Here is a 56,909-nt window from a genome sequence, read left to right as displayed (position 1 = left end):
TCGGCTACGAAGAAGGCGCCTTTACCGGCGCCCGGCGTCAGGGCGCCCGTGGCCGTCTGCGCGAGGCCGACGGCGGCGTGCTGTTTCTGGATGAGATCGGCGACATGCCGATGAGCCTGCAGGCGCGGCTACTGCGCGTGCTGCAAGAGCGGCTGGTGGTGCCGCTGGGCGGTGGTGGCGGGCAGAAAGTAGATATCCGCATCGTGGCCGCCACCCACCGCGACTTGGGCGACGAAGTGGCCGCCGGCCGCTTCCGCGCCGACCTCTATTACCGCCTGTGCCACTACCCACTCACGCTGCCGCCACTGCGCGAACGCGGCGACGTGGCGCAGATTGCGGCCAACCTGCTGTTGCAACACGGCAGTGCCGGGCGCGGCATCACGCTGTCGCCGGCCTTGGCCGACTTCATCCGCCGCTACCCTTGGCCGGGCAACCTGCGCCAGCTGGACAACCTGCTGCGCACGCTGCTCGCGCTGGTGGACGACGACACCGTGCTGACGCCCGACCACCTGCCCGCCACGCTGCGCGCTGCACAGCCGGCACAGCGCCAGACGGCCAACACCCTGCACAGCCTGCTGCAGCAACACGGCGGTAACGCCAGCGCCGCCGCGCGGGCGCTAGGCATCAGCCGCAGCACGTTTTACCGCCGCCTGCGCGATGGCTGAGACCGCCAGCCAAACACAGCGTCGCGCCGGATGCGCAGAATGGAAACACCCCCTGCGTGCCATGCCCGCAGGGGGTGTTTCTTCAAGCGGATACCTGCCGACAGCACGCCGGCAGGGCGCGACGCTTACCAGCCCATCTGGCGGGCGATGTCGCCTTTTACCTGGCTGCCCCAGCGCAGCTGTTCGTCCACATAGCTGCGGATGGCTGGCTGTTGCAGCAACTGCTGCAGGTCGTCTTTGGCCGCAGCCGGCACCTTGTGCAGACGGTCTACGGTGAGGTAATCCGCCTTCCAGCTTTCCAGCGTGGCGGTTCTGAGCTGCAAATAGGTTTCACCGGAACGGGCGCGCTCCAGCCGGGCCGAGATGCGGACGCAACTCTGTCTATCCTCACGCAGGCTGTCTTGCTGTCTGGCCACCGTCACCCAGCCTTTTTCTTGCTGCTGGTGGTCTTTCTGGCAGGCGCCAATCAGCTGGGTAAACGACACGTGTGCGTTAAACGGAGACAAGCTGGTATTGAACGCAATCAGGTCGCCGCTTTCCACGTCCTGTACCGACAGCCAGGCGTCGGCGGTTTCACTCACTACCGTGCTGCTACCCTCTTCAGTCACGTCTGGCGCCTCGGTTTCCACTTCGCTGATCAGCCAGTTGCCAGGCGGTAGCACCACCCGCTTCTTGCCCACTTCAAACGCCTGCAGGGGCTCGCCAATGACGAAGTGACGTTCGAACTTGTCACGGCGCGACGGGTTGCTCTCGAACATGCCAAAGGTCAACGGTTCTGCCACGGTAGCGGCGGACAGTGCCAGCAATAGCGTGGCGGCCAAACCTGCTGTTGTTTTCATGATGCGCCCTGTTTGTTATGCCAGCACATGATAAAGAAGCGCAGTCATTTCGCATAGCTAACTATAGAATTTCGGCCACACTGCGCGCCGCACGCTTGGCGTCCAGAAAGATCAGGCCCAGCTTGGCTTCCTTGCGGGCAATCACGGTCAGCACCGCGTCGCGGCCGGCGTAACTCATCAGGATGTAGCCAGCGTCCCCCTTCACCATCACCTGCTCCAGCTCGCCACGGGCCAGCTCGCGGGCGGTACGCTCGCCCAGCGACAACATGGCGGCAGCCATGGCGCCGACGCGGTCTTCGTCGACGCCCTGCGGCAACAGCGCGGCCATGGTCAGGCCGTCGGAAGAAATGATGGCCGAGGCCTCGATGTCGGCAGACGCGCCGTTGAGGTCGCTGAGGATGGATTTGAGCAGTTGTTCGCGCATGGTGTTGGCTTCCGGTAATCGTTCAGGCGTAACGGCGACACAGCGCCTCGATGATGGCAACAAAGGCGCTATCGCCCAGTCGCGGTTGGCCGCCAATCACCAGCAGGAACGTCTGGCGGCCCAGGTAGAGCGGGTGAAACCCCAGCTCGGCATGGCCGGCCGGGTCGATCAGGGCCCAGGCTTGCGCCCCCAGGCCCAGGTTGTGCTGCAGCAAGCGGCTGTGACGTCGCGCCATGCCGATGATATCGCCGGCCAGTGCGGCAATCTGTTCGGCCGCCTCGTGGCGGAAACCGGCTGCCGCGTAGTACAAGCCGTTATCGTCTGCCAACAGCGCACGGCCCTCGCCGGATAACTGCGCCAGCAAGGCCGGCAGGCGGCTTTCCAGGCTGCCGGCCGGCTCGCAACGTCCGTCGCTACTACCTTGAACAAAGCCCAGCCGTTGCAAGCGATACAACACCGTCAGGGCCTGCTCTAGCGATGCGGCCTCGCACCACTGCAGTAAACGGGCTTCGGTCAGCGGCAACTCGCCGCCGTGCTGCAGCAGTTGCAGCAGCAGCTTGCGGTCGGCACCGCTTTCGCCGTGGCTGACGGCATACCAGGCGCCAGCAGGGGTTACTTCAGCGTACAGGGCGCTATTGAGGCTGAGCGAGGCTGTCATGATCAGGCCTCCAGGCCCGGGTCGATCGAATACAGCAACGCGCACACCAGCGACTTGATGTCCTCACGATTGCGAGCGTCCACCTCGAAGATCGGCGGGCGCAGGCCCAGCGTTTCCAGGATGTCGGCGTAATGCGCGGTGGTGGGTGTGCCGGCCAAGTCGGTCTTGGTAATGCCCACCACCAGCGGCGCGTCCTGCAGCAGCTTGTCGAACGCTTTCAGGAAAAACTGCAGGTCGCGGATGGGGTGCGGCCGGGTGTTGTCCAGCAGCAGGATCAGCCCGATGCCGCCTTGGCTCAGGATGTCCCACATGAAATCGAAACGCTCCTGCCCCGGCGTGCCGTACAGGTGTACCTTGGTGTCCTCGTCCAGCAGCAGCACGCCGTAATCCAGCGCTACCGTGGTGTGGCCCTTGCGGTCCAGCGTCATGTCCGAGGCGGTGGCGTCGGTGGTCACCGGCGGGATATCGGACAGGCTGGCGATGGCCGTGGTCTTGCCGGCGCCCACCGGGCCGGCAAACAGAATTTTGTTGTCACTGGGTCGCATGCAAAGCCCCTACAGGTTCTTGATCCGCCCCAGCAGCCGCGAGAGCAGACTCTGTCTGGCCGGCGGCAGGGGCGCGGGTGCCGGCGTTGCCGGCCGGGTAGCGGACGGCGCCGCTTCGCTGCGCTTGCCTACCTGCTCCAACAGGCCCAGCGCATGGCTGGCCGCAATGAAATTGCATAACACGGCTGGCTCCATGCGCAGCAGGCTCACGGCCACGCGCAGGCTGGTGGGCGTACGCGACCACAGGCCGGCAATACGCAGCGCGCCATCTAGCGGCGCCAGCCGCGTCAGGTTGGGCCACTGCCGCAAGCGCAACGGGGTATCCGGGTCGATGCCGGCCAGCAAGCGGCCGCGGCAACTCCATAACGCCACCTGCCACAGCAGGGTAGTGAGGCCCATGTGCAGCACCGGCGGTGGTAACGGCTCGGTTTGCAACTGGCAGGCCAGACGCAGGCCGTCCAGTTCAGCCAATTGCTGCAAGCTGGATAAGGGGGCGTACAACTGTACCTGGCCGGCAAGCGGGTCGACGCTGGCTAGCAAACGCTGCTCGCAATACAGCCGTTGTGGCTGCTTTTGGCGGGCGGCATCCAGCAGCAAACCGTAGATGGTGCCAGCCGTATGAAAACGCTGCAGGATGCGGCGCTGCCCGCCATGGCGTGCTAGGGGCGGCGCCTCGCCCGGCGGCGGCCTGGTTGGCCGCACTGCGGCCGGGGGCGGTACCGGGCCGGGGGCAGGTTGCGACGCAGGCGTAGCCGCCAGCAGCGCCGCCGCCGGCTCGGGCGTCACCGCCGGTTGCGGGCTGGCGGGCGGCAACGCGGCGCTATCGGCCGCAGCGGCTGGCGTGGCCAGCAGCTGGCGCAGCAGCGGGAACAGTTTTTCCATGCGCACTGGCTTTACCATCTGCAAGGCCGGGGCGTCGTCGCTGGGGTAGGCGGTAACAATCAGCGCAGGCAGCGCGGGGTGTTGCTGGCGGTACTGCTGCCACACTTGCCAGCCAGTAGCGCTATCGACATCGATAATGGCCAGCTGCGGCGTACCGCCGTGGTCGCTGGCCAACCGGTACGGGTACAGCGTATGCAGACGGAACGCCATGCGGAACAGCGCCAGCTTGCGTTCGTCCATGCCGGCAGTGAGGACGGTAATCGGCTCAGCCGGGGTGCTGACAGACATGTTGCTCCTCCAGCGGGTCGTCCAGTTTCAGAAGCTGGCGCAGCTGCGCCAAGCGGGGGGCGACTTCGGCCGGTGGGCGGCCCAGCGTGGCGCGCACATGGGCCAGCAAGGCGCGCAGCGGCTCGACCGACTCTCGCCGCTGGTAGAGATCCAGCAATGGCGGGTACAAACGTACGTCAGCCGGGTTGCGATACAGTGCTTGCTCCAGCACTCCCTGCGCCTCGTCCACCTGGCCATAGTCGAGATAGGCCTCGGCATCGGCCAGTGCATCACTGCCGCTGCCACGCAACTCGCCTGCGGGATGTGCTGTCACCAACGGCAAACTGCTGGAGTTGGCCGTCACCACTGGCACCAGCCCCCACGTGCGGCCTAGCGCCTCCAGCGCGGCGGAATCGGGCGTAGTGGCCAGCGCGTCCAGCAGCGGATGCCGGCCCAGTGCAAAGCCCATGCGCAGCAACCTTTCGCGCAGCGCACTGCCGTGCTCGCCGAGCAGGACAAAGCTTTGCCACAAGCGGCGGCAGTAACCGGCCAGATCAGCCTGGCGGTAGTACAGATGCAAAATGTCCATCAACAGGGTGAGCGGGTGGCGGGTTTGTGCCAATAACCCTTCCAGCGTGCGGATGGCGGTCATGGCCTCACCGTGTTGCTGCAGAATGCGCACGCTCTGCCGTGGCGGTAGCAAATAACAGATAGCCTGCCGCTCCAGGTCTGCCAGCGGTGCCAGAGGCTGGCTGCCTTGCACCAGGTGCTGGCCGCTGGCGGGCGCCGCAGCGTGGGCCGCCAGCGCGGCACTGGCTGCGCGTGGCGCCGGTTGCGGTGGCGCCAGCCCCACGCGGCGGCTGACGGTGGCGATATCCCAACCCAGCGTGTCTTCGGCAAACACACGCAGTGCCAGGTTGTCCGGGTCAATACGCAAGCCTTCTACCACCGCCTGGGCGGTGTCGGCCTCGGTGAGCATGCCCTGCGCGGCCAACCTGTCCAAGATCTCGGTGAAGTCATCAATAGCCGCCAGGCGCAGGTACAAGCCCAGCAGGCGTGCCAGCTCGCGGCTGGCCGGCGGGTTCTGGTCGGCGTAGCTGCGCAATAGCGCGGCGGCGCGGTCGAGGTAGCCGAATTGCAGGTAAACGTCGGCCTCGGTCAGCTGGTCGGTGTCTGCTATACCGATTTCCAGCTGTAACGCATCAGGGCTGGCGCGATCGTGTTGAACGGTATCGGGGTTGAGAGTGCTGGCAACAGCCAGCGGATCAGCGTCAGTGGCAGCCGGGTGCAAGATGCGCGGCGGCGGCAAACGGTTCACGGCCGGCGGCGGCAAGCGGCGCTGACGCCACGCCCACAGTAACCCCAGCAGGGCCAGCGGGCTGGCGGCCAGCAGCAGCGTGGTGTCGTCAGGCAGCAGCATGATGTCAGCGCCGGGGCGGGAAGTCGGCTTCAGACAGCAGATCGGTGCCGCACTCCAGTTTCTCGAACCAGTCGAGGAAGCGCTTCACCATGTCCTTGCCTTTGTAGGACGCGCCGTGCTGCGGCACGATCCACTCCACGTCCATCTGCCGCACCATGTTCACCCACAGCCGGGCGGCGCGGTTATTGCTCATGTAGCGGCGATGAAAGCCGGACATGTGGTGGTCCACCAGATGGCGATCGAAGTCTTCCACCGGCTGCGCGGCGCTGACACCGTCCATCAGCGAGGCGCCGATGTCGCCGGAAAACAAGATCTTGCTGATCGGGTCGTACACCTGGAAAAAGCCGACGGTGTGCAGGTAGTGTGCCGGGACGATTTCCAGCCGCGTGCGGCCCAGCGGCAGCGTCATGCCGCGCGCCGGAATTGGGATCAGCCGCCCTTCGGTAGCGCCCTTGACGCAGAAGTGCGGGATGAAGCGCGTCCATTCCTGCGCGATGACGATCTGGGCGTCGGTAATCAACAGCCAGCCGTTGGCGGAGGCGATGATGTCCGGGTCCTGGTGCGAGGCAAAAATATAGCGGGTATGCGACGGCAGGAAGTGGTCGGCCATCTCCGCCAGCAGGTGTTTGTAGGTGAGGTTGCCGCCCGGGTCCAGCAGCATGCCGTCGCCATCGTGCACGATGGCAAACTGGTTGGCCTGGATACCTTCGCCTTGTACCAGGTCGGTAAAGGCGATGCATTTGTGGTTACCGTCGTTGTAGAGAACCTGTGCCATAGCGCGTGCGAGCCACCTGCCCGGAGCAAACCGATTAGGCCGCCAATATTAGCCATGCTAATACAAGCGGGTATTGACTCGGGTCAAACGGGGGGCAGCCTGTTACGGACACGGCAGGCAAGAAAAAACCCTGCTTGCAGGGCAAGCAGGGTCGGTCGGTGCAGAGGTTGGCCGCAGCTTAGTGCGACACCGCCTTCAGCATGTCTTCCACTACCTTTTTGGCGTCGCCAAACACCATCATGGTTTTATCCATGTAGAACAGCTCGTTATCCAGACCGGCGTAGCCCACGCTCATCGAGCGCTTCACTACGATCACGGTGCGCGCCTTGTGCGCTTCCAAGATCGGCATGCCGTAGATCGGGCTTTGCTTGTCCTTCTGCGCCGCCGGGTTCACCACGTCGTTGGCACCAATCACCAGCACCACGTCGGTATTGGAGAAGTCGGAGTTGATCTCTTCCATCTCCTGCACCTGCTCGTACGGCACTTCGGCTTCGGCCAGCAACACGTTCATGTGGCCCGGCATACGGCCAGCCACCGGGTGGATGGCGTAGCGCACGTTGACGCCTTTCTGGTGCAGCAGCTCGGCAAACTCTTGCAGCGCATGCTGGGCACGCGACACGGCCAGGCCGTAGCCAGGCACGATGATGACGCTATCCGCGTTGCTCATCAGGAAGGTGGCGTCTTCGGCAGAACCGGACTTGTAGTTCTTCGGCCCGCTGTCAGCGCTGCCGCCGGCAGCCGCTTCGGCACCAAAGCCGCCCAGCAGTACGCTGACGATAGAACGGTTCATCGCCTTGCACATGATGTAGGACAGAATGGCACCGGAGGCACCCACGCAGGCGCCGGCAATGATCAGCACCGGGTTATTCAGCGTGAAGCCGATACCGGCGGCTGCCCAACCGGAGTAACTGTTCAGCATCGACACCACCACCGGCATGTCGGCACCGCCGATGGGGATGATCAGCGTCACACCCAGCACCAGCGCAATGGCCACCATCATCAGGAAGGCGCCGTGGCTATCGGTGAAGAAGTAGGCCACGCCAAAGCCCACCATCGCCAGCGCCAGCACCAGGTTCAGCAGGTGTTGGCCGCTGAAGTTCACCGCTTTGGCGCCAAACTTGCCGGATAGCTTGCCGTAGGCCACCACCGAGGCGGTGAAGGTGATGGCACCGATGAAGGCACCGATGAACAGCTCGATCTTCTGCACGCCGGTGTGCTCGACACCGGTGTGGAAGATAGCGGCCACGGCGATCAGCACCGCGGACAGGCCCACCAGCGAGTGCATGGCAGCTACCAGCTCCGGCATGCCAGTCATTTCCACCGTCTTGGCCTTGTACGCGCCAATGGCGCCGCCGGCCACGATGGCGCCGGCAATCAGCGCCAGCACCGGCTTGTCGAGGATCATGAAAGTGGTGGCCACGGCGATCAACATGCCGAGGATGCCGTAGCGGTTACCCTGGATCGCGGTAGTGGGCGAGGACAGCCCCTTCAGCGACAGGATGAACAGCACGGCGGCCACCAGGTACAGGATTGCGGATACGTTCTCCATCTGTGCGATTCCTTATTTTTTCTTCTTCTTGAACATGTCCAGCATGCGCTGGGTCACCATGAAGCCGCCGAAGATGTTGATACTGGCCAGGAAAATACCGATGGTGCCCAGCACCGATGTCACGGTGATCTGGCTACCATTGATATCTACTACCTGCAGCATGGCGCCGACGATGATGATGCCGGAGATGGCGTTGGTCACGGCCATCAGCGGGGTGTGCAGCGCCGGGGTAACGTTCCACACCACGTGGTAGCCGACAAACACGGCCAGCACGAAGATGGTGAAACTGGTGATGAACGGGTCAACCATGATGGGTCTCCTTAGTTGGCCGCTGCAAAGCGAACCTGGCCGTCGTGCGTCACCAGGGTGGCCGCCAGCAGGTCGTCTTCCAGATTGAGGGTGAAGCCTTCCTTGCTGAGCATCAGCGACAGGAAGGTGAGCAGGTTCTTGGCGTACAGGCTGGAGGCATCGGCCGCCACCTGGCCCGGCAGGTTGTACACGCCCACCACGGTGACGCCGTTGTCGGTGCGCTGCACCTCGCCCGGCACCGTCAGCGCGCAGTTACCACCGGCTTCGGCCGCGATGTCGATGATGACGCTGCCCGGTTTCATCGCCGCCACGATGTCGGCACTGATCAGCGTGGGCGCCTTCTTGCCCGGAATCAGCGCGGTGGTGATGATGATGTCGGCCTGGCGCGCGTGCTTGGCCACCAGCTCGGCCTGGCGACGCTTGTAGTCGTCCGACATCTCGCGGGCGTACACGCCGTCGTTGGCTTTCTTCTCTTCCTCGGTCATCGGCACCTCGATGAACTTGGCACCCAGGCTTTCTACCTGTTCTTTGGTGGACGGCCGCACGTCGGTGGCTTCCACCACCGCCCCCAAGCGCTTGGCGGTGGCAATGGCCTGCAAGCCGGCCACGCCCACGCCCATGATCAGCACGCGGGCCGGCTTCACTGTACCGGCTGCCGTCATCAGCATCGGCATGAAACGCGGGTAGTAGTAGGTAGCCAGCAGCACCGCGCGGTAGCCGGCGATGTTGTTCTGGCTGGACAGCACGTCCATGCTCTGCGCCCGCGTGGTACGCGGCAGCAGCTCCATGGCGAAGGCCGATACCTTCTTGGCGGCCAGCGCCGGGAAGGTGGTGTTCTGGTACGGCGCCAGCTGGCCGATCAGCACCGCGCCGTCTTTCAGCTCGGCGATAGCGTCGTCGGGCAAGGGGCGCACGGTCAGCACGATGTCGCCCTGCGCCAGCACCGCAGCGCGCGATGCGGCCAAGGTGGCCCCCGCCTCGGCAAAGGCCGCATCAGGCAGCGCGGCTGCCAGGCCGGCCCCCTGCTCCACCACCACGGCGTGACCCATGGCGACGAGTTTCTTCACCGTTTCCGGTGTGGCGGCCACGCGGGTTTCACCTGCCAGCCTTTCGGCCGGAATAGCGATTTGCATGGTCTTCCTTTCTGCAAATGGTTGAATGACAAATAAAAGCTTCAGAGATAGCGAACGCCCGTGCGAGGCCTGAATTCGAACGAGCGTTTGAATTATTACTACAGCACGACTTTTAATTTGGCGCAATGCTTTTACATAAAAGCGACATGCCAGACGGGCTGCCACTGCGCCAAGGTCGCGTCATCGTTGTCATGAATACTGTCTGACAACTTCTTAATCAACTGATTTGAAATTACTTTTTCACATTTACTTCACATTGTGCGGCCAACTGTGGCGTGTATTGCACGTTGCTGCGCTGCGACATCGATACTGCCAGGCGGTCAACACACGCACCGGCACGGGGAAAACACGCGTCGAATCAGCATATTGCGGCGCAACATATGCACCACAGTAGACAATCTTGTCCGACACTTTGTAAAGAAGGGTTTACGCTTAAGGGATAACACTTGTATGAAATGCAGCTAAATACCGACGCCAAAACAGAATTTCCCGGCTGGCGTGACTTTTTTGTAACGCACCCCGTTACGATATTTTCATGGATCGGAGTCAAAACATGCACTGGCCATACCCACTGGGCTTTGCCCACCGCCTGGGCGGCGCCCTGGCACCGGAAAACACCCTGGCCGGCCTGCTGCTGGCCCACCGGCTAGGGGTGAGCGGAGTGGAGTGCGACGTCCAGCTCAGCGCCGACGGCAAGGCGGTGATCATTCACGACCACCAGCTGGAACGCACCACCACTGGCAGCGGCGACGTAGCCGCGCAGCCGCTGGCCACGCTGCAGCGGCTGGATGCCGGCCGCCACCACCACTTGGCGTTTGCCGGCGAAGGCGTGCCGTCGCTGGCCGAGTTGGCCGCACGCTGCCGCAAGCTGGGCATGGCGGTAAACCTGGAACTGAAACCGGCCGCCGACGCGGCCAACATGGCGCAACGCTGCGTGGCCGAGATCGTCAGCCTGTGGCAGGGCGCGGTGCTGCTGCCGCTGCTGTCGTCGTTTGATGTCGAGGCGCTGGCGGCAGCACGGCAACATGCGCCGCAACTGCCGCGGGCGCTGCTGCTGGAAAAACTGGATGGCCACAGCGTGGCACAGGCGCAAGCACTGGATTGCCGCGCCATCCACGTGCACTACCGGGCACTGGACGAAGCCACGGTACAGGCGCTGCACCAGGCAGGGCTGGCAGTGATGGCGTGGACGGTCAACCAGCTGGACGACATGCAGCGGCTGCGGCACTGGGGGGTGGATATGTTGTGCACCGACCGGCCCGACCGGCTGGACAGCAGCTGGCTACCCGGCCGCCACGGCACTTAGCAAGCGCCGCACACGTCGCTAGCGGCCATCGAAACCACAACCGGGCAGCCGGCGACCGCTCTGGCCGTCACAACGCCGGCTGGACACGACCTTGCGGTTGGGGTCCAGCTGCCCCAGCGCCCGCATGCGGGTAATGGCCAAGGCCACCTCGGCACGATACGGCCCCCACGGCGACAGCCGCGAAAAAGCAATGTAGCCACCGTAACCGGGCATCAGTAGCGGCATCTGCTGTACGCGGCCGGCCAGCGCGGTAGCCGCCAGTACGCTGCGGCCATGCCACACCGGCGCAATCACCACGTCCACCCGCCCGGCCACCAGCTTGCGCATCGACGCCTCGGTCTGCAGCGCCACGTCTTTCTGCAGCGTGCTGTCCTGGTCGAAACGGGCAAAGTAGCGGCGGTCGTGGGTAACGCCTACCCGCAAGCCGGCCAGGTCCTCGTAGCGGCGTAGCGGCCGCGGGTCGTTGCGGCGCATGAAAAAGGCGATGCGGGCGTCTTCATCCAGCCCCGGGGAAATGAAATCGATATAGGCCACCCGCTCCGGCGTGGCGGCCAACCCTAGCGCCACGTCGGCCTCGCCGCGCTGCATCAGCTGCAGGCAACGGCTGAGCGAACAGACGATAAAACGCGGCGTGGCGTCCAGCTGCTCGGCAAGCTGGCGCAGGATGCGGGCGTACGGGCCTTGCGCCTCGCCATGGGCGTCCACCATTTTCCACGGCGGCATTTCGCTGAAGGCGATGTTTAGCACCGTTGGCGGTGCTGCATGCAAGGGCAGCACGCAACACCATGCCAGCAGCGCTGCTGGCCAGTGCTGGCGACGACTCATGGCTGGCGGCCCCGTGCTGCTGCGGCATCCGCCTTGGCCAGCATGCGAGCGATGGTGCCATCTTTAACCATGGCTGCCAGATGTTGCGACAACACCCGCTGCTGCTGCTGCGCCACCGGCGAGCGGCGCGAAATGGCAATGCGACGCGGGTCGCCGAATTCAAAGCTGACTGCTGCAGTACGTATCAGGTCACGGTAGCGCAGGTGGCGTAACTCGCTCTGCGCCTGCAAACTGTTAATCATCAGCACGTCAAAACGCTTGGCCAGCAGCTTGCGCAGCGCACTATCCACATTGGGAGCGGCATCGCGGCGCAGGCGCAGATCGGCATCGAAGCGGGGAAAGTAGTTAACACCTTCTACCACGCCAATGCGCAGCGGCAGCAGATCGTCGTAGTGACGTAACTGACGCGGATCGCTGGCACGCTGCAACACCACAGTACGGCTACTGGGGGCAAATGGCGGGTCGAGAAACTGCAGGTAGGCGTCGCGCTCGGGCCCACCCTTGATGCCAATGCTGATGTCGGCGCTGCCGTTTTCCAGCATCGCCAACACCCGCTTCAGCGGTGCCTGCTCAATCTGCAACACCAGCTGGCTACGCCGCGCCAGCTCGCGCATGATATCCACGTAAGCCCCCGCCGGGCGACCATTGGCATCCAGCACCTTGTACGGTTCGGCCGTATTGAAGGCAAACACCAGGCGCTGGGCGCCAGCAGGCACGGTGCTGCAAGCCAGCAGCAGGGCCAGCGTGGACAACACCGCTCTCATCACGCGCTCCCGACCGCATAGGGCACGCTAGTCACACGGCACACCATTTTCATCGCCCGTCACCTACAACGAATACGCTCCACAGTATTCGAGTTTAGCATCGCACCGCTGGTAATATTAGCTTTCAATTTAAAATTGAACGGCCAAAACACTATTTTATCTATCAAATTTGCACGCCTCGGGCCGAGCAATCAACCGGGTTGCTGTTGCTTCAACCAACTGCTCAGCAACACCGCTGGCGCAAACTGCAGCTGCCCGCCCTGCTCGCGCATCGGCAGCAAGGGGTTGTCCTGCCACAGCAACTTGCCCAACAGGTAATGCTCACCTTCGCGCCACAGCGGGTTATGTACCTGATAACCCAAACGGGCGGCCAGCCATACCGCCGCTTCGTAGTGGCTGATATGCGATTGCGCCGCCAAGGCATTCACACCGCCAGCCGGCGCCTGCCGTGCCAACAGCAGCATCGGCACGTCGGCTACCTCCGGCCGCAGATCGTTATGCCCCCAGCGACCGTCCTCGCCCAGCAGTTGGCCGTGGTCGCCGGTAATCAGCAAATAGCGCTCGCCAGGCAATGCCTCGAACTGGCGAATGATCTGACCCAGTACGTCGTCGGCGTACAGTACGGCGTTGTCGTAGGCATTGGATTTACGGGTGGCGTACGGCAGGCTGTCGTCGGTCGGCCAGCGCAAAAAGCGCTTGCCGGCGTGGCGGTAATTGTCTTCGTACGGGCTGTGCGCGCTACGCAGGTTCAGCATCACGAAACTGCGCGCGCCCAACTGCTGGCGTGCCAATAGCTGCGGCAGCGCATGATCGTGCTGCTGGCTGAACAACAGCGGGTGGTCTTCACGGCTGATGCGCACGTCCATGAACGGGCTGCCCAGATTGGCCAGCAGCTTGGACTCCTGCGACGACAGCCACAGCGTGCGAAAACCCCGCTGCTGCGCCAGGCGGAACAGGTTGTACGGCTGCTGGCGCAGCAGGTGGTGCTGCCCCGGGTGGCTGACCAGGTTCACAAAGCTGGGCAGCGACACCGCGGTCGCCACCCCGGACGCGACCCCCGACCTGGCCAGCAAGCCCGGTGTGGCGGCCAACTGTGGTGTGGTAGCACGCGGGTAGCCCAGCACCCCCAGCCGGCTGCCGCGCAGCGAATCCACCACCACCACCCATACGTGCTGCGCCTGGCTAGGCAGCGGCTGCAAACGGTACGGTTGCGGCGGCGGTAACGCTAGCGCGGCCTGTTCGCGCCCGGCCAGACGTACCGCGTAGTAGGCAAAAGCGTTCAGGCTGTTGTGCAGGCTGCTACGGGTAGGGCCGGGCATGAAGGCGTCCATGTCGCGGTAGGTAGCACGATAGGGTTTGGCCAGCAGCACGGCCAGCACCAGGACACCCCCCAGCACGCGCCAGCGCGTGGCCGGTGCCGGCAGCCGGCCCAACAGCCAGGCCAGCAGGCCATACGGCAGCGCCACTGCCAGCCATACCGGCCAGTGGTCTTGCCAGTGGTGGCGAGCGCTCTGCCATACCTCGCCGGGCTGACCGAACAAGCTCACCAGCTCGGCAGGCGCCAACGGCTCGCCGGCAAACGAGATATTGCCCAGCTGCGCCAATTGCATGGCCGCCAGCAGCGCCAGCAGCGGCCAGATCAGCCAACGGCTGGCCAGTAAGCACAAGCCCAGTGAAAACAGCAGCAGTACCGCAACGTAACGCAGTTCCAGCTCGGCCTGGTTGGCCGCAACAAACTGCTGGTGAATAACATCATCCAGCAGCAGTAAAACCGTTACCCCCACCACATGCAGTGGCAGCCGCCACCTGCCAGCCCCAAATCGCATAGCAACCTCTGTATTGTTGTTATCCGTTATGACGAATCTGACCCGGCATGCTGTGCGCCGGTTCTAGCCGGCTTACTTGCCGATGCAGAAACGGCTGAAGATGACGCCCAGCAGGTCGTCGGGGGTGAACTTGCCGGTGATTTCCGACAGGTTGTTCTGCGCCATGCGCAGCTCTTCGGCAAAGATTTCCACCATCTGCCAGTCGGCTTCGGCCAGCGCCAGATGGTCGGCAGCGCGGGCGATGGCATCCAGGTGGCGTTCGCGGGCCAGGAACACGCCTTCGCTATCGCCGCTGTAGCCGATCATCTCCAGCAGCAGTGCGCGCAGGTCGTCCACGCCGGCGTGGGTACGCGCCGACAGGTGCACCACCGGGTGGCCGTCCTGCTCACTGCGGCCAACCTCGCCACCAGACAGGTCCACCTTGTTGAACACGTGCACGCGCGGCAGGCGTGGCGGCAGCTTGTCCAGAATCGCCTGTACCTCGGGCACGATGCCGTCGCGGCTGTCGATCAGCAGCAGCGCCACGTCGGCACGCTCTACCGCCTGCCAGGTGCGCTCGATGCCGATCTTTTCCACCACGTCGTCGGTGTCGCGCAGGCCGGCGGTATCGATGATGTGCACCGGCACGCCGTCAATGACGATCTCCTCGCGCACGGTGTCGCGGGTGGTGCCGGCAATGTCGGTGACGATGGCAATGTCGTCGCCGGCCAGCGCGTTCATCAGGCTGGACTTACCGACGTTGGGTTGCCCCACCAGCACCACGTGCATGCCCTCGCGCAGCAGCGCGCCCTGCTTGGCGGTGGCTTGCACCTGCTGCAGTTGGCCGCGCAGGCGGCGCAGGCGGCCCACGGCGTCGGCTTTTTCCAGGAAGTCGATGTCTTCCTCGGGGAAGTCCAGCGTGGCTTCCACCAGCATGCGCAGGTTGATCAGCTCATCCACCAGGCCATGGATCTGGTTCGAGAACGCCCCCTTCAGCGACTTCAGCGCGCTCTTGGCGGCGCTTTCGCTGGCGGCGTCGATCAGGTCGGCCACGCTTTCGGCTTGCGCCAGGTCCAGCTTGTCGTTCAGGAAGGCGCGCTTGGTGAACTCGCCCGGCTCGGCCAGGCGCGCCCCCAGCTGCAGGCAGCGGCTGACCAGCATCTTCATCACCACCGGGCCGCCGTGGCCTTGCAGCTCGATGACGTCTTCGCCGGTAAAGCTGTTAGGGCCGGGGAAGTACAACAGCAGGCCGTTATCGATGGCGCTGCCGTCGGCGGCGTAAAAATCGGTATAGGTGGCGTAGCGCGGGCGCGGCGTTTTGCCGCCGCTGATGGCCTGGGCAAAGGGCAGCAGGTCGCGGCCGGACACGCGTACCACCCCCACGCCGCCGCGACCGGGGGCAGTGGCAATGGCGCAGATGGTGCTGGGGGTGTAGCTCAGACTCATGGGGGTTCCTTGGATGCTGGGGCCACGAAAGCCACGAAAAGACACCCTAAAGACGCGGCATCAGGCAGACGCTGACAGGCGGCTTTCGTGTTCTTTCGTGGGGTTCGTGGCAGATGCCATTGTAGCCCGCCGTACGGGGCTGGCAGTAAAAAGCCCGGCCAGAAGGCCGGGCTGTGATTCTACCGTACAAGGTTGGCCGCAGATCAGGACTGCAGCGCCGCCTTGCGGGCTTTTTCGATGCTTTCGTTGACATACCATTGCTGTGCGATGGACAGCAGGTTGTTCACTACCCAGTACAGCACCAGGCCAGCAGGGAAGAAGAAGAACATCACCGAGAAAATGACCGGCATGATCTTCATCATCTTGGCCTGCATCGGGTCGGCCGGCGGCGGGTTCAGGTAGGTTTGCGCGAACATGGTGATCGCCATGATCAGCGGCAGCGCATAGAACGGGTCCGGACGGGCCAGATCGTGGATGTACAGCCATTCCGCCTGGCGCAGCTCAACCGAGGCCAGCAGCGCCCAGTACAGGCCGATGAACACCGGAATCTGCACCAGCATGGGCAGGCAGCCGCCCAGCGGGTTCACTTTCTCGGTCTTGTACATCTCCATCACGGCTTGCTGGAACTTCATGCGATCGTCGCCGTACTGCTGCTTCAGGTTTTCCAGACGCGGTGCCAGCACCTTCATCTTGGCCATCGAGCGGTAGGAAGCGGCGGTCAGCGGGTAGAACACGGCTTTCACGATCAGGGTCAGCAGCACGATGGCCCAACCCCAGTTGTTCACCAGCGCGTGCAGCTTGGTCAGCAGCCAGAACAGCGGCGAGGCAAAGATGTGCACCATGCCGAAGTCTTTGGCCAGCTCCAGGCCTTCGGTCACCTTGGTCACGGTGTTGTACTCCAGCGGGCCGGCAAACAGCGGCACGCTCAGCGACGCGGTCTTGCCCGGCGCCACAGTGGGCACGGTGACCAGGGCGGCTGCCGAGTAGGCACCGGACTTCGGCTCCAGCAGGAACTGGCAGCTCTGCGCGCTGGCACATACTTTCTGGCCGCCTTCCGGGCTCAGCACCCAGGCGCTACCGAAGTAGTGCTGCACCATGCCCACCCAGCCGTTATCCGCCACTTTGGCGTATTCGGCCTTGCCTTTGTCCAGGTCGTCAAACGTTACCTTCTGGAACTTGGCGTCGTGAGTGTATACGGCCGGGCCGGTGAAGGTTTGTGCCAGACGGCTTTCGCCTTCCGGGGTCTTGCCGTCGCGCAGCAGGCGGAAGTAAGCGGTAGTGGACAGCGGGGTGCTGCCGCCGTTGGTGATGTCGTAACGTACATCGATAACGTAGCTACCCTTCTTGAAGGTGTACACCTTGCTCACCTGCACGCCATTGGCGGCCGGGGCAGTCAGTTTCACCTCCACCTGGTCGCCATTCAGCTGGTAGCTGGTTTTTTCGGCAGTGAATACGGTCTTGTGGGTAGGCAGTGCGCCATTGCCGGCGGCGATCAGGCCGGTTTGCGCCACGTACAGGCGGTCACCCTTGTCGGTGAACAGCTCGAACGGCTTGCTGGTATCTACCGCGCCGTCGTGCTTCAACAGCTGCAGGCCGCGCAGGTCGCCACCATTGGTGTCGATCTCGGCGCGCAGCACGTCGGTATTTACTACCACGCGCTGGCCTTTGGCCAGTTTGGCACTGTCTGCCAGCTGGGCAGACGGTACGTCAGTATTCGGGGCGGCTGTCGCGGCAGCTTGTTGCTGTACGGCAGGCTTGGCGGGCGGCTTCGGCGCAAAGTATTCCTGCCACAGAAGCAGGATGCCGAAAGACAGCGCGATGAAGATAATCAGTCGTCTGGAGTCCATCTCTCTTACCGGAAAGGTCAGGGAACCGGGTCATAACCGCTGCCGCCCCAAGGGTGGCAACGGCAAATCCGTCGTGTCGCAAGCAAGCCGCCCTTGATGGCGCCGTGCTTTCTCAATGCTTCGATAGCGTAAGCCGAACACGTTGGCTGATAACGGCAACGCGGCGGCAACCAGGGGCTGATGGCCAACTGGTAGAAACGCACCAAAAGAATCAAGAATTTCGACATCGGGCTAGTTTAGCAAATAGCGCGGCCAACGCCGTGACAGCTTGTTGATAGTCGTCGCGGTGGTAGGCCTGACGCGAACGCACCACAAAGTCCATGGCCGGCAATGTATGGCGGTTAAGGCGAAACCACTCACGCACCGTCCGCTTGATGTAATTGCGGCGGTTGGCGCGTTTGGCCACCTTTTTGCCCACCACCAGCCCCAGCCGTGCATGCGTCAAGCCGTTAGGCCGCGCGTATACCTGAAACAACTGGTTGCTGCGCGCGTTGCGCAAATGAAAAACGGATGAGAACTCATCCGTTTTTAAAAGCCGGTGCGCACGGCGAAATGTGTTGTCCAAGCGTTAGACAGCCAGACGCTTGCGACCTTTAGCGCGACGGGCGGCCAGAACGGCGCGACCACCACGGGTCTTGGAGCGAACGAGGAAGCCGTGGGTACGCTTGCGGCGGGTATTGGAAGGCTGGTAAGTACGTTTCATGATGGTTTTCCTGTTTCGAAACGGAAATAAACGCGTGATTACACAGATAAAGCCATGTTTTGTCAAGCATTGCGTCTTTAAAGGCGGTAGCAGCACCGCCCTGCCCTACGTGCTGACGCATTATAGAGGCAACAAACGCGCCCGTAACGGGCGGCCAACTGCACAAAATGTTTGCAACGCTGTGGATAACTTTGGGCAAAAGCCGTAGAATAGCCGTTTGAAAAAGCTGCCTGCTGCCGTGCCCTGCAAAGCAATCTTGATCTGCACACGGCGCCCTGATGCAGGCCACCCAACCATAACCGCCGGTGTTACTCGCCGCCGGTTCTCCCGCCCCCAAGACCAGTTGTCTCGATTACGGCGGGATTTTGTTTTTAATGACTTTGATGACTGCACCGGAACACTTCTGGCCTACGTGCCTGACGCGTCTGGAGGAAGAACTGTCCTCCCAGCAATTCAATACCTGGATCCGTCCTCTGGCCGCCGAGCCGTCCGAGGAGGCGCTGGTATTGTACGCGCCCAACCGTTTCATCCTGCAGTTCATCAAGGACCGCTTCCTCGCGCGTATTGAAGAGCTGGCCATCGAGCTGCTGGGCGAAATGCCGGTAGAGCTGCGCATTGGCGCGCCGGCGGGCAAAGCCCCGGCGCCGGTTACGCCGCCCAAGGCCACGCCGCGCAGCAACGGCGCCGCGCCGGCCGCTGCGGCCAACGTAGACGTTGGCGACGCTAAACCTGCCGACAGCAAACCGGCCAGCAACCCCAGCGTGGCCACCAGCCCCAAGCAAGCCGCGCTCAAAGCCATTGGCGGCGGTCACGAAAGCACCCGCCTGAACCCGGCGTTCACCTTCGATACGCTGGTGACCGGTAAAGGTAACCAGCTGGCGCGCGCCGCCGCGCTGCAAATTGCCGAAAACCCGGGCGACCCGGCCTACAACCCGCTGTTTGTGTACGGCGGCGTCGGCTTGGGTAAGACCCACTTGATCCAGGCCATCGGTAACCACGTTTACCAGAAGAACCCGCAAGCCAAGATCCGCTACATCCACGCCGAACGCTACGTGGCAGACATCATGCGCGCCTACCAGCACAAGGCGTTTGACGAGTTCAAGCGCTACTACCACAGCCTGGACCTGCTGCTGATCGACGACATCCAGTTCTTTGCCGGCAAGAACCGCACGCAAGAAGAATTCTTCTACGCCTTCAACGCGCTGATCGAGGGCGGCAAGCAGGTGATCATGACCTGCGACAGCTACCCCAAGCAGATCGAAGGCATGGAAGAGCGCCTGATCTCGCGCTTCAGCTGGGGCCTTACCGTCGAGATTCAGCCGCCGGAGCTGGAAATGCGCGTGGCCATCCTGATGAAGAAGGCCGAAGCCGACAACACCAAGCTGGACCACAACGTGGCATTCTTCATTGCCCAGAACGTGCGCAGCAACGTGCGCGAGCTGGAAGGCGCGCTGAAGCGCGTGGTGGCCTACGCCCGCTTTACCAGCCAGCCCATCACCATGGAGCTGGTCAAAGAGGCGCTGAAAGACATTCTGGCCGCCGGCAACCGCCAGGTTACCGTGGACGCCATCCAGAAAACGGTGGCCGAGTACTACAAGATCAAGCTGTCGGACATGCACAGCAAAAAGCGCAGCCGCGACATCGCGCGCCCGCGCCAGGTAGCCATGGCGCTGGCCAAAGAGCTTACCTCGCTGAGCCTGCCCAATATCGGCGATGCCTTCGGCGGCCGCGACCACACCACCGTGCTGCACGCGTGCAAAACCATTGCCGAAATGCGCGGCAGTGACGCCGACATCGCCCACGATTACGATACGCTGCTGTCCATGCTGCGTAACTGAAGCATTTTTTGATAACGACCTGTAACCCACCAGGAGTCCGCACATGCTGATTCTGCAAGCCGAACGCGATGCACTGCTCAAACCCCTGCTGGCTGTCACCGGCATTGTGGAGCGTCGCCACACCCTGCCCATCCTCTCGAACGTACTGATCGAGAAGAAGGCAGATGCGGTGAGCTTTCTGGCTACCGATCTGGAAATCCAGATCACCACCGCCAGCCACGACGACATCGCCGGTGAAGCCTTCCGCCTCACCACCTCGGCCAAGAAGCTGCAGGACATCCTGCGTGCCATCCCCGGTAACGCCACCGTTACCCTGGAACAACAGGACGGCCGCCTTACCCTGAAAGCCGGCAAAAGCCGCTTCAACCTGCAAACGCTGCCGGCAGACGACTTCCCGCTGCTGTCGGCCGCCAGTGCCGCCGAAGCCAGCTTCAGCCTGGCCCAGCGCGACCTGAAGCGCCTGATTGCCCAGGTACAGTACGCCATGGCCGTGCAGGACATTCGCTACTACCTGAACGGCCTGCTGCTGCAAACCGAAGGCAACCAGGTACGCCTGGTCGCCACCGATGGCCACCGCCTGGCCTTTGCCAGTGCCGACATCGACGCCAACCTGGCCAAGAGCGAAGTGATTCTGCCGCGCAAAACCATCCTGGAGCTGTACAAGCTGCTGCAGGACAGCGACGAGCAGATCAACGTAGAGCTGCTGTCCAACCAGGTACGCTTCAGCTTTGGCAGCACCGTCATCATCAGCAAGATCGTGGATGGCAAGTTCCCGGACTACAACCGCGTTATCCCGCTGGACAACAACAACATCTTCCTGCTGGAACGCGTCACCTTCCTGCAGGCCCTGCAGCGTGCGGCCATTCTGGCCAACGAAAAATTCCGCGGCGTGCGCCTGGTGCTGCGCCCGGGTACGCTGTCCATCCTGTGTACCAACAGTGAACAGGAAGAAGCCGAAGAAGAGCTGGAAATCGCCTACCAGGGCGCCTCGCTGGAAATCGGCTTCAACATCAACTACCTGCTGGATGTGCTAACCAACCTGCCGGCCGACACCGTACAGCTCGCCTTTGGCGACGCCGTGCGCGCCGTGCTGGTAACCATCCCCGAGCACGCCACGTTCAAATACGTGGTAATGCCGATGCGCATCTGACACCCGCCTGCCCTGCCCCGCGCAGGGTAAGCGGCTGCGGCCAACCACCCAGGTTGGCCGCAAACAGTGGGGCAACCGCCCCGGACAGAAAGAAACAAGAGTGGGTTTATGAGCGAACAGGAATACGGCGCGGACAGCATCAAGGTACTGAAAGGTCTGGACGCAGTGCGCAAGCGCCCCGGCATGTACATTGGCGACACCCAGGACGGCACCGGCCTGCATCACATGGTGTTCGAAGTACTGGACAACGCCATTGACGAGGCGCTGGCCGGCCATGCCGACACCATCAAGGTCACCATCCATCCGGATCAATCCATCTCGGTGGAAGACAACGGCCGCGGTATCCCTACCGACATTCACCCGGAAGAAGGCCGCTCGGCAGCCGAGGTCATCATGACCATCCTGCACGCCGGCGGTAAGTTCGACAGCAACAGCTACAAGATCTCCGGCGGCCTGCACGGCGTGGGCGTATCGGTAGTGAACGCGCTGTCCGACTGGCTGAAGCTGAAAATCTGGCGTAACGGCCAGGTACACGAAATGGAATTCCGCCGTGGCGAAGCCGTGGCCCCGCTCACCATGACCGGGCACACCACCCACCGTGGTACCGAAGTGACCTTCCGCGCCAGCGAAGAAACCTTCGGCAACGTGGAATACCACTTCGACATCCTGGCCAAGCGCATCCGCGAACTGTCGTTCCTGAACGACGGCGTGGCCATCACCCTGATCGACAAACGCAGCGGCAAAGAAGAAAACTTTGCCTTCAGCGGCGGCGTGGCCGGCTTCGTGCAGTACATGAACCGCAACAAGAACGCGCTGCACCCCAAAGTGTTTTACGGCATTGGCGAAAAAGACGGCATGACCGTCGAAGTAGCCATGCAGTGGAACGACAGCTACCAGGAAAACGTGCAGTGCTTCACCAACAACATTCCGCAGCGCGACGGGGGTAGCCACCTTACCGCCCTGCGCCAGGTGATGACGCGCACCCTGAACGGCTACATCGAAGAAAGCGAAGTGGCCAAAAAAGCCAAGGTGGACACCACCGGCGACGACATGCGCGAAGGCCTGACCTGCGTGCTGTCGGTAAAGCTGCCCGACCCCAAGTTCAGCAGCCAGACCAAAGACAAACTGGTCTCCAGCGAAATCGGCCCCGTGGTGAACGAAGTGATCAGCGAAGCGCTGAAAAACTTCCTGCTGGAAAACCCCAACGAAGCCAAGATCATCACCGGCAAGATCGTGGAAGCCGCCCGCGCCCGTGAAGCCGCGCGCAAAGCCCGCGAAATTACCCGCCGCAAAGGCGTGATGGACGGCCTGGGCCTGCCCGGCAAACTGGCAGACTGCCAGGAAAAAGACCCCGCCATGTCCGAACTGTACCTGGTGGAGGGTGACTCCGCCGGCGGGTCTGCCAAGCAGGGCCGCGACCGCAAGTTCCAGGCCATTCTGCCGCTGAAAGGCAAGATCCTGAACGTGGAACGCGCCCGCTTCGACAAAATGCTGCAAAGCCAGGAAGTGGCCACCCTGATTACCGCCCTGGGCTGCGGCATCGGCAAAGACGAATACAACCCGGACAAGCTGCGCTACCACCGCATCATCATCATGACCGATGCCGACGTGGACGGCGCGCACATCCGCACCCTGCTGCTGACCTTCTTCTACCGCCAGACCCCCGAGCTGGTAGAGCGCGGCCACATCTACATCGCCCAGCCGCCGCTGTACAAGGCCAAGCACGGCAAGCAGGAACGCTACCTGAAGGACGACTACGAGCTGAACCAGTACCTGCTGCAACTGGCACTGGACAAAGCCGAGCTCAGCCCTGCCGCCGGCGAAGCCCCGCTGTCTGGCGACACACTGGGCGAAATTGCCCGCCAGTACCTGCAAGCCCGCGCCGCCATCGACCGCGAAAGCCGCGTAGTAGACCCGCTGGTACTGCACGCGCTGATGAAGGTTGGCCGCATCACCGTGGATAGCGACGCCGCCGCCCGCGACGCCGTACAACGCCTGAGCGCCCACCTGCCGGCCGAGCTGATCAAACTGGACGTGCTGCGCGACGAGAAAAACGACGCCTGGCTGATCAAGATCACCCGCATGCTGCACGGCAACGTGATGGTGACCGCCATCGACCAAACCTTCCTGGACAGCGCCGACTACGACGTACTGGCCAAAACCGGCGACATGCTGCACGGCCTGCTGCGCGACGGCGCCCAGGTAAAACGCGGCGAAACGGTCAAACCGGTAAGCGAATTTGGCGACGCACTGGACTGGCTGCTGGGCGAAACCCGCAAGGGCCTATCCATCCAGCGCTACAAAGGCTTGGGCGAGATGAACCCGGAACAACTGTGGGAAACCACCATGGACCCCACCGTACGCCGCCTGCTGAAAGTGAAAATCGAAGACGCCATGGCCGCCGACGACGTGTTTACCACCCTGATGGGCGACAACGTCGAACCGCGCCGCGCGTTTATCGAGAGCAATGCGTTGATTGCGCGGAATATTGATGTTTAATCCTGTAGGATCCCACGAATATCTAGATATTTCCCACTCTTCTAGATTTTTGGGATTCGGCTCGCTGTACTCAGCTTAGCAAATGGCCTCCAAGTTTGGAGGCCATTTTCATTCCCTACCAGCCGATGGGAAATACAGCCATGGTGGTAGCGGGGCCGCTTATCGGCCGAAGCAGCCATCTGGGTTGGATGCTTTAGCCAGCAGCTTTATGATGTTCACCAGTCATCCGACAGTGGCCACAAAAGCTGGGACATTTCAGCATGAAGACCCAACTCGACATCCTACTTGCGGCACGCTCTGTCCGATTGATCCATGTGTGACATATAATTTGCCAATGAATACGCCAGACCACATTCGCCATCAACTTCGTCAGTGGGTGTTGAATTTCCACCAACACCATCAAAACGATGTGCTGATTGATGAGCTTTGCTTTGTTGAAAAGCGCAATCGTGCCGACCTGGTTCATGCGAATGGCCAACTCACCGCCTACGAGATCAAATCAGCCGCAGACACTATGCAGCGCTGGCCCGATCAACATGAGGCTTACTTGCGGGTATTTGACACTGTTTGGCTGTGCTGCCACAACAAGCACGTGATGAAGGCGCTGGAATTGTCCATGCCCCAGGTTGGCGTAATGATTGTGGATGATCTGGGTGGAATGGCGGTATTGCGTGAGGCGCGTCAGAACAAACTGGTGGATCCATACGATCTGACGGGTTTCTTGTGGCGTGAAGAGCTTGACGAGCTATGCCAAGAGCAAGGACTGCCAGTAATACGTAAGGAACGAATCAGGGAAGCGCGCCGACGCATTGCCGACACACTCCCCATTGAGGCGATTCGTAGCAAGGTGCTGGAACGCCTGAAAATTCGTTACAAGGACAAGGATTACTCCTCGTCCTCCTCTTCTACAACACCATAAGCAGGGGCTCTAAGCACATCTAATTGAGCACAGATGTGCTGATTGATCTTGTAGGCATTCCACTTACCATTGCTGCCATACTGATCACCTGTCGTGGCAATACGCACAATTTCCCTTGTTGCCCAGCAAAATCCCTCCCCATGAAAACTGGCGAGACTGCAGATTTCCTCAGCTAGCGTGACATAGTTTTCAAACTCTTTGTCGCGCCCTAAGCGCTTCTGCCACCACTCCAATGGCAGATAGTAGTTGGCAAATGGGATAATGCTCATGCCTGGTACGAAATCGACATTCGCATTGGGGTCGGTCGCACCATAATCACCATAAACAATGGGCAACCCTTCGAAATGCCGGCGAAGTTGCTGCTGCCAAACAATGTCAGCGCATGGCACCAAGCGCGCAGTGCCATTTACTGGACGATCGACCGGGAACGAAGAGCTAAGCAGAACGATATTGCGTACACCAAGTGCAGCACACTCTTGAATTAACGCGGCAACATCACCTCGCGGCCCGGCATCAGGCACGCCGTTACGTGCAATCGATTCAAAATCCAATACGACGCTGATTTTGCTGGTATCTGGCGCAGTAGCCAGGAGAGATCTGAGCACAGTCACAGCATTAGCCTGAGGCAGGCTGACACGAATGGCAATGTGGCCATAGTCGCGATCTAGCCCGAGCAGAAATTGAGTGATATCCCTAAGACTATCCGTTTCTTGCCATCCAACAACAGGAATCATCTGGTCATTAAGACCTTTGACATAGTCAAACATGGCGCGCTTGCTGGCAAAGTGCGCCTCAGGACTATTCAGCCCATGCTGGAGAATCAACTGGCAATCTTCATCTGCGGCAAAGCGAGAGATGTCAAACATAAAGGAATAGTCACCCCACTGAGATGCAAACCTGTTGATGTGGTTCAGGTTATCTCCACGCAAGTTCAACAACGGAACAATAGCTTGTTTTCGTGGCACCTCCAGATTGGTCAAGGCTTGGATGTCGAACTGCGCAACTCGAGCACTAACAACGTATTCCATAAAACACTCCACACGAGGAAAGGAAATGACATTGTTGTACTCTTCTCTCTAGGAAAATTTGACCTATGACATTAAATTACTCAATGGTATCACTCTGCTGCTTTCGTACCGCCAGCAGGGCTGCAATTTTTTGATGCGCTTATCGGCCAATTCTGGACAAAAGCAACTGAATCGCCCCCACTTTTATAGACACATCAAAACCTCACCCCACCCTCGCCCTAAAACTCACCGCTTCTAACTGACAGTGCTGCCCCACCGGCCCCGGCAGTTCAAAAAACTGCACGCTGTCGGCATCTTCACTTAGCCCATACACGCGGTACAGCACGTAGGCGTCGGGGTGTTCGCTGGACACGTTTACCTCGTTGGCCGAAATATAAAACGGCGTGTCGGCCGGGCCTTGGGTGGTTTTTACTTCGATCAATTTGGCGCGGCCGTCTGGGTAAAACGACGCAATGTCGTAGCCGGCGGCCGCGTTGTGTAGTGCCACATGCTTTACTTGCGCGGCCAACTTAGCGTGGCCTTGTTGCTGTAGCTGGGCGATTTCGTATTGCAGTACCAGCCGTTCACCGCGCAGGCCTAGGTCGCGGTTGCGTTGGTCGCGGGCGGCCCAGTCGATGTTGGCCGCAGCGTGCTTGGCTTTGCCGCGCTTAGGTGCAGGGTTGACCGCAGGGGGGTCTACCCGCTGCAATGGCGGCAGCGGCTTGGCCGGGGTGGGCTGGTACAGCGGGTTCAGCGCGGCGCGGTACGGCAGCGCCATGTCGGTCAGCTGCTGGGGGCTAAGGTCCCAATGCAGGATTTGCCAAACAAAGTGCACCGGGTTTTGTTTGCTGGGGTGGTGGTCGTGGTAGGCCAGCACGCCCATATAGGCGTATTGGTCGTGACGGTTGCCACGCAAAAATAGGTGGATAGCGCGCTGCGCCGGGTCGTGTTGCAGCAGCTGCTGGATAAGCGGCGAGGCAAAGTCGTGGCGGCTTTGCGATTCCCAAATCAGGTAGCCGTCTGCGGTAATGGCGTCTTGGTAGGGGTTGCCGTCGGTGGGCGGGCCTAGCGTCACCAAAAACACAAACTGGCCGCTGTTTTTGGGCGTTTCCACAATGCCGGGTATGCCCCAGCGCCCGGCGCCGGGGCTAAAGCTGCAGCCCGGCTCAAACAGCTGCGAGATGTCGTAACGGCTATAGCGCTGGTAACGCCTAAGTTGCTGAATATTGCCACTGTAGCCGGTGAGGTGGACCTGATCGTTGCTTGCCATCTGCGTATTTCAATAAATTTTTTGCCAGCTTATGGCATGAAATCTATTGATGCAATACGTATATCAATAATGGAAGTTTATTGGATTGTGACGCAGGTGCGGCGCTAAGTGCTTGTTTAGATAAGGTTGGCCGCAACGCGCCTCACACCCAGCCCCTCTCCCACAGGGCGAGGGGTGTAACTACCCCCGCCCCCACCATGCTTGCAATAAAAAGCGCTGCACCGCTGGCGGGCTGGCTATGCTTCGAAATAGGCAGCCCCATGCGATAGCCAACGTGCCAATACTGCACAACCTTGGTGCTGCCTTTACTGTCTGATGCCGTGTTCGTTGATAAGGGGCAACGTCATGGAAAATTCGGAAGCCAAAATCAAGCCGCTGTTGCAGGTATCGGGGGTGCGGGTGCTGCAGGGTGCCGTGCTGCTGTTGCTGGTGGGCGGGGTGGCCACCTGGTGGCTGCTGGACGAGCTGGAACACTCTCGGCTGCAGGCGCGCTACTTTGCCGGCGTGGCGCGCGACGCTACCTACAGCGTGCAGCCGGGGCCCAGCCAGGCCATTCGCTACCCGCAGCCGGGCGGGCCGTACGATGTGCGGCTGGGCTACGCGCAGCTGCCGCAGTACGTGCAGCGGCTGCAGCAGCGCGGCTACCAGGTGCATAGCCAGGCGGTGCAATCGCAGCCAATGCTGGCGCTGGCCGATCATGGCATTACCGCGCCGCTGCTGCCGCTGGGGCTGTTTGTGCCCTACGCCGAAAAAGACCAGGCCGGGCTGACGCTGGCCGACAGCCGCGGCCAACCTTTGTACCAGTCGCGCTTTCCGCAGCGGGTGTATGCCGACTTTGCCGCGCTGCCGCCGTTGCTGGTAGACAGCCTGCTGTATATCGAAAACCGCACCCTGCTGCAGCAGGAAAGCCCCACCCGCAACCCCACGGTGGAGTGGAGCCGGCTGGGCAAAGCCGTGTTCGATAAGGCCACCCACGTATTCAGCCCCGGCTACCGCCCGGCCGGCGCCAGCACGCTGGCCACGCAGATCGAAAAATACCGCCACTCGCCCGGCGGCCGCACCGCGTCCGAGCAGGAAAAACTGCGCCAGATGCTATCGGCCTCGGTGCGCGCCTATCGCTTTGGCGAAGACACCCTCACCGCCCGCCGCCAGCTGGTGCTGCGCTACCTCAACACGGTGCCGTTGGCCGCACGGCCGGGCATAGGCGAAATCGCCGGCATTGGCGACGGCATGTGGGCGTGGTACGGCCGCAGCTTTGGCGAGGTAAACCGGGCGCTGGCGGCGCAGTCGCCAGTGCCGCTGGCCGAGCGCGCCGCGGTGTTCAAAGAGGCACTTAGCCTGATGATTGCGCAGCGCAGCCCGTCGTATTACCTGAACGAAGACATTGCCGTGCTGCAGGCACTTACCGACAGCTACCTGCGGCTGATGGCGCGCGACGGGCTGATCTCGCCGCCACTGTTGCAGGCCGCGCTGGCGGTATCGCTACAACAGGAACGCGCCCGCGCCCCGCGTCGGGCCGTCGCCCCGGCGCAGGTAAAAGGCAGCAACGCGGTGCGCGTCAAGCTGGCCAGCCTGCTGGGCGTGCCACGCATGTACGAGCTGGACCAACTGGACCTGAACGCCCACAGCACGCTGGACGCCACGCTGCAGCGCCAGATAACCGCCGTGCTACAAGGCCTGCGCCAGCCGGACGCCGCCCGCGCCGCCGGGCTGATGGACGAACGCCTGCTGCAACAAGGCGCGCCGCAGGGCGTGACCTACAGCTTTACCCTGCTAGAGCGCACCCCCGGCGGCAACAAGGTGCGGGTACAGGCCGACAACTTCGACCAGCCGCTGGACATCAACGAAGGCGTCAAGCTGGACCTGGGCTCCACCGCCAAGCTGCGCACGCTGGTCACCTACCTGGCGGTGATCAGCGAGCTACACCAGCACTACGCCGCGCAAGACAAAACGGCGCTGGGCAAAGCCCTGCAGCAAGACAACCTGCCCGTGCTGACGCGCTGGGCCATTACCTACCTGCGCCAGCAAGACGACCGCAGCCTCAAAGCCATGCTGCAAGCCGCCATGGCGCGGCAGTATTCCGCCAGCCCCGCCGAGCAGTTCTTTACCGGCGGCGGCCTGCACACCTTCAACAACTTCGACAAACAGGATAACGGCAAGGTGATGTCGGTTACCGAGGCCACGCAGCGCTCGGTCAACCTGGTGTACGTGCGGCTGATGCGCGACGTGGTGCGCTACTACATGGCGCCGGTAGACGGCAGCGCCCAGCCCGCCGACGACCTTACCTACCTGCGCCGCTTTGCCGACCGCGAAGGGCGCACCTTCCTGGCCCGCTTCTATAACCAGTACCGCCACAAAACGCTGGCCGAGGTAGACCAGCTGCTGGGCCAGCGCGCCGCCGGCCGCGCCAAACGGCTGGCCATCATCCACCGCAGCATCCTGCCGCAAGCCAGCCAGGCGGAATACCTGGCGTTTATCGCCCAGCACGCCGGCAACGCCGCCAGCGCCGACGAAAAAACCCTGCTGCGCCTGTACGCCGACTACGCCCCCGGGAAGCTTAGCCTGGCCGACCGCGCCTATCTGGCCGGCGTGCACCCGCTGGAACTGTGGCTGGTGGCCTACTGGCACGCCCACCCCGGCGCCGGCTGGGCCGAGCTGGTAAAAGCCAGCACCGACGTGCGGCAAGAGGTGTATGGCTGGCTGTTCAAAAGCCACGCCAAAGGCGGCCAGGCCTCGCGCATCCGCCAGATGAAAGAGGTAGACGCCTTTGCCCGCGTACACCAGCAATGGCGGCAGATGGGCTACCCGTTCGACACGCTGGTGCCGTCCTACGCCACCGCGCTGGGCGCCAGCGCCGACCGCCCGGCCGCGCTGGCCGAGCTGATGGGCATCCTGTCGGCAGACGGCCGCCACCTGCCTACCGTCTACCTGGACCAGCTGCAGTTTGCCGCCGGCACCCCGTACGAAACCACGCTGCAACAGCGGCCGGCAGCGGGCAAACAGGTGCTGCCGCCCGAGGTGGCGCAAGTGGTGCGCGACGCGCTACAGCAAGTGGTAGAGCAAGGCACTGCCCGCCGCGTCAACGGCGCCTTCGACCTGGCCGACGGCAGCCACATCGTCATCGGCGGCAAAACCGGCACCGGCGACCACCGCTTCAAAACCTTCGCCAAAGGTGGCGCGCAAACCGGCGAACGCGTGGTCAGCCGCGCCGGCGCCTTTGCCTTCTACCTGGGCGACCGCTACTTCGGCACCATGGTGGCCTACGTGGCCGGCGAGCAAGCCGGCAGCTACAAGTTCACCAGCGCGCTGCCGGTGCAGATCCTGAAAACCATCGCCCCCACGCTGCAGCAGCACCTCACCTTCACCCCGGCGCCGGGCGACAGCGCAATGCGGCCAACCTCGCGCTAGCACCTGCGCTTGCTTGCGCCAGCAGTGGCCGCTGCGCACCCTCACCCCCAGCCCCTCTCCCATAGGGCGAGGGGAGAAACACCCCGCACGGCACCTTGCCACCTTGGCCGCAGCACGCCACCCACCAGCTCAAGCACCCCCACCGCACCAACGCAGCATTCCCCTCTCCCTCGGGGAGAGGGGCTAGGGGTGAGGGCTACTGATCAACATAGCTTGCGGCCAACCTTGGCTGGCCTAGCACGGCGCCTTGGCCGCAACACCCCTCCCAGCAGCCCAAGCACCACCACCGCAGCAACGCAGCATTCCCCTCTCCCTCGGGGAGAGGGGCCAGGGGTGAGGGCTGCGACCAACCCAAGTTAGCGGCCAACCCCGCCAACCACTACGCCGCCAGCTTGCCTGCGGCCAGCAACAGCAGGCTGCCGGCGCTCGCCTCTGCCAGCCGGCGCTTGCGGTCGCTAATACCACCGCGTTGCGCCAGCCGCGCCGCGCTGTGGCCAATCAAGCCGTACACCACCGCACAGCTGCCGATGAAGATGGACGACAACAGCAGCGCCTGCAGCGCCACCGCCTCGCCCGGCTGGATGAAGTTGGGCAGGATGGACAAATAGATCAGCAAGCCCTTGGGGTTGAGCAGGCTGGTGATGAAACCACGCACAAACAGCCGCTGCGTGGCCGCCCCTTGCAACGCCAGCGCGCCCGGTTGCATGGCCGAGCGGAACATCTGCACCGCCAGATACAGCAGGTACGCCAAGCCCGCCCAGCGGATGGCGTGGAATAGCGGCGGCCAGGCGGTAATCAGCGCGGCAATGCCGAACGCCGCCAGCAAGGCGTGCACGCAATAACCGCTGAGGATGCCGGCGTTGGCACGCCACACCGCCCCGCGCCCGCCCGTTAGCCCCTGCGACGCCACAAACAGGATGTCGGGGCCGGGGGTACACACCAGCGGGAAGACGGTCAGGCCGAACAGCAACAGGGTTTGGGCAGTCATGGCGGGCTCCTTTCGCAGCAAAAAAGCTGCTGCCACCCGCGCCGCAGCCGGGGGAAACGGCGGTGCAACACGGGGGCAGCAGGTAGCAAAAGTGTAAGCAAATGCCGTTCGAATGAGCTTGCAAACTGCGCGCCATTTGCCGCCATAATGCAATGCTGTTTCACAAAACTGCGAGGTGTTGAAATTGGATGCGATCAAGCTGGATAACCTTGACCGGCGCATCCTGCAGGCGCTGCAACGCGACGGCCGCCTGCAGAACGTAGAGCTGGCGCGGGAAGTGGGGCTGTCGCCGTCCAGCTGCCTGCGCCGCGTGCGCCTGCTGGAAGAAGCCGGGGTGATCAGCCGCTACGTGGCGGTGCTGGACGGCAGCAAGGTGGGCGCCGGGCTGACGCTGTTCGCCCGCGTGTGGTTGAAGGCGCAAGACGCCGACACTACCAACCACTTCATCCAGGCGGTGCGCGACATGCCGCAGGTGGTGGAATGCCACGTGATGGCCGGCGAATGCGACATGCTGCTGCGCATTGTCACCACCGACCTGGCGTCGTACCGCCACTTCCACGCTCACGAGCTGACGCGTATTGCCAGCGTGCAAAGCGTGAAAACCGAAGTGCCGATGGAAACCGCCAAACTCACCCACGCGCTGCCGTTATAAGGTTGGCCGCAGGTATCGGCCGTGGTGGCGTCTGGCCGCCAGCGGATGCGGCACGGCGCATGAACAGCGGCGGTCTATACAAGGCAAGGTTGGCCGCCGCACACCCTCACCCCCAGCCGCTCTCCCGCAGGGTGAGGGGGGGCACACCAACCCGCAGCACCGGGCGTGCGGACACAAGCTCGACCAGCACGCCTCCAACGCACCGCTACAGCATTCCCCTCTCCCTCGGGGAGAGGGGCCAGGGGTGAGGGTTGCCTTGCCGTTAAACCCGGCTTGCGGCCTAATGCCAGTCAGTTAAGCGAATATGCTTGGCCTTCAAGCAGGAGGGTGTGAGTGCAGCGCCTCATCCCGTTGGCGCGAGCCGGTCAAAATGGTGCGCCCCAGGTTTTAAGACGCCGATTTGTTTGAGCCCCGAGCCGTTAGCGAGGGGCGAGTTCGGCGGCGCCTGGGGCGTGCCATTTTGGACGGGGTTTCGAGCAGCCCCGGGTTGCGGGGGAATGAAAAGGGGGCGGCAATCCGCCCCCTTTCCCGTCTGCCGGGCGGAACCGGCATTTAATCATCGTCCGCATAGCGGACACACTAGCCTACCTCAACGCAACAAACCCCTAACCAAAAAAACGCCAGTCAGAGTTAACTGACTGGCATTGAGCTTGCGGCCCACCTTTGCCGGCCTGGCATGGCTAACGCCCGCTGCGCAGCTTCTGCCAGATGCGGGTGTAGCCGCTGATGGTTTTGGCGTCTTGCGTCAGCGATACAAAGCTGCCTTGCAGGTCGGCCGCTTGCGGGAAGATGGTGCGGTTGTTGACCAGCGCCGGTTTCATGTACGGGCGGGCGGCCAGCACAGCGGTGGCGTAGGCCACGTGGTTGGCGTTGGCGGCGGCGGTTTTCGGCTCCAGCATGGCGTTGATGTAGGCGTGGGCGTTGTCAACGTTGGCCGCGTCACGCGGAATAGCCCACATGTCTACCCACAGGTCCACGCCGGGCGGGATCAGCGCCTGGATCTTCACCCCGTTGCGCGCTTCTTCGGCGCGCTGGCGCGCCAGGTTGAAGTCGCCGTTGTAGCCCATGGCCACGCACAGGTCACCGCTGGCCATCTGGTTGTAGTAGCCGGACGAGGAAAACACCTTGTAGTACGGGCGTACCGCTTTGAGCTTGTCGGCCACCGCCTGGTAGTCGGTCAGCTTGTTGCTGTTGGGGTCGAAGCCGAAGTAATGCAGCGCGCCGGGGAAGAACTCGCTGGGCGAGTCCAGCACGCTGATGCCGCAGCCTTGCAGCTTGGCGGCGTATTCCGGCTTGAAGATCAGGTCCCACGGGTTGGCCGGCAGCTTGCCGCCCAGCGCCTTGTTCACCTTGTCCACGTTGATGCCCACCGTATTGAAGCCCCAGTAGTTGGGCACGCCGTAGCGCTGGCCGGGGTCGAACTGCTCGACGATCTTCAGGATGGCCGGGTCCAGGTACTTGAGGTTGGGCAGCTTGGCTTTGTCCAGCGGCAGGAACAGCCCGCCACGGATGCCCAGCGCCAGCGTGTTGTGCGAGGGCACCACCACGTCGTAGCCGCTTTTGCCGGTCATCAGCTTGGCACGCAGGATCTCGTTGCTGTCGAACACGTCGTAGCGCACCTTGATGCCGGTGGCGCGGCTGAAGTTGGCATTGGTGCTGTCGGCTACGTAGTCGGTCCAGTTGTAGACGTTCACCACACCGGCGGCGTGGCTGGCCAGGCTGGCAGCCGCCAGCGCGATGGCCAACAGCGGGCGGTAGATCGATGCAGTCATGCGGGGCTCCTTAATCGGGTTCACTGAAACGGTCGCGCCAGGCGTAACCGGTGTAAGCAAGACGCAGACCCAGCCTCTGCCACGCCTGCCACGGCGGCAGCCGCGGCGCCAGGCCGTGCATGGCGCAGGCGGCTTCGCTGGCGCTGGGTGGCTGGCCGGCCATGGCCCGCGCCAGCGCCCGCCCCAGCCACGGCATGGTGCTGACGCCGCTGCCAAAGCAGCCGGCGGCGTACCACACGCCGGGCAGGCCGGGCAGCGGGCCGTATTGCGGCAGCAGGCGGCGGTTGACGGCGATCAGCCCGCGCCAGAAGTAATCGATGTCCACCCCGGCCCAGGCCGGAAAGCGTGCGGCCAACTGTGCCTGCAAGGCGGCGCGCTGGCGCTGGCCGCTGGCGTCGTCGCCGCACAGGTCGCCACGGGCGCCAAACAGCAGGCGGCCGTCGGGCAGCCGGCGCCAGTAGCTCAGCAGGTGGCGGGTGTCGAACATCGGCGTGGCCGTATGGTAGGCGTAGGCGCCCCACTCTGCGTCGCTCAGCGGGCGGGTAACGATGATGTTGGAGATCACCGGCAGCGTGCGGTGGCGCAGCACCGGCGGCAGCCAGGCCGGCAGGTAGCCGTTGGTGGCCAGCAGCAGCTGGCGCGCGTGCACCACGCTGTCTGCCGCTTGCAGCGTGTGGCCGCCGCCGTGCGGCTGCCAGGCGTGCACGGCTTGCTGCGGCAGCAAGATGGCACCGTGGCGCTGCGCGGCCTGCGCCAGGCCGCTGGCCAGTGCCAGCGGGTTCAGGCCACCACCATGCAGGATGTGCAGCGCGCCGTACTGCGCCTCCCCCGCGTGGCCGCAGCCGGCAAACTCGGCCCGCGTCAGCAGCCGGCTGGCCACTGGCGTGTGCCGCTGCCAGGCGTGGTGTTCGGCCTGCAGGCCCGCCCACGCGGCCGGGCTGTGCGCCACCACGTAGCTGCCTTCGCCACAGGACTGGGTGGCGATGCCCTCTGTTGCCGCCAGGCTGGCCACCAGCTGCAGCGCCTCCTGCTGCGCAGCCATGAAGCCGGCGGCACCAGCCTCGCCCAGCGCCCGTTGCAGGCCGATGTAGTCGTGCTTGGTGGCGGGCAGCGTGTTGAAGCCGGCGTTACGGCCGGAGGCGCCCCAGCCAATGTCGCCTGCCTCCAGCACCGCCACGCGGGCGCCGTGGTCGCGTGCCAGGTGCAGCGCCGCCGACAGCCCGCAGTAGCCGCCGCCCACGATCGCCACATCCACCGTGTGCTCGCCGCTGCCGGGTGCCAGGGTTGGCCGCGGCGTGGTGGCGTGCCAGTAGCTGGGCGGGGTGTGCTGCGGGCGGTACTGGTCGGCGTGGTAGAAAGGCTGGTACATGGCGGCTCCACAAGTATGGCCACAGTGTGGCGACGGCAGTGCGCTACCGGCAAGACACGCTTTTTGCTACCTTGTGTTAATTAATTTAACAGCTGGAGCCACCATGGCCCGCCGCCTGCCACCGCTTAACAGTGTTCGCGCCTTTGAGGCCGCCGCCCGGCTGGGCAGCTTTGTCGCTGCCGCGCGCGAGCTCAACGTCACACAGCCGGCCATCGGCCGCCATGTGCGGCAGCTGGAAGACTGGCTGGGGGTGGCGCTGTTCCAGCGCAACGCACGCGGCGTGGCCACCACCGCCGCCGGCACGCAGTATCTGGCCACCGCCAGCCGCTTGCTGGACGAGTTGGCCGCCGCCAGCCAGCAGCTGCAAGGCGGGGGGCGGCTGCGGCTGATGGTGGTGCCGGGCCTGGCGCGGCGCTGGCTGGCGCCGTTGCTGGATGGCCTGCTGGCCGAGCGCCCCGGCCTGCGGCTGGCCATCGAGCCGCACGCCACCTTCAGCCGGCTGCGCCCCGGCGACGCCGACCTGGGCCTGGTGGCCGACGACATCGCTCATCTGCCCGGCTACTACCACACGCTGGCGCTGCCGCCAGTGTTTGCCGTGTGCACGCCGGCCTATCTGGCCAGCCACCCGGCCCCCCAGCAAGTGAGCGACCTGCTGCAGCACACGCTGATCCACGAAGACGATGGCGACTGGTGGCAACTATGGTTGGCCGCACACGGGGTGCACGTACGGCTGCAGCCGCAAACGGTGTATTTCAGCGCCGACCAGACGCTGGACGCTTGCCTGGCGCACAAGGGCATCGCGCTGGCCAACCCCTTGCTGGTGGCCGGCGAACTGGCCAGCGGCGCGCTGGTACAAACGTTGCCGCAGGCGGTGGCGCTGCAGGGCTACCACTTCATCCTGCCGGACGACGGCAGCGTGGCACCCGACGTGCCGTGGCTGGTGGATGCGCTATGCCGGCGGGCGGCGCCGGCGGCCACAAAAGGAAACGGGCACGGCATAAATGCCGCGCCCGACTGACGTATCCGTATCAACACTGCACTTTCATACAGTGCTGCTACCTTAGCACCTTTTAATTTTGCAGCAAATTATTTTTTGCAGCGTGCCGCCAGGCTGTGGTTCGGCGGCCACGCCGCACCGGCTCAGTCCGCCAGCAAACCGGCCAGATTGTGCTTCTTCAGCAGCGCCGCGTATTCGCCGCTCTGCTTCACCTGGTCGATGGCCTGGTCGAAGCGGGCCTTCAGCGCACTGTCCTGCTTGCGCAGCGCCACGGCGACGCCTTCGCCCAGCACCTTGTCCTTGCGGCCGTCAAACAGCGGGCCGGTAAAGGCAAATGCCTTGCCGTTAGGCGTATCCAGAAAGCCCTTCTGCAGCTGCACGGTGTTGCCGAAGGTGAAGTCGGCGCGGCCGGCGGTCAGCTCCAGCATCGGGTCTTGCGCGTTGACGTAGCGTTTTACCGTGGCCTGCTTGTACTGCTGGGTAACAAAGCGGTCTTGCGGGGTGCCGGTTTGCACTGCAATCACCTTGCCGGCCAGGTCTGGCGTCAGCGCCACGCCTTTGCGCGCCACGAAGCGGTTCTGCATCAGGTAGTACACCTTGCTGAACGCCACCACCTTGCGGCGCTCGTCGGTGATGTTCATCGACGACATGATGGCATCGTACTTCTTGGCCTGCAGGCCGGGGATCAGCCCGTCCCACGGCTGGTTTACCACCTCACACGGGGTTTGCATCGCCTTGCACACGGCGTAGGCAAAATCCACCTCGAAACCGGCTACCTTGCCGGCGGTATCAACGTATTCGAACGGCGGGTAGGTGGCGTCGGTGGCGATGCGCAGCGGTTCGGCCGCCTGTACCAGCAGGGGCGACAACAGCAGGGCAGCAAGGGCAAGTGGGCGGTTCATGGTTTCTCCTGGGTAGCAATGAAGGAAGGGCTGGTGAAGCGACGGTGCTGCAAGGCCGGCAGGCGCGTGCGCCAGGTCTGTTGCCTGTGGGTATCGAGTGTGGCCACCGCCATGCCCTCGCCCGCGGCGTGGCAGGCCAGAACCTGGCCCCAGGGGTCGATGATCATGCTGTGGCCAAAGGTGCGTTTGCCGCCGGGGTGAACGCCGCCCTGGCCGGGGGCGATGACGAAGGCCAGGTTTTCGACGGCGCGGGCGCGCAGCAGCAGTTCCCAGTGTGCTTGCCCGGTGGTGTGGGTAAAGGCGGCCGGTACGCTGATCAGCACCGGCGCCGGCGCCTGGCGGTACAGCTCGGGAAAGCGCAGGTCGTAGCATACCGACAGCCGCAGGCTGCCCCACGGCGTGTCGGCGCTGGTGATGGCGTCGCCGGGCTGCATGGTGTCGGCCTCGGCGTAGCGCTCGTGGCCGTCGTCAAAGCCGAACAGGTGCAGTTTGTCGTAGCGCGCCACGCACTGGCCCTGCGGGCCGTACAGCAGGCTGCTGTTATGAAAGCGCTGCGGCTGGCTGCCCTGCAACGGCAGGGTACCGGCCAGCAGCCACACGCCGTGGCGGGCGGCCAGCGCCGCCATGCGCTGCTGCAGCGGGCCGTGGCCGAACGGCTCGGCCAGCGCCAGCCGGGCGCTGTCGTGCTCCGGCATCAGGTAAAAGTATTCCGGCAGCGCCACCAGCTGCGCGCCGGCGGCGGTGGCCTCGGCCACCCAGGCTTCGGCGCGGGCCAGGTTGGCCGCCAGATCGTCGCCGGACACCAGCTGGATGGCGGCGGCGGTAAAGGTATGGCTCATCGCACGCTCCTTACAGCCGGCACAGGCGCTCGGCGCCGGCCAGCAGGGTGGCGTCGTCTTTGGCGAACGACAGGCGGATCAGGCGCTGGTCGGTGCCGTCGCCGTAGAAGGCCGACACCGGAATAGTGGCCACGCCGTGTTCGGTAATCAGGCGCTGCACCAGCTGGCTGTCGGGCTCGTCCGACAGGTGGCCGTAGCCCGCCAGCAGGAAGAAGCTGCCGTGGCTGGGCAACAGCTGCAGGCGGCTGCCGGCCAGCGCCGACACCAGCAGGTCGCGCTTGCGCTGGTAGAAGGCAGCCAGGCCCAGGTAGTGCTCGGGTTCGGCCATCAGCCGCGCCAGCGCGTGCTGCATCGGCGTGTCGGCGGCAAACATGGCGAACTGGTGCACCTTGTGGATCTCGTCCATCAGCGCCGCCGGCGCCAGGCAGTAGCCGACGCGCCAGCCTGTCACATGGAAGGTCTTGCCGAACGAGGTCACCACCACGGCGCGCTCGGCCAGCGCCGGGTAGCGGCTCATGCTGTGGTGCAGCTGGCCGTCGAACACCACGTGCTCGTACACCTCGTCCGACAGGATGACGATGTCGGTGCCGGCGGTCAGCGCCTGCAGGCGGGCGGCGTCGGCGGCGCCCAGCACGGTGCCGGTGGGGTTGTGCGGCGTGTTCAGCACCATCATGCGGGTACGCGGCGTGATGCGCGCGGCCACCTCGTCCCACGGGATGGCAAAGTCGGGCGCGGCCAGCTTCACCACCACGGCGCGCGCGCCTTGCAGCTCGATCATCGGGATGTAGCTGTCGAACGCCGGCTCGAACACGATCACCTCGTCGCCCGGGTGCACCAGCGCCGTTATCGCCGAAAACAGCGCCTCGCTGGCGCTGGCCATCACCGTCACCTCGCTGTCCGGGTGGTAATGCTGGCCGTACAGGGTGGCCACCTTGGCGGCGATGGCCTCGCGCAGCGCCGGCAGGCCGCTCATCGGCGCATACTGGTTGTGCCCGGCCTGCATCGCCTCGTGTGCGTAGCGCACCAGCGTGTCGCTGCAAGCAAAGTTGGGCGCACCCTGCGACAGGTTGATGGCCTGGTGTTGCGCGGCCAACTGGCCGATGACGGTGAAAATGGTGGTGCCCACGTGGGGCAGCTTGGACTGCGGGGTGAACGGGGTGTGCATGGCGCGACTCGGGTGTGTGATGTTGTGCCGCCATTCAACCGTAGCCCGCACTATGCGACAAACGATTTGTAGGCATATCATGGCCGAGTATTTCTCAGTCATGGAGCCGCCATGCCCCGCCCCACCCTGCCGCTGTACGCGCTATCGGTGTTCGACGCAGCCGCCCGCCACCAAAGCTTCACCCGTGCCGCCAACGAGCTGTGCCTGACCCAGGGCGCGGTCAGCAAGCAGGTGGCGCTGCTGGAAGCGCATCTGGGCTACGAGCTGTTCCACCGCTTTGCACGCAGCCTGCGGCTGACGCCGCGTGGCGAAATGCTGCACGGCTACGTGCAGCGCGCCTTCGGCGTGCTGGAGCAAGGCCTGGACGCCACCGCCATGCTGAGCACGCCGGTCAACATCAAGGCGCCCAGCTGCGTGGTGCGCTGGCTGCTGGCGGCGCTGCGCGACTTCAACGGCCAGCACCCCGACATCCCCATCCAGCTGTGCAGCAGCCACGACCACGATGTGAACTTCGCCCGCGAAGACTTCGACCTGGCGGTGGTGTACAAGCCGCATACAGCGCTGGGCGCGCTGGATACGCTGCTGTTTCGCGAACAGCTGACGCCGGTAGTCGCCCCCGAGCTGCTGGCGCGTTGCGGCCAACCATTGCAGCAGGCCGCCGACCTGGCGCACTTCCCGCTGCTGCACCCGTCGCTGGACAAACGCGACTGGCGGCAATGGCTGGCACAGCGCCAGGAAAGCACGGTGGACTACCGCCGCGGCACGGTGTTCGACACCCTGGACCAGGCCATGAACGCCGCGGTGCAAGGCTTTGGCGTCACGCTGGGCGACGTGACGCTGCTGCACGACGAGCTGGCCAGCGGCCGCGTACTGGCGCCGCTGGGGCCGCCGTTTGGCAACGGTTTTGCCTACGCGCTGGCCATGCGGCCGGACGGCCCGCCCGGCGTCGCCACCGTGCAGCAATGGCTGCTGGCACGGGCGCCGGCGGGCTGACACCCGCCCGTGGTACCATGCCGCCCTGCTGCCTGTGACGGGCAGCGCTGCACGGCGGCCAACCCTGGCCGCCCCCTGTCGTTACCCGGCCCTGCGCCAGTGCGGCTTTACCTTTTCGGGTCGCCTGGCGGCTGCATTCATGATCACACTCAAAAACGTCGTACTGCGTCGCGGCAGCAAGCTGTTGCTGGATGGCGCCACCGTTACCCTGAACCCGGGTGAAAAAGTGGGCCTGGTTGGCCGCAACGGCGCCGGCAAATCGTCGCTGTTTGCCGTGCTCAACGGCAGCCTGCACGAAGACGGCGGCGACTTTCACATCCCGGCGCAATGGCGCATGGCGCAAGTGGCGCAGGACATGCCGGAAACCGCGCAAAGCGCCACCGACTTCGTGGTGGAAGGCGATACCGCGCTGCTGGCCGCGCAGCAGGAAGTAGCAGCAGCCGAAGCCGGCGACGACTACATGCGCATGGCGCACGCCTACACCGCGCTGAACGACGCCGGCGCCCACGACGCCGCCGCCCGTGCCCAGGCGCTGATCCTGGGCCTGGGCTTCAGCGTGGCCGAGCTGCAGCGCCCGGTAAACAGCTTTTCCGGCGGCTGGCGCATGCGCCTGCAGCTGGCCCGTGCCCTGATGTGCCCGTCCGACCTGCTGCTGCTGGACGAACCTACCAACCACCTGGATCTGGACGCCTTGGTGTGGCTGGAAGCCTGGCTGAAACAATACGCCGGCACGCTGGTGGTAATCAGCCACGACCGCGAATTCCTGGACGCCATCACCAACGTCACGCTGCACATCGACCACGGCCGGCTGGTGCGCTACGGCGGCAACTACAGCAAGTTTGAAGACATGCGCGCCGAGCAGATGGTGCTGCAGCAGGCCGCACAGGCCAAGCAGCAGGAAAAGATCGCCCACCTGCAGAAGTTCATCGACCGCTTCAAGGCCAAGGCCAGCAAGGCCAAACAGGCGCAAAGCCGGGTGAAGGCGCTGGAGCGCATGGAAAAGATTGCGCCGGTGCTGGCCGACGCCGAATTCCAGTTCGAATTCAAAGAGCCATCCAGCCTGCCCAACCCGATGCTGACGCTGAACGAAGCCGCCTTCGGCTACCCGGCGGCGGACGACGCGCCGGCCGGCACGCCGCCGACAGTGATCGTACAAGGCGTACGCCGCTCGGTGCTGGCCGGCCAGCGCATCGGCATCCTCGGTGCCAACGGCCAGGGCAAATCCACGCTGGTGAAAACCGTGGCCGAGGCGCTGCGCCCGGTCAGCGGCGAAGTCATCCGCGGCAAGGGCCTGAGCATTGGCTACTTTTCGCAGCAGGAGCTGGACGTGCTGCGCCCGGAAGACGACCCGCTGCAACACATGCTGCGCCTGGCGCGCGACACCCCTGCCGCGCTGCGCCCGCCGGCAGCCGACTGCCGCGAGCAAGGCCTGCGCAACTTCCTGGGCACCTTCAACTTCAGCGGCGACATGGTCAAGCAGCCGGTGGGCAGCATGAGCGGCGGCGAAAAAGCGCGCCTGGTGCTGTGCATGATCGTGTGGCTGCGCCCCAACCTGCTGCTGCTGGATGAACCGACCAACCACCTGGACCTCGCCACCCGCGAAGCGCTGAGCGTGGCGCTGAACGAGTTCGAAGGCTCGGTAATGCTGGTCAGCCATGACCGCGCGCTGCTGCGCGCCGTCTGCGACGAGTTCTGGCTGGTCTCGCGCGGCGGGGTCAGCGACTTCGAAGGCGACCTCGACGACTACCAGGTGTACCTGCTGGAAGAAGCCAAACGCCGCCGCGAACAAGCCGCCGGTAAGCGCTGACACGTAGCGGCCCCAACACGTGCAAGGGCTGCCGGCAATGCCGGCAGCCCTTGCGCTTTTTTGCCAGCGTCAGCGTAATACCAGCCAGTTAAGCGAATGTGCTTGGTTTGCAAGTAGCAGGACGTGAGTGAAGCGCCCCATCCCGTTGGCGCGAGCCGGGCAAAATGGTGCGCCCCAGGGTTGTGCTGAGCGAATCGGAGATTCGCACGCGCAAGACGCCGATTTGTTTGAGCCCCGAGCCGTTAGTGAGGGGTGAGTTCGGCGGCGCCTGGGGCGTGCCATTTTGGACGGGGTTTCGAGCAGCCCCGGGTTGCGGGGGAATGAAAAGGGGGCGGCAATCCGCCCCCTTTCCCGTCCTATTCCCTCGCGACGCTGCGCTTGCCTCGCTCAGTCACGGGCGGAACCGGCATTTAATCATCGTCCGCATAGCGGACACACTAGCGTACTTCAGCGCAACAACCCCCTAACCAAAAAACGCCAGTCAGCGTTAACTGACTGGCATTACCGCGTCAGAGGGCCGTTTTTTTGCGGGCCTACTCGGCCCAGCGCGCCTGGATCTGCCGCAGCACCGGCTCAATAGCCAGAAAATGCGCCACCAGCGCCGGGTCGAAGTGCTTGCCGGCTTCGGCGGCGATGTGCGCCAGCGCCGCTTCTATCGTCCACGCTGCCTTGTACGGCCGCACGCTGGTCAGCGCGTCGAACACGTCGGCAATGGCCACGATGCGGGCGGCCAACGGGATGGCCTCGCCAGCCAGGCCTTGCGGGTAGCCGCTGCCGTCCCAGCGTTCGTGGTGGCAGTGCGCGATGGTGGCCGCCATCTGCAGCAGGCTGGAGCGGTCGTCGCCCATGATGCGGGCGCCGATTTCGGCGTGGGTCTGCATGATGCGCCACTCGTCGGCGTCCAGTTTGCCGGGCTTTTGCAGGATGGCGTCGGGAATGCCGATCTTGCCGATATCGTGCATCGGCGCCGCGTCCAGCAGCTCGTCGGCCCAGGCCTCGGGCTGGCCGGCGGCCAACGCTAGCTCGCGCGCGTAGTGGCTCATGCGGATCACGTGCAGGCCGGTTTCGTTGTCTTTGAATTCGGCGGCGCGGCCCAGGCGGCGAATGATCTGCAGCCGCGTCTCGCGCAATTCCTCCACCCGCACCAGCGACAAGTGGGTACGCACCCGCGCCAGCACGATGGGCGGGCTGACCGGCTTGGTGATGTAGTCCACCGCGCCGGCGGCAAAGCCTTCGCTCTCGGCGTGGCTGTCGGACAGCGCGGTAACGAAAATCACCGGAATGCGCGCCGTGGCCGGGTCGGCCTTCAGCCGGCGGCACGCTTCCAGCCCGGTCATGCCCGGCATCATCACGTCCAGCAGGATCAGCGCCGGCTGTTCGCGCTGCGCCAGTTGCAGCGCCTTGTCGCCATCGCGGGCAAACTGCAGCCGGTAAGCGTCCTGCAGGATGTGGCGCAGTACCTGCAGGTTGGTGGGCTCGTCGTCAACCAGCAGTAATAGCGGGCGGGTGTCGGTGGGGGGCATGGCGTCTACCTTGTCTGCGCTGCCGCCTGGCGCAGCTGCGCCAGCGTCTGCAACGCCGCATCAAAATCGAATTCGTCCAGCGCCTGCTGCAAGGCGGGCAACAAGGGGTGTGGCCACACGGCTTGCAGCGCGACCAGGCTGGCGTCGTCGAGCTCGCCATGCTCGCAAGCCTGTTGCAGCTTGTCCAGCAACGCGGCGGCCTCTTGGGCGTGTAGCAGCGCGGCCGGCGTGTCGGCGGCCGGGGCCACGTCGGTATCGACAGCGCCCGGCAAGGCCGCGGCCACCGCCTGCAGGGCGGCGGTCAAGCCGTCCGCCAGCCGGGCGATGTCGCCGTCGCCGTGCTCCAGCGCGGCCGCCGCAGCGGCGACACGACGCAGGCCAAGGTTGGCCGCCGCACCACGCAGGCGGTGGGCCAATGCCGCGCGCGCTTCGGCAGGCTGTGCGGCCAACTGCGCGGCCACGTCGTGGTAGTCGGCCAGCAGCCGGCGCCAGCGCGCCTGTACCTTGTCCTGGCTGCCCCAGAGTGCAATGGCAGCGTCCAGGTCGATATCTTGCCCGCCAGCACCATGGCTGGCCACGGTTACCTGGGCCAGGCCCAGCACGCGCGCCATTTCGGCCAGCAGCGCCGGCGGGTCCACCGGCTTGGTGGCAAAGCCGTTCATGCCGGCGGCCTCGGCGTCTTCGCGGTCCTGGCTGAGCACGCTGGCGGTAAGCGCAATCACCGGCACCGTCGCCAGTTGGCGGGTGGCTTCCCACTGGCGGATGCGACGGGTGGCTTCCAGGCCATCCACGCCGGCCATCTGCACGTCCATCAGCACCAGGTCGAAGGGCTGGCTGCAGTAGGCGGCCACGGCGTCGGCGCCGCCAGCGGCGGTGACCACCTGGTGGCCGTGCCGCGCTAGCACCAGCTGCAGCAGCTCCAGGTTTTCTGCCACGTCGTCCACCGCCAGGATACGCAACGGCGGCAGGCTGGCCACCTCGTCAACACCAGCAGCCAATGCCGGCAGCACCGCCTGTGCAGCCGGCAACGGCAGCGTCACGCTAAAGCAGCTACCTTCGCCCAGCCGGCTTTGTACCGTGATCTGGCCTTGCATCAGCTCCACCAGCTGGCGGGCGATGGCGGTGCCAAGGCCGGTGCCGCCAAAGCGGCGCGCCATGCTGGCGTCGGCCTGGGTGAACGGGGCGAAGATGCTGTCCAGGCGGTCGGCGGCAATGCCGATACCGGTATCGCGCACCGTCAGCTGCAGTTGGCCGCCGTGCTGGCGTACCGACAGCGTAACGCTGCCGCGCTCGGTGAACTTGACGGCGTTGCCCAGCAGGTTGGTGAGAATCTGCCGCACACGCAGCGCGTCGCCGTGGAAGGCGTGCGGGCAGTCGGCGGCGTAATCCAGCTGCAGCTGCAGGCCTTTGCTGGCGGCTTGCAGCGCGAAGGTACCCACCAGTTGCTCGCACAGCGTGTACAGCGAGAAATCGTGCCACTCCAGCGCCAGCGCACCGCGCTCCAGCTTGGCGGTGTCGAGGATGTCGTTGAGCAGGCGCAGCAGCGAGTGGGCGGCGTCGTGCACGGTACGCAGGTGGCGCGCCTGCTGCGGGTCCAGCGCCGTGCCCTGCAGCAGCTCGGTAAAGCCGATGATGGCGTTCATCGGGGTGCGGATTTCGTGGCTCATATTGGCCAGGAACATGCCCTTGGCCTGCGCGGCATGCTCGGCGCGGTCGCGCGCTTCCACCAGCTCGCGCTCCATGCGCTTGCGCGGGGTAAGGTCGCTGGCCAGCTTGACGATCTTCCACGGCTTGCCGTCGGCGTCGAGGATGGGGTTGTAAGTGGCCTGGATCCATACCTCACTGCCGTCGGCGCGCAGGCGGCAGAACTCGCCACTGTGGAACTCGCCGCGCTGCAGCGCGGCCCAGAAGTCGCGGTAGGCCTGGCTATCGGCCTCGTCCGGCCGGCACAGCCGGCGGTGATGTTGGCCGCGCAGCGCGTCCAGCCGGTAACCCACCAGCTGCAGGAAGTTGTCGTTGGCGTCGAGGATGCAACCGTGCAGGTCGAACTCCAGCACCGCCATGGCGTGGCGGATGGCGGCCACCACGCCTTCGTGCTCGGCGGTGCGCGCCTTGCTGTCGGTGATGTCCACGATCACGCCGTCTATCCACTGCGCGCTGTCGTCCATGTCATACACGCCGCCGGCGCTTTCCGATACCCAGCGCTCGCCGCCATCGCGGTGAAAGATGCGGTATTCCACCACGTAGGAACGGTGCTCGCGCAGCGCACTGTCTACCGTGTCGCGCACGCGGGCCAGGTCGTCGGGGTGGATGATGCTGACCATGCTGAGGCTACCGTTCAGGAACAGCTCGCGCTCCCAGCCAGTAAGCGCGGTGATGGCGTGGCTGATGAACAGCTTGCTCCAGTCGGCGTCCACTTTGCTGCGGAACGCCACGCCGGGCATGTTGGCGATCAGCGTGCGGTACTGGGTTTCGCGCGCTTGCAGCTCGCGCGCCAGCTGGGTGCGCTCGCTAATGTCAGTGACAAAGCCAATGAAACGCACTTGGTCACCATACTGGGCGCGGCCTACCGCCAGCCGGATCGGAAACACGCTGCCGTCGCGGCGCTGCGCCATCACCTCGCGCCCCACGCCGATCACGCGGGCGTCGCCGGTAGCCAGGTAGTGCGCCAGGTAGCCGTCGTGGCCGGAACGATAGGGGTCGGGCATCAGCTGGTTGATGTTGTGGCCGATCAGCTCGCTGGCGGTCCAACCGAACATCTGCTCGGCGGCCTGGTTCAGCGCCAGGATGTGGCCGCGGCTATCGATGGTGATGATGCCGTCCACCGCGGTATCCACCACCGCGCGCAGCTCGGCCTCGTTCTGCTGCATCTGCGCAAACAGCTGGCGGTAGCGCAGCATGGCGTTACCGGCCAGCACGAACACGCCGGCCGTGAGCGTGAACAGCGCAATGGCCAGCGCCAGGTAGGTATTGTCTCCCTGCAGCGGCGTGCCCGACGGGTCGGGGTAGCCGATGAAACGCGCCGCCGCCATGCCGGTGTAGTGCATGCCGGCAATGGCCAGCCCCATCACCACGCCGCCCAGCACGATGGACTGCACCGCGCTGAAGGTGCCGCGCCGGCGCAGGCCGAAGCGTATCCACAGCGCCAGCATGGCCAGCACCACCGCCACCACGATGGACGCGGCAAACCACAGCGGGTCGTAGCGCAGCTGCGGCGCCATCACCATGGCGGCCATGCCGCTGTAGTGCATGGTGCCGATGCCGCTGCCCACCAACACGCCGCCCAGCAACAGCTGCAGGCCGGTGATCTGGCGCTGCCATAACAGGTTGAGGGTGACCCAGGACGCAAAAATGGCCGGCAGCATCGACAGCAGCGTCAGCCGGTAGTCGTAGCTGACGGTGGTGCACAGGTTGAAGGCCAGCATGCCGATGAAGTGCATCGACCAGATGCCCACCCCCAGCGAGAACGAGCCGGTGAGGAACGCCGTCTGCCGCAGCACGGCGCCGTTGGCCAGCCGCGCCATGCCGGCCACCTGCAAGGCCATGATGGACGACAGCACGGCCACCAGCACCGACAGTGCCAGCAGGTCGAAACGGTAGCTGCCTTGCAGCAGCAGCGCGGTGGGCACGCCATCGCGAATGAAGAAGAGATCGAGCATCGGGGCGCGGGGCAGCCGGGTTGGCCGCAACAGTAGAGGTTGCGGCCATTATAGAGGCCGGCCCCTGCCCCCGCCTGCCGACAAGGCCCTGCCACGCACAGGGCTTTAGCGGCTTAACGGCGCGAGATCAGCAAAATGCCGGTACCGATCAGCAGCATGCCGGCCAGCTCGGCCGGGCCCGGCCACTCGCCCAGGCTGCTGGCGGCCATGCCCACCGCCAGCACCGGAATCACCAGCGCGTTGAAACTGAGGGTGGACGCCGGCAGGCGGCGCAGCAGCCACAGCCAGGCCAGCCAGCCCACGGCGCTGGAAAACACCCCCGAATACACCAGCCCCAGCACAAACGGCACCGACCACTGGATGCCGGCAAAGTCGGCAAACGGCAGCAGCAGCGGCAACGGCGCCAGGCCGATCAGCGCCTGCCAGCCGGAAAAATTCAGGCTGTCCAGCGGGCCGTTCTGCGCCGCCCGTTTGGTCAGCACCGAACCCAGCGCCCACAGCAGGCCGGCCAGTACCGCCAGCAGCATCGGCAGCACGCCGCCGTGCAGCTGCCACGGCGCCACGATCAGCATCAGGCCGGCAAAACCGGCTGCCAGCGCGCGGCGGGCATTGGCGGAAAACGGCTCGCCCAGCAGCCAGTGCGACAGCAGCGCCACCCAGAACGGCATGGTAAACACCAGCACCGAGGTGCGGCCGGCAGCGCCGGCCACCAGCGCCAGCGTCACCGTCAGGCCGTAGGCAAAGGTGGTGATCAGCCCCACCTTGGCGGCGTCGCCCAGCCGCTGCGGTTTCAGCGCCCGTCCGCGCGCCAGCAATACGCCAAACAGCGTCAGGCTGCCGATGCTGGTGCGCAGGATCAGGTGCGTCAGCGGCGTGGTGGCCTGCAGCGTCACCTTCATCACCACGTAGTTATAGGCCCACATCGTCACCAGCCCGGCAAACAGCGCATAAGGCAACCAACGGCTGGCGGACAGGTCGGCAAGGTTGGCCGCAAGGCGGCGGCTGAGGCTGGCGCTGGTCATGGCGGGCATTCCGGAGCAAGGACAATAGCGCCAGTGTAGGCAAGCCCCCGCCGCCGCCTGCTGCGTTATCATGCACGACAGCGCAGTCACGCTGCGACTTTGGCCGATTCAATGCAGGAAAACTGACATGCTGGATAACTACGACCGCAAGCTGCTGGCACTGCTGCAAGAAGATGCGCGCCAGACCCACGACGCGCTGGCCGAGGCGGTGAACCTGTCGCCCACCGCCGTCACCCGCCGCCTGAAACGGCTGCGCGCCGACGGCCATATCCGGCGCGAGGTGGCGCTGGTGGACCCAGCACTATTCGGCCGCAGCCTGCGCCTGGTGGTGAACGTGATGCTGCAGCGGGCGCAAACGCCGCTGGTGGACGCGTTCAAGGCCAGCATGCAGGCCGCGCCCGAGGTAATGGAGTGCTACAACGTCACCGGCCGCCCCGACTTCGTGCTGATGGTGCTGGTACGCGACATGGCCGACTACGAACGCTTTGCCCGCACCTACCTGATGAACAACCCGCACGTGCGCGAGTTCGAATCGCTAGTGGTGATCAACACCTGCAAATACACCACCGCCGTGCCGCAGGACGCCGACAGCGACGGCGCGTCGTAACGGCGCAGGGTTGGCCGCCGGCAAAACAAAACCCGGCGCGGGGCGCCTAATGCCAGTCAGTTAATGCTGACTGGCAGCTTTTTTGCTGGAGGTTTGTTGTGTTTGAGGAGTGCTAATGTGTCCGCGATGCGGACAATGTTTACATGCCGGTTCCGCCCGGCAAACGGGAAAAGGGGGCGGATTGCCGCCCCCTTTTCATTCCCCCGCAACCCGGGGCTGCTCGAAACCCCGGCCAAAACGGCACGCCCCAGGCGCCGCCGAACTCGCTCCTCGCTAACGGCTCGGAGCTCAAACAAATCGGCGTCTTAAAACCTGGGACGCACCATTTTGGCCGGCTCGCGCCAACGGGATGGGGCGCTTCACTCACGTCCTGCTGCTTGATGGCCAAGCATATTCGCTTAACTCACTAGAATTACGGCGCGGGGCCGGGTTGCTATGGCGAGGCTGGCTGCCGCTTACTCTTCGTGCATCAGCGCGTGTTCGATCTCGGAAAACGCTTTCGGCACACGCACGAAGTTCAGCGAGGTGCCCAGGCGGCGGGCGATGGTAGAGGTGGAAAACAGGCCGCACACCTCGTAGTGGCCGCTGGCCGCGTTGTGCTCCACCACCAGCGCGTGCTGGCGACCCAGGTCTTTCATGGTGGCCACGATATGGCCCACGGTGGAGCGGCTGATATCGGCCAGGTTCAACGCTTCCAGCTGTTTGCGCGGCGTCATCACGTCGCCCACCACGATCTCGCGGTGGCGCTTGCCGTGTTCGTGGATCTGCTTCAGCGGGCGCTCGCCCAGCACGTCGGTGGCGGTCAGCAGGCCGGCAAAGCTGCCGTCGGCGTCGGTCACGAACAGCAGGCGGATACCGTGGCTCACCATGCGGGCGTGGGCGTCATCCAGCAGCGCGTCTTCATTGATGCTGATCGGGTCGATGACGCGCAGGTCGGTCATCACTTCGGTGGCCGGGCTTTTCAGCGTCACCGGGCGTTGCGGGCGCTGTTCGACGTGGATCAGGTCGGTATTGGCAGGCAGGGTAACCGTATTCAGGGCGTGGTAGTCCATGATGATGCTCCTCTTTGCAGGCGCCGCAGCCGGCTGCGGGCACGGCACCCTGGGATTGTCTTGCCGCCCGGGGCGGGCGGGGGGGCCGGTCAAGCCGTCTCACTCCCCTTTGCTTGCCGGTACTTTCATCTAAGCACAGCGGCACGGAATGCACAGCTTTTTTATGCAAGCATCGGTAACGGTTTGTTATGAAGCTGGCCATCCATACCACAGCATAAGCAAAAAAAACCGCCCCGGAGGGCGGTATGAGTGATGGAGTATTGCACGATGAAACACGGTTAACCGGCCATGACGGCCTCGACTTCGTCGGCAGTCTTGGCGATGGGTTCGCCCAGCACGCGGCTGCCGTCGGCGGTGACCAGCACGTCGTCTTCGATGCGGATGCCACCGAAGTCGCGGTATTCGTTGAAACGGGCGTAGTTGATGTACTGCGCGTGGCGGCCTTCGGCTTGCCAGGCGTCGATCAGCGCCGGAATGAAGTAAATGCCCGGCTCCACGGTAATTACCATGCCGGCCAAGAGCGGTTTGCCCAGGCGCAGGTAGCCCAGGCCGAACAGCGGGCTGCGCTCGGTGCCGTCGCCATAGCCCACCAGGTCTTCACCCAGGCCTTCCATATCGTGCACGTCCATGCCGATCTGGTGGCCCAGGCCGTGCGGGAAGGCAATGGCGTAGGCGCCGCTTTCCACGATAGCGTCGGCGTCACCATGGAAGAAGCCCAGCGCGCTCATGCGTTCTACCATCACGCGGGCGGACAGCTTGTGGATGTCCAGGTAGCGAACGCCGGGGCGGATGGCATCGATGGCAGCCAACTGCATGGCCAGCACGGTGTCGTACAGCTCGCGCTGGCGCGGGCTGAATTTGCCGCCCACCGGAATGGTGCGTGTAATGTCGCTAGCGTAGCCACCGCCGCTGGCGGCGCCGGTGTCGTTGACCACCAGGTCGCCGGCTTGCAGCACCTGGTTGTGGTGATGGTTGTGCAGCACTTCGCCGCGGCGCGAGAAGATGCTGGGGTAGGCCAGCTGCCAGTCGTGACGGCGCACGATGCCTTCCATTTCGCCGACGATGGCGTGTTCTACCACGCCGGGGCGGGCGGCGCGCATGGCGGCCAGGTGGGCGTCGCGGGTTACGGCCAGCGCGGCTTCCATCTCGGCGATTTCTTCCTCGCCCTTGATTTCGCGCAGGCTCACCACGGCACGGGTCAGCGCCTCGCTGTAGCCTTGCTGCGCCGCTTGCGGGCTACAGTCCAGCAAGCCGGCCAGCGCCAGCACGGTTTCGCCACGGTAGGGCTGCAGGTAGTGCACGCGGCGGCCGGCGGCGCGGGCAGCTGCCAGCACGCCCGCCAGATCAGCGTAGGGCTGGCTGCGGCCAACCTGGGCGCGGGCGGCGCGTTCGGCCAGCGTAGGCAGCTCGCCGGTCCACACGATGTCGGCCACGTCCGGGTCGTTGCCGAACAGGGTGGTGTCGCCGCTGGCGGTGTCCATCACGCCGGCCAGGCCCGGCTCGTTCAGGCCGAAGAAGTAGCGGAACGAGCTGTCCTGCACGAAGGGGAAAATGTTGTCGTGGTAGTTCATCGGCGAATCAACATTGCCCAAAAACAGGATCAGGCTATCGGGCAGCAGGGCAGCAAGCTTGTCGCGGCGCTGCTGGTAGATGGCGGGCTGGAACATGGTGGCTTCCGGTGGTGAGCAGTGAAGCCAGCATTTTTGTATACAATCGCCTATTTGTATAGAAAAACAGGCCAACATCCGCCGGATGTGGCCTGTGCAGTGGCAGCATTGCCACTTTTCAGCGTTTGGCCGTGCTTTCGCGGCAGGAAGTAGCGCTCTTGGCCGACTTTGGCAGCTGCCAGCGCAGCAGCAGGCTCACCGCCACACCGGCCAGCAGCGCCCACAGCGGCGCGCCGATGCCGGCAAAGCTCACCCCCGACGCGGCCACCACAAAGGTCAGCAAAGCCGCCTCGCGCTGGGTGTCGCTGGCCAGCGCTGCCGACAGCGAACCGGCTAGCGTGCCGAACAGCGCCAGCGCCGCCGCCGCCATCACCAGCGCCTTGGGCAGCACCAGCAGCAGCGCTACCAGCGCACCGCCAAACAGCGCCACCAGGATGTAGCAGCAGGCAGCCACCACGCCGGCTTTCCAGCGCTGGGCGCGGTCCGGGTGGGCTTCGGGGCCGGTACACATCGCCGCCGTGATCGCCGCCAGCACCACGCCGTGGCAACCAAACGGCGCCAGCAGCAGCGAGGCACCGCCCAGCGCGCTGACCGGCACCCGCGCCGGGATGTCGTAACCATCGTTCTTCAACACTGCCATGCCGGGCAGAAACTGGCCGGTCAGCGCAATCAGTGCCAACGGCAGCGCAATATTGCTGAGGCCGGCCAGCGTAAAGACCGGCGTGGTCCACAGCGGGCCGCTGGCGGCACTGGCCAGGCTGGGCGCCGCGGCAAAGCCACCGGTCGCCGCCAGAAACACGCCGCCCAGCGCCAGCGCGCCCATCAGCGCGTAGCGCGGCCACAAGCGGCGGCCGACAAAAAACATCAGCGCCATCGGCAGCACCAGCGCCGCGTGCTCGCGCACCGCCGGCACCAGCTCGGCCACAAAACGGAACAGGATACCGGCCAGCAAGGCGGCGGCCAGCGCCGGCGGGAAGCGCTTCATCAGCGCATCAAACGCCCCGCTGATGCCGATCAGCCAGACCAGCAGGCCAGCGATAACATAACCGCCCACCGCCTCCGGGTAGCTCACCGTAGGCAGCGCGGCCAACAGCAGCGCAGCGCCGGGCGTGGACCAGGCGGTAATGATGGGCATCTTCCAGCGCCACGACAGCCACAGGCCCACCACGCCGGAGCCGATGGACACCGCCCACAGCCAGCTGGCCAGCTCGGCGGCGCTGAGGCCGGCCTGCTGCGCGGCGTGCACGATGATCAGAAAGGGGCCGGTATAGCCGACGGCAATCGTCAGTACACCGGCGATCAGGGTAGACGGGGGTAAATGTTTAAGCATGCTGTTCTTTCATACAAAAGGCTTCCGGGTAGGCCGCCACGGGTCAAGCACTCCCGCAGGCTGCGCTGCCGTCTGGGCAGCCGCTTGCTGTATGGCCCGCCGCACGCAGCAGGCAGAACAGCACCGGTAAGGCGACTGTACGCGGCTAACGCGTGGCCCGCCTGCCACAGCCGGCTACAACACACTGGCGCGGGCCGCGTCTGTTCTATATAACAGAACGATGACCGATACCGCCTCCCCCGCCATCTACCAGCGCATTGCGGCCAACTTGCTGCAACAACTGGATAGCGGCCACTACCCGCCCGGCAGCCGCCTGCCGTCGGTACGCGCGCTGGCCGCCCAGCACGGTGTGAACGTGCTGACCGCGCTGGCCGCCTACCGTCACCTGGAACAGCAACAGCGCGTCGTCGCCCGGCCGCGCGCCGGCTACTTTGCCGCGCTGCCGCCGCACCCGGCGGCCGGCAACGCGCGTAGCACACCGCTGCCGGCCGCCGCTGCGCTGGTAGACCTCAAAAGCCGCATGTCCACGCTGCTGCAGCTGGGCGATGCCCGCATCCAGTGGCAGCTGCACATGGCCGAGGCGTCGCCGGTGCTATACCCGTCGGCCGAGCTGGCGCGCCGGCTGCAAGCCACGCTGACACGCCAGCCAGCGCTGATCGGCGCCCACCTGCCGGGCGACATCCAGCGCCGCCTGTGCCTGGGCTTGCAGCAAGTGGCCACCGAACGCGGGCTATCGTTACCAGTGGACGGCATCCTGCCCTGCCACGGCATTACCGAGGGCATCAGCCTGGCGCTACGCCACCTCACCCGCCCCGGCGACACGGTGGCGGTGGAAACCCCGGTCTACTTCGGCCTGCTGCAAACGCTGCAGGGGCTGGGGCTGAAGGCGCTGGAGATCCCCTGCACGCCGGACGCCGGCCTGTCGCTGGAAGCGCTGGAGTTTGCGCTGCGCCACGGCCCGGCGGTGAAGTGCCTGGTATGCGTGCCGCACTTCCAGAACCCCACCGGCGCGCTGATGCCGGATGAGCACAAGAAGCGCCTGCTGCAGCTGGCCAGCCAGTACGGCCTGACGCTGATCGAAGACGACGTGTTCGGTGACCTCTACTACGGCAACGAACGCCCCACGCCAATCAAGGCCTGGGACCGTCACGACGACGTGATCTACTGCGCCTCGTTCACCAAGAGCTACGCGCCGTCGCTGCGCCTGGGCTGGGTAGCCGCCGGCCGTCACCACGCCGCGCTGGCCCAGCTGCAGGCCAGCAGCACGCTGGCGGTGTCGCCGCTATTGCAGGCGGTACTGGCCGAGGTACTGGAAAGCCGCGACTACCAGCGCACCAGCGCCCGCATCCGCCAGCAGCTAGCCAGCCAGATGCACGCCACCGCCGACGCGGTGCTGCGCCACTTTCCCAAGGGCACCCGCATCCGCAAGCCGCAAGGCGGCATGCTGCTGTGGGTGGAGTGCCCGCCGGACAGCGACACCACCGCCTTGCTGCAGGCGGCGCTGGCCGACGGCATCAGCTTTGCGCCGGGCATGGCGTTTTCGGCCGAGCCGCGCTTTGGCCACTGCCTGCGCATCAATTGCGGCCAACCGTTCACCCCGGCGCTGGACGCCGCCATCGCCACGCTGGGCCAGCGCCTTGCTACGCAATTATTGCAAGCACGGTGATACACTGGCAGGCCCGATACCGCGCTTGTGCCCTGACATGAAAGCCACGCCCAGCCTGCCGCCAGACGCCCTCCTGGCCTTTGACGCCCTTGCCCGCTGCCTCAGCTTTACCGCTGCCGCCAACGACCTGGGCTGCGCCAAAAGCCGCGTCAGCCAGCTGATCAAGGAGCTGGAACAAGAGCTGGGCACCGTGCTGGTGCTGCGCAACACCCGCCGCGTGGTGCTGACCGAAAGCGGCCAGCGCCTGGCGCGCCACGCCGAAAAGCTGCGCCTGCTGCTGTCCGGCATCCGCACCGATATCGAGGAAAGCAAAGACAAGGTAGAAGGCCCGCTGCGCATCGGCTGTTCTGCCGGCCTGGCGCAGCAGCTGCTGGGCCCGCTGCTGGCCGAGCTGGCCAGCGAATTCCCCGAGCTACAGATCCGCCTGCAAGTGGAAAACCGCGTGGTGGACCCGGTGGTGGAAGGGCTGGACTTCTGCCTGCGTACCCGCAACGTGCACGACGACCGCCTGGTAGCGCGCCCGGTGGGCCTGGTATGGGAAAAACTGTACGCCTCGCCCGGCTACCTGGCCGAACACGGCAGCCCGCACACGCTGGACGACCTGCAGGTACACCGCCTGATCAGCAACGCCTACTACAGCGAGCAGGGCGAAGAATGGCGGCTGGAGCGCGAGGAGCAGCAAACCACCATCAAGCTGCGCCCGGCGCTGACGGTAGACCAGTACAGCGTGGTGGCCTCCATCCTCAAACAGCACCACGGCATCGGCCTGCTGCCCAGCTATATGGGCCAGCCACTGGTAGAAAAAGGCATCCTGGCCGAAGTGCTGCCAGACTGGCGCGCCGCCGGCTGGCCGGTGTTCCTGGTGTTTGCCTACCAGCAGCCGCTGCCGCGCAAATACCAGGCCTTCATGAGCTTCATCATCCCGCGCCTGCAAGCCACGCTCGGCCACCCATGATTGACGCAGGCCAAGGTTGGCCGCAGGGTGCGCTGCTACAGTAGCCGCTTTCTTGCCGGCCGCGCCGGCATGCCATCGGGGGTTTTATGGTCGAACATGTAGATATCTTCATCGTGGGCGGCGGCATGGTGGGTACCGCCATCGCTGCCCGGCTGGGCCACAGCGGCCTGAACATCGCCGTGCTGGAACAGCAGGCCCCGCCCGCCTTCGACCCCGACAGCCCGCCCGACCTGCGCGTGTCCGCCATCAGCCCCGCCTCGCGCGCGCTGCTGGAGCGCATCGGCGCCTGGCCGCACATCGAAGCCATGCGCAGCGCACCCTACCAGCGCATGCAGGTATGGGAAAACGACCGTAGCGCCGGCACCCTGTTCGATGCTGGCGAAGTGAACGCGGCCAACCTGGGCCACATCATCGAAAACCGCATCGTGCAGCTGGCCTGCACCCAGGCGCTGCAACAGCACGCCAACCTCCAGCTGATCTGCCCGGACAGCATCCAGCGGCTGGACATCCAGGCCGGCGGCAGCCGCATCGAGCTGGCCAGCGGCCGCAGCTTTGTCGCCCGCCTGGTGATCGGCGCCGACGGCGCGCGCTCGCAAGTGCGCGACGCCGCCAGCATCGGCCTCAACAGCCACGAATACCCGATGCACGCCTTCGTCGCCACGGTCGGCATCCAGGGTGGCGAGCGCGACATCACCTGGCAGCGCTTCACCCCTAACGGCCCGCAATCGCTGCTGCCGCTGCCGGGCGATTACGCCTCCCTGGTGTGGTACCACCAGCCGCAACAGGTACAACAGCTGCTACAGCTGGACGATACCGCGCTGATCGCCGCATTCAGCCGCGAATTCCCCGACGCCCTGCCCACCCTCACCCACGTCGTCAGCCGCGGCAGCTTCGCGCTGATCCGTCGCCACGCGCAGGACTACGTACGCGCCGGCGTGGCGCTGGCCGGCGACGCCGCCCACACCATCCACCCGCTGGCTGGCCAAGGTGTCAACCTCGGCTTCCAGGACGTGGAAGCGCTGTGCGAGGTGCTGGAGCAGGCGCTGCAACAAGGCGAAGACATCGCCAGCCTGGCGGTACTGCAACGCTACCAGCGCCGCCGCCTGCTGCCCAACCACGGCATGCAACGCCTGATGGACGCCTTCTGCTACGGCTTCAGCAACGACAGCGGCCCGCTGCGCTTCGCGCGTAACCTGGGCCTGAAACTGGCCAACCACAGTGGCCCGGTGAAGAAAGAAGTCATCCGCTATGCACTGGGCCTCAGCACCCCGGAACAGCTGCTACCACCGCCGCTGGCACTGCTGAAACCCCGACTAAAACGCGCCTGATCGGCGATGTTCAAAGCAAAAGCCCGCGCAAGCGGGCTTTTTCATGACAGCATTGCCAACAGTAGCCCGGCATAAGCCGCAGGCGCATCCGGGGGCCGGCCGCAGGCCGGCATGGGGTGGGTGGCGAGGTGGCCAAGGTTGGCCGCAAGGGGGACGTCGGTCGACGTTGACATCGCACGCGTCGGTTGGGCACGGTCGCGGTCGCAGTTTTCGCCGCGCCAATGCACAAAGCCCAGCTCGTTTGAGCTGGGCTTTGTCTTAAGGGAGTCTGGCGGTGTCCTACTTTCACACGGGAACCCGCACTATCATCGGCGCTGAGGCGTTTCACGGTCCTGTTCGGAATGGGAAGGCGTGGGACCACCT

General features: G+C 64.6%; 47 protein-coding genes (1 of these 47 running past the window's edge). 15 read left to right on the top strand and 32 right to left on the bottom strand.

The genetic code is table 11. From position 1 onward, the window contains the following. Positions 1-665 carry the 3' end of a sigma-54-dependent Fis family transcriptional regulator gene (locus tag ACK4FZ_RS14220; protein ID WP_409821936.1) on the top strand. Its footprint begins 1,216 nt before the window's first position, so 665 of the gene's 1,881 nt are visible here — the last part of the coding sequence; the start codon falls outside the window, past its left edge; the stop codon is at positions 663-665. A gap of 125 nt (positions 666-790) precedes the next feature. Here the strand turns inward: ACK4FZ_RS14220 and ACK4FZ_RS14215 are convergent, their stop codons facing one another. The 10 genes from ACK4FZ_RS14215 to ACK4FZ_RS14170 all read right to left on the bottom strand — a co-directional run bounded on the left by ACK4FZ_RS14215 (position 791) and on the right by ACK4FZ_RS14170 (position 9,466). Further along, a complete protein-coding gene (locus ACK4FZ_RS14215) occupies positions 791-1,504 on the bottom strand; it encodes a hypothetical protein (RefSeq protein ID WP_409821934.1) in 714 nt (237 codons plus the stop codon). 61 nt (positions 1,505-1,565) lie between these two features. After that, positions 1,566-1,928, bottom strand: coding sequence for a roadblock/LC7 domain-containing protein (locus ACK4FZ_RS14210; RefSeq protein ID WP_409821932.1), 363 nt, complete (start codon positions 1,926-1,928; stop codon positions 1,566-1,568). Between the two features lie 22 nt (positions 1,929-1,950). Then, entirely contained in the window at positions 1,951-2,586 is a 636-nt protein-coding gene (locus ACK4FZ_RS14205) for a peptidase M23 (protein ID WP_409821931.1), read from the bottom strand. Positions 2,587-2,588: 2 nt separating this feature from the next. Further along, positions 2,589-3,131, bottom strand: a complete 543-nt coding sequence (locus ACK4FZ_RS14200; RefSeq protein WP_409821929.1) for a GTP-binding protein — start codon at positions 3,129-3,131, stop codon at positions 2,589-2,591. 9 nt (positions 3,132-3,140) lie between these two features. Further along, the gene (locus ACK4FZ_RS14195; protein WP_409821927.1) at positions 3,141-4,301 is read right to left on the bottom strand and encodes a hypothetical protein; all 1,161 of its coding nucleotides are present in this window, start codon (positions 4,299-4,301) and stop codon (positions 3,141-3,143) included. Beyond that, complete coding sequence (locus ACK4FZ_RS14190; RefSeq protein WP_409821925.1) at positions 4,279-5,700, bottom strand: FimV family protein; 1,422 nt, start codon at positions 5,698-5,700, stop codon at positions 4,279-4,281. The genes ACK4FZ_RS14195 and ACK4FZ_RS14190 overlap by 23 nt, the downstream gene beginning before the upstream one ends. Before the next feature lie 4 nt (positions 5,701-5,704). Beyond that, positions 5,705-6,475, bottom strand: coding sequence for an MBL fold metallo-hydrolase (locus ACK4FZ_RS14185; protein WP_409821923.1), 771 nt, complete (start codon positions 6,473-6,475; stop codon positions 5,705-5,707). A gap of 178 nt (positions 6,476-6,653) precedes the next feature. Further along, positions 6,654-8,024 carry an NAD(P)(+) transhydrogenase (Re/Si-specific) subunit beta gene (locus ACK4FZ_RS14180; protein WP_409821922.1) on the bottom strand — a complete coding sequence of 457 codons (1,371 nt, stop codon included), beginning with the start codon at positions 8,022-8,024 and terminating at the stop codon, positions 6,654-6,656. A 12-nt stretch (positions 8,025-8,036) separates the two neighbouring features. Then, positions 8,037-8,333 carry a proton-translocating transhydrogenase family protein gene (locus tag ACK4FZ_RS14175; RefSeq protein WP_409821920.1) on the bottom strand — a complete coding sequence of 99 codons (297 nt, stop codon included), beginning with the start codon at positions 8,331-8,333 and terminating at the stop codon, positions 8,037-8,039. Between the two features lie 11 nt (positions 8,334-8,344). Beyond that, entirely contained in the window at positions 8,345-9,466 is a 1,122-nt protein-coding gene (locus ACK4FZ_RS14170; RefSeq protein ID WP_144373361.1) for a Re/Si-specific NAD(P)(+) transhydrogenase subunit alpha, read from the bottom strand. A 553-nt stretch (positions 9,467-10,019) separates the two neighbouring features. On the opposite strand from ACK4FZ_RS14170, the gene ugpQ reads away from it, so the two are divergent. Further along, complete coding sequence (gene ugpQ / locus ACK4FZ_RS14165) at positions 10,020-10,772, top strand: glycerophosphodiester phosphodiesterase (protein ID WP_409821918.1); 753 nt, start codon at positions 10,020-10,022, stop codon at positions 10,770-10,772. 18 nt (positions 10,773-10,790) lie between these two features. On the opposite strand, the gene ACK4FZ_RS14160 is transcribed toward ugpQ, so the two are convergent. The 8 genes from ACK4FZ_RS14160 to rpmH form a co-directional block, all read right to left on the bottom strand. Continuing rightward, on the bottom strand, positions 10,791-11,597 hold the full coding sequence (locus tag ACK4FZ_RS14160) for a substrate-binding periplasmic protein (protein ID WP_409821916.1): 807 nt from the start codon (positions 11,595-11,597) through the stop codon (positions 10,791-10,793). Then, entirely contained in the window at positions 11,594-12,361 is a 768-nt protein-coding gene (locus ACK4FZ_RS14155; protein ID WP_409821914.1) for a substrate-binding periplasmic protein, read from the bottom strand. Before ACK4FZ_RS14155 ends, ACK4FZ_RS14160 begins: the two co-directional genes overlap by 4 nt. A 191-nt stretch (positions 12,362-12,552) precedes the next feature. Continuing rightward, positions 12,553-14,187, bottom strand: coding sequence for a sulfatase-like hydrolase/transferase (locus tag ACK4FZ_RS14150; RefSeq protein ID WP_409821912.1), 1,635 nt, complete (start codon positions 14,185-14,187; stop codon positions 12,553-12,555). 72 nt (positions 14,188-14,259) lie between these two features. Continuing rightward, positions 14,260-15,606: a tRNA uridine-5-carboxymethylaminomethyl(34) synthesis GTPase MnmE gene (gene mnmE, locus ACK4FZ_RS14145; RefSeq protein WP_409821975.1), complete on the bottom strand. Its 1,347-nt coding sequence runs from the start codon at positions 15,604-15,606 to the stop codon at positions 14,260-14,262. A gap of 209 nt (positions 15,607-15,815) precedes the next feature. After that, positions 15,816-17,459, bottom strand: a complete 1,644-nt coding sequence (yidC, locus tag ACK4FZ_RS14140) for a membrane protein insertase YidC (protein WP_409821910.1) — start codon at positions 17,457-17,459, stop codon at positions 15,816-15,818. A 17-nt stretch (positions 17,460-17,476) separates the two neighbouring features. Then, the gene (gene yidD / locus ACK4FZ_RS14135; RefSeq protein ID WP_081600700.1) at positions 17,477-17,686 is read right to left on the bottom strand and encodes a membrane protein insertion efficiency factor YidD; all 210 of its coding nucleotides are present in this window, start codon (positions 17,684-17,686) and stop codon (positions 17,477-17,479) included. Further along, the gene (gene rnpA, locus ACK4FZ_RS14130; RefSeq protein WP_409821908.1) at positions 17,671-18,024 is read right to left on the bottom strand and encodes a ribonuclease P protein component; all 354 of its coding nucleotides are present in this window, start codon (positions 18,022-18,024) and stop codon (positions 17,671-17,673) included. Before rnpA ends, yidD begins: the two co-directional genes overlap by 16 nt. 3 nt (positions 18,025-18,027) lie before the next feature. Further along, positions 18,028-18,162, bottom strand: a complete 135-nt coding sequence (gene rpmH / locus ACK4FZ_RS14125; RefSeq protein WP_088965802.1) for a 50S ribosomal protein L34 — start codon at positions 18,160-18,162, stop codon at positions 18,028-18,030. Positions 18,163-18,545: 383 nt separating this feature from the next. Between rpmH and dnaA the strand changes: the two genes are divergently transcribed. The 4 genes from dnaA (at position 18,546) to ACK4FZ_RS14105 (ending at position 24,568) form a co-directional block, all read left to right on the top strand. Continuing rightward, positions 18,546-20,000, top strand: coding sequence for a chromosomal replication initiator protein DnaA (dnaA, locus tag ACK4FZ_RS14120; protein ID WP_144373401.1), 1,455 nt, complete (start codon positions 18,546-18,548; stop codon positions 19,998-20,000). 43 nt (positions 20,001-20,043) lie between these two features. After that, on the top strand, positions 20,044-21,150 hold the full coding sequence (dnaN, locus tag ACK4FZ_RS14115) for a DNA polymerase III subunit beta (RefSeq protein ID WP_409821906.1): 1,107 nt from the start codon (positions 20,044-20,046) through the stop codon (positions 21,148-21,150). Positions 21,151-21,258: 108 nt separating this feature from the next. Continuing rightward, positions 21,259-23,649: a DNA topoisomerase (ATP-hydrolyzing) subunit B gene (gene gyrB, locus ACK4FZ_RS14110; protein WP_409821904.1), complete on the top strand. Its 2,391-nt coding sequence runs from the start codon at positions 21,259-21,261 to the stop codon at positions 23,647-23,649. A gap of 82 nt (positions 23,650-23,731) precedes the next feature. Next, entirely contained in the window at positions 23,732-24,568 is an 837-nt protein-coding gene (locus tag ACK4FZ_RS14105; protein ID WP_409821902.1) for a sce7726 family protein, read from the top strand. Here ACK4FZ_RS14105 and ACK4FZ_RS14100 read toward each other — a convergent pair. Together ACK4FZ_RS14100 and ACK4FZ_RS14095 are read right to left on the bottom strand one after the other, a co-directional pair. Then, on the bottom strand, positions 24,535-25,596 hold the full coding sequence (locus ACK4FZ_RS14100; protein ID WP_409821900.1) for a beta family protein: 1,062 nt from the start codon (positions 25,594-25,596) through the stop codon (positions 24,535-24,537). The genes ACK4FZ_RS14105 and ACK4FZ_RS14100 overlap by 34 nt on opposite strands. 202 nt (positions 25,597-25,798) lie before the next feature. Further along, positions 25,799-26,845: a DUF3427 domain-containing protein gene (locus ACK4FZ_RS14095; RefSeq protein WP_409821898.1), complete on the bottom strand. Its 1,047-nt coding sequence runs from the start codon at positions 26,843-26,845 to the stop codon at positions 25,799-25,801. Between the two features lie 345 nt (positions 26,846-27,190). Here ACK4FZ_RS14095 and ACK4FZ_RS14090 point away from each other — a divergent pair, with 345 nt between their 5' ends. After that, positions 27,191-30,253: a transglycosylase domain-containing protein gene (locus ACK4FZ_RS14090; protein WP_409821896.1), complete on the top strand. Its 3,063-nt coding sequence runs from the start codon at positions 27,191-27,193 to the stop codon at positions 30,251-30,253. 379 nt (positions 30,254-30,632) lie between these two features. Here ACK4FZ_RS14090 and ACK4FZ_RS14085 read toward each other — a convergent pair whose 3' ends face one another. After that, the gene (locus ACK4FZ_RS14085) at positions 30,633-31,241 is read right to left on the bottom strand and encodes a LysE family translocator (protein WP_409821894.1); all 609 of its coding nucleotides are present in this window, start codon (positions 31,239-31,241) and stop codon (positions 30,633-30,635) included. Positions 31,242-31,425: 184 nt separating this feature from the next. On the opposite strand from ACK4FZ_RS14085, the gene ACK4FZ_RS14080 reads away from it, so the two are divergent. Continuing rightward, the gene (locus ACK4FZ_RS14080; RefSeq protein ID WP_206210818.1) at positions 31,426-31,893 is read left to right on the top strand and encodes an Lrp/AsnC family transcriptional regulator; all 468 of its coding nucleotides are present in this window, start codon (positions 31,426-31,428) and stop codon (positions 31,891-31,893) included. A gap of 680 nt (positions 31,894-32,573) precedes the next feature. Here ACK4FZ_RS14080 and ACK4FZ_RS14075 read toward each other — a convergent pair. Continuing rightward, positions 32,574-33,665 carry a polyamine ABC transporter substrate-binding protein gene (locus tag ACK4FZ_RS14075; protein ID WP_409821892.1) on the bottom strand — a complete coding sequence of 364 codons (1,092 nt, stop codon included), beginning with the start codon at positions 33,663-33,665 and terminating at the stop codon, positions 32,574-32,576. 10 nt (positions 33,666-33,675) lie between these two features. Next, on the bottom strand, positions 33,676-35,034 hold the full coding sequence (locus ACK4FZ_RS14070; RefSeq protein ID WP_409821890.1) for an NAD(P)/FAD-dependent oxidoreductase: 1,359 nt from the start codon (positions 35,032-35,034) through the stop codon (positions 33,676-33,678). A gap of 103 nt (positions 35,035-35,137) precedes the next feature. Between ACK4FZ_RS14070 and ACK4FZ_RS14065 the strand changes: the two genes are divergently transcribed. Then, the gene (locus tag ACK4FZ_RS14065) at positions 35,138-36,052 is read left to right on the top strand and encodes a LysR substrate-binding domain-containing protein (protein WP_409821888.1); all 915 of its coding nucleotides are present in this window, start codon (positions 35,138-35,140) and stop codon (positions 36,050-36,052) included. 122 nt (positions 36,053-36,174) lie between these two features. Here ACK4FZ_RS14065 and ACK4FZ_RS14060 read toward each other — a convergent pair whose 3' ends face one another. Genes ACK4FZ_RS14060 through ACK4FZ_RS14050 form a run of 3 tightly spaced genes read right to left on the bottom strand, consistent with a single transcriptional unit; the run spans position 36,175 to position 38,937 of the window. Next, positions 36,175-36,933, bottom strand: coding sequence for a transporter substrate-binding domain-containing protein (locus ACK4FZ_RS14060; protein WP_409821886.1), 759 nt, complete (start codon positions 36,931-36,933; stop codon positions 36,175-36,177). Further along, entirely contained in the window at positions 36,930-37,772 is an 843-nt protein-coding gene (locus ACK4FZ_RS14055) for a carbon-nitrogen hydrolase family protein (RefSeq protein WP_409821884.1), read from the bottom strand. The genes ACK4FZ_RS14060 and ACK4FZ_RS14055 overlap by 4 nt, the downstream gene beginning before the upstream one ends. A gap of 10 nt (positions 37,773-37,782) precedes the next feature. Next, complete coding sequence (locus ACK4FZ_RS14050) at positions 37,783-38,937, bottom strand: methionine aminotransferase (RefSeq protein WP_409821882.1); 1,155 nt, start codon at positions 38,935-38,937, stop codon at positions 37,783-37,785. A gap of 111 nt (positions 38,938-39,048) precedes the next feature. On the opposite strand from ACK4FZ_RS14050, the gene ACK4FZ_RS14045 reads away from it, so the two are divergent. After that, entirely contained in the window at positions 39,049-39,930 is an 882-nt protein-coding gene (locus ACK4FZ_RS14045) for a LysR substrate-binding domain-containing protein (RefSeq protein ID WP_409821880.1), read from the top strand. A gap of 139 nt (positions 39,931-40,069) precedes the next feature. Further along, positions 40,070-41,737: an ABC-F family ATP-binding cassette domain-containing protein gene (locus ACK4FZ_RS14040; protein ID WP_409821879.1), complete on the top strand. Its 1,668-nt coding sequence runs from the start codon at positions 40,070-40,072 to the stop codon at positions 41,735-41,737. Between the two features lie 533 nt (positions 41,738-42,270). Here the strand turns inward: ACK4FZ_RS14040 and ACK4FZ_RS14035 are convergent. The 3 genes from ACK4FZ_RS14035 to ACK4FZ_RS14025 form a co-directional block, all read right to left on the bottom strand. Next, positions 42,271-43,260, bottom strand: coding sequence for a two-component system response regulator (locus ACK4FZ_RS14035; protein ID WP_409821877.1), 990 nt, complete (start codon positions 43,258-43,260; stop codon positions 42,271-42,273). A gap of 5 nt (positions 43,261-43,265) precedes the next feature. Then, complete coding sequence (locus ACK4FZ_RS14030; protein ID WP_409821875.1) at positions 43,266-46,919, bottom strand: PAS domain S-box protein; 3,654 nt, start codon at positions 46,917-46,919, stop codon at positions 43,266-43,268. A gap of 113 nt (positions 46,920-47,032) precedes the next feature. Next, complete coding sequence (locus ACK4FZ_RS14025) at positions 47,033-47,941, bottom strand: DMT family transporter (protein WP_409821874.1); 909 nt, start codon at positions 47,939-47,941, stop codon at positions 47,033-47,035. Between the two features lie 127 nt (positions 47,942-48,068). Here ACK4FZ_RS14025 and ACK4FZ_RS14020 point away from each other — a divergent pair, with 127 nt between their 5' ends. Then, positions 48,069-48,548: an Lrp/AsnC family transcriptional regulator gene (locus tag ACK4FZ_RS14020; RefSeq protein ID WP_409821872.1), complete on the top strand. Its 480-nt coding sequence runs from the start codon at positions 48,069-48,071 to the stop codon at positions 48,546-48,548. Between the two features lie 455 nt (positions 48,549-49,003). Here ACK4FZ_RS14020 and ACK4FZ_RS14015 read toward each other — a convergent pair whose 3' ends face one another. The 3 genes from ACK4FZ_RS14015 to ACK4FZ_RS14005 form a co-directional block, all read right to left on the bottom strand. After that, positions 49,004-49,600: a CBS domain-containing protein gene (locus ACK4FZ_RS14015; RefSeq protein WP_144373874.1), complete on the bottom strand. Its 597-nt coding sequence runs from the start codon at positions 49,598-49,600 to the stop codon at positions 49,004-49,006. 278 nt (positions 49,601-49,878) lie between these two features. Then, the gene (locus ACK4FZ_RS14010) at positions 49,879-51,267 is read right to left on the bottom strand and encodes an aminopeptidase P family protein (protein ID WP_409821870.1); all 1,389 of its coding nucleotides are present in this window, start codon (positions 51,265-51,267) and stop codon (positions 49,879-49,881) included. Positions 51,268-51,385: 118 nt separating this feature from the next. Then, positions 51,386-52,597: a benzoate/H(+) symporter BenE family transporter gene (locus ACK4FZ_RS14005; RefSeq protein ID WP_409821868.1), complete on the bottom strand. Its 1,212-nt coding sequence runs from the start codon at positions 52,595-52,597 to the stop codon at positions 51,386-51,388. Between the two features lie 220 nt (positions 52,598-52,817). Here ACK4FZ_RS14005 and ACK4FZ_RS14000 point away from each other — a divergent pair, with 220 nt between their 5' ends. From ACK4FZ_RS14000 to ACK4FZ_RS13990, 3 genes are all read left to right on the top strand, one after another. Beyond that, the gene (locus ACK4FZ_RS14000) at positions 52,818-54,263 is read left to right on the top strand and encodes a PLP-dependent aminotransferase family protein (protein ID WP_409821866.1); all 1,446 of its coding nucleotides are present in this window, start codon (positions 52,818-52,820) and stop codon (positions 54,261-54,263) included. A 37-nt stretch (positions 54,264-54,300) separates the two neighbouring features. Then, positions 54,301-55,218, top strand: coding sequence for a LysR family transcriptional regulator (locus ACK4FZ_RS13995; RefSeq protein ID WP_144373870.1), 918 nt, complete (start codon positions 54,301-54,303; stop codon positions 55,216-55,218). An 86-nt stretch (positions 55,219-55,304) separates the two neighbouring features. Beyond that, positions 55,305-56,546 (top strand): FAD-dependent monooxygenase, encoded by a 1,242-nt coding sequence (locus tag ACK4FZ_RS13990; RefSeq protein ID WP_409821864.1) that lies wholly within the window; start codon positions 55,305-55,307, stop codon positions 56,544-56,546. The last annotated feature ends 363 nt before the right edge of the window (positions 56,547-56,909 follow it).

Source organism: Vogesella sp. (assembly GCF_046297735.1).
Lineage (GTDB): Bacteria > Pseudomonadota > Gammaproteobacteria > Burkholderiales > Chromobacteriaceae > Vogesella > Vogesella urethralis.
Note: the sequence above shows the minus strand (reverse complement) of the source record. Positions and strands in the feature narration are given on the sequence as shown.

Excerpts from the sequence above, each read along its gene's own strand:
- ACK4FZ_RS14215 (WP_409821934.1), bottom strand. The coding sequence starts at position 1,504 with ATGAAAACAACAGCAGGTTTGGCCGCCACGCTATTGCTGGCACTGTCC.
- ACK4FZ_RS14210 (WP_409821932.1), bottom strand. The coding sequence starts at position 1,928 with ATGCGCGAACAACTGCTCAAATCCATCCTCAGCGACCTCAACGGCGCG.
- ACK4FZ_RS14205 (WP_409821931.1), bottom strand. The coding sequence starts at position 2,586 with ATGACAGCCTCGCTCAGCCTCAATAGCGCCCTGTACGCTGAAGTAACC.
- ACK4FZ_RS14200 (WP_409821929.1), bottom strand. The coding sequence starts at position 3,131 with ATGCGACCCAGTGACAACAAAATTCTGTTTGCCGGCCCGGTGGGCGCC.
- ACK4FZ_RS14195 (WP_409821927.1), bottom strand. The coding sequence starts at position 4,301 with ATGTCTGTCAGCACCCCGGCTGAGCCGATTACCGTCCTCACTGCCGGC.
- ACK4FZ_RS14190 (WP_409821925.1), bottom strand. The coding sequence starts at position 5,700 with ATGCTGCTGCCTGACGACACCACGCTGCTGCTGGCCGCCAGCCCGCTG.
- ACK4FZ_RS14185 (WP_409821923.1), bottom strand. The coding sequence starts at position 6,475 with ATGGCACAGGTTCTCTACAACGACGGTAACCACAAATGCATCGCCTTT.
- ACK4FZ_RS14180 (WP_409821922.1), bottom strand. The coding sequence starts at position 8,024 with ATGGAGAACGTATCCGCAATCCTGTACCTGGTGGCCGCCGTGCTGTTC.
- ACK4FZ_RS14175 (WP_409821920.1), bottom strand. The coding sequence starts at position 8,333 with ATGGTTGACCCGTTCATCACCAGTTTCACCATCTTCGTGCTGGCCGTG.
- ACK4FZ_RS14170 (WP_144373361.1), bottom strand. The coding sequence starts at position 9,466 with ATGCAAATCGCTATTCCGGCCGAAAGGCTGGCAGGTGAAACCCGCGTG.
- ugpQ (WP_409821918.1), top strand. The coding sequence starts at position 10,020 with ATGCACTGGCCATACCCACTGGGCTTTGCCCACCGCCTGGGCGGCGCC.
- ACK4FZ_RS14160 (WP_409821916.1), bottom strand. The coding sequence starts at position 11,597 with ATGAGTCGTCGCCAGCACTGGCCAGCAGCGCTGCTGGCATGGTGTTGC.
- ACK4FZ_RS14155 (WP_409821914.1), bottom strand. The coding sequence starts at position 12,361 with ATGAGAGCGGTGTTGTCCACGCTGGCCCTGCTGCTGGCTTGCAGCACC.
- ACK4FZ_RS14150 (WP_409821912.1), bottom strand. The coding sequence starts at position 14,187 with ATGCGATTTGGGGCTGGCAGGTGGCGGCTGCCACTGCATGTGGTGGGG.
- yidC (WP_409821910.1), bottom strand. The coding sequence starts at position 17,459 with ATGGACTCCAGACGACTGATTATCTTCATCGCGCTGTCTTTCGGCATC.
- yidD (WP_081600700.1), bottom strand. The coding sequence starts at position 17,686 with ATGTCGAAATTCTTGATTCTTTTGGTGCGTTTCTACCAGTTGGCCATC.
- rpmH (WP_088965802.1), bottom strand. The coding sequence starts at position 18,162 with ATGAAACGTACTTACCAGCCTTCCAATACCCGCCGCAAGCGTACCCAC.
- dnaA (WP_144373401.1), top strand. The coding sequence starts at position 18,546 with ATGACTGCACCGGAACACTTCTGGCCTACGTGCCTGACGCGTCTGGAG.
- dnaN (WP_409821906.1), top strand. The coding sequence starts at position 20,044 with ATGCTGATTCTGCAAGCCGAACGCGATGCACTGCTCAAACCCCTGCTG.
- gyrB (WP_409821904.1), top strand. The coding sequence starts at position 21,259 with ATGAGCGAACAGGAATACGGCGCGGACAGCATCAAGGTACTGAAAGGT.
- ACK4FZ_RS14105 (WP_409821902.1), top strand. The coding sequence starts at position 23,732 with ATGGCCTCCAAGTTTGGAGGCCATTTTCATTCCCTACCAGCCGATGGG.
- ACK4FZ_RS14100 (WP_409821900.1), bottom strand. The coding sequence starts at position 25,596 with ATGGAATACGTTGTTAGTGCTCGAGTTGCGCAGTTCGACATCCAAGCC.
- ACK4FZ_RS14095 (WP_409821898.1), bottom strand. The coding sequence starts at position 26,845 with ATGGCAAGCAACGATCAGGTCCACCTCACCGGCTACAGTGGCAATATT.
- ACK4FZ_RS14090 (WP_409821896.1), top strand. The coding sequence starts at position 27,191 with ATGGAAAATTCGGAAGCCAAAATCAAGCCGCTGTTGCAGGTATCGGGG.
- ACK4FZ_RS14085 (WP_409821894.1), bottom strand. The coding sequence starts at position 31,241 with ATGACTGCCCAAACCCTGTTGCTGTTCGGCCTGACCGTCTTCCCGCTG.
- ACK4FZ_RS14075 (WP_409821892.1), bottom strand. The coding sequence starts at position 33,665 with ATGACTGCATCGATCTACCGCCCGCTGTTGGCCATCGCGCTGGCGGCT.
- ACK4FZ_RS14070 (WP_409821890.1), bottom strand. The coding sequence starts at position 35,034 with ATGTACCAGCCTTTCTACCACGCCGACCAGTACCGCCCGCAGCACACC.
- ACK4FZ_RS14065 (WP_409821888.1), top strand. The coding sequence starts at position 35,138 with ATGGCCCGCCGCCTGCCACCGCTTAACAGTGTTCGCGCCTTTGAGGCC.
- ACK4FZ_RS14060 (WP_409821886.1), bottom strand. The coding sequence starts at position 36,933 with ATGAACCGCCCACTTGCCCTTGCTGCCCTGCTGTTGTCGCCCCTGCTG.
- ACK4FZ_RS14055 (WP_409821884.1), bottom strand. The coding sequence starts at position 37,772 with ATGAGCCATACCTTTACCGCCGCCGCCATCCAGCTGGTGTCCGGCGAC.
- ACK4FZ_RS14050 (WP_409821882.1), bottom strand. The coding sequence starts at position 38,937 with ATGCACACCCCGTTCACCCCGCAGTCCAAGCTGCCCCACGTGGGCACC.
- ACK4FZ_RS14045 (WP_409821880.1), top strand. The coding sequence starts at position 39,049 with ATGCCCCGCCCCACCCTGCCGCTGTACGCGCTATCGGTGTTCGACGCA.
- ACK4FZ_RS14040 (WP_409821879.1), top strand. The coding sequence starts at position 40,070 with ATGATCACACTCAAAAACGTCGTACTGCGTCGCGGCAGCAAGCTGTTG.
- ACK4FZ_RS14035 (WP_409821877.1), bottom strand. The coding sequence starts at position 43,260 with ATGCCCCCCACCGACACCCGCCCGCTATTACTGCTGGTTGACGACGAG.
- ACK4FZ_RS14030 (WP_409821875.1), bottom strand. The coding sequence starts at position 46,919 with ATGCTCGATCTCTTCTTCATTCGCGATGGCGTGCCCACCGCGCTGCTG.
- ACK4FZ_RS14025 (WP_409821874.1), bottom strand. The coding sequence starts at position 47,941 with ATGACCAGCGCCAGCCTCAGCCGCCGCCTTGCGGCCAACCTTGCCGAC.
- ACK4FZ_RS14020 (WP_409821872.1), top strand. The coding sequence starts at position 48,069 with ATGCTGGATAACTACGACCGCAAGCTGCTGGCACTGCTGCAAGAAGAT.
- ACK4FZ_RS14015 (WP_144373874.1), bottom strand. The coding sequence starts at position 49,600 with ATGGACTACCACGCCCTGAATACGGTTACCCTGCCTGCCAATACCGAC.
- ACK4FZ_RS14010 (WP_409821870.1), bottom strand. The coding sequence starts at position 51,267 with ATGTTCCAGCCCGCCATCTACCAGCAGCGCCGCGACAAGCTTGCTGCC.
- ACK4FZ_RS14005 (WP_409821868.1), bottom strand. The coding sequence starts at position 52,597 with ATGCTTAAACATTTACCCCCGTCTACCCTGATCGCCGGTGTACTGACG.
- ACK4FZ_RS14000 (WP_409821866.1), top strand. The coding sequence starts at position 52,818 with ATGACCGATACCGCCTCCCCCGCCATCTACCAGCGCATTGCGGCCAAC.
- ACK4FZ_RS13995 (WP_144373870.1), top strand. The coding sequence starts at position 54,301 with ATGAAAGCCACGCCCAGCCTGCCGCCAGACGCCCTCCTGGCCTTTGAC.
- ACK4FZ_RS13990 (WP_409821864.1), top strand. The coding sequence starts at position 55,305 with ATGGTCGAACATGTAGATATCTTCATCGTGGGCGGCGGCATGGTGGGT.